This window comes from Thermogemmatispora sp. (assembly GCF_042408735.1).
Lineage (GTDB): Bacteria > Chloroflexota > Ktedonobacteria > Ktedonobacterales > Ktedonobacteraceae > Thermogemmatispora.
Map to the genome: position 1 here is coordinate 1 of NZ_JBHOQV010000150.1, position 57,349 is coordinate 57,349.

General features: G+C 63.9%; 46 protein-coding genes and 1 pseudogene (1 of these 47 cut by a window edge). 17 read left to right on the forward strand and 30 right to left on the reverse strand.

The window, feature by feature from the left end; translation table 11 throughout:
* Positions 1-639 (forward strand): class I SAM-dependent methyltransferase (locus ACFMO7_RS16415; RefSeq protein ID WP_376796566.1); only part of this gene is annotated, 639 nt, incomplete at its 5' end.
* A gap of 87 nt (positions 640-726) precedes the next feature.
* On the opposite strand, the gene ACFMO7_RS16420 is transcribed toward ACFMO7_RS16415, so the two are convergent.
* The 8 genes from ACFMO7_RS16420 to ACFMO7_RS16455 form a co-directional block, all read right to left on the reverse strand.
* Positions 727-1,650 (reverse strand): carbohydrate ABC transporter permease, encoded by a 924-nt coding sequence (locus tag ACFMO7_RS16420; RefSeq protein ID WP_376796567.1) that lies wholly within the window; start codon positions 1,648-1,650, stop codon positions 727-729.
* Entirely contained in the window at positions 1,647-2,570 is a 924-nt protein-coding gene (locus ACFMO7_RS16425; protein ID WP_376796568.1) for a carbohydrate ABC transporter permease, read from the reverse strand. Before ACFMO7_RS16425 ends, ACFMO7_RS16420 begins: the two co-directional genes overlap by 4 nt.
* A gap of 394 nt (positions 2,571-2,964) precedes the next feature.
* Entirely contained in the window at positions 2,965-4,371 is a 1,407-nt protein-coding gene (locus ACFMO7_RS16430; RefSeq protein ID WP_376796569.1) for an ABC transporter substrate-binding protein, read from the reverse strand.
* Positions 4,372-5,074: 703 nt separating this feature from the next.
* Positions 5,075-5,890 (reverse strand): ATP-binding cassette domain-containing protein, encoded by an 816-nt coding sequence (locus tag ACFMO7_RS16435; RefSeq protein ID WP_376796570.1) that lies wholly within the window; start codon positions 5,888-5,890, stop codon positions 5,075-5,077.
* A gap of 113 nt (positions 5,891-6,003) precedes the next feature.
* The gene (locus ACFMO7_RS16440) at positions 6,004-7,104 is read right to left on the reverse strand and encodes an ABC transporter permease (RefSeq protein ID WP_376796571.1); all 1,101 of its coding nucleotides are present in this window, start codon (positions 7,102-7,104) and stop codon (positions 6,004-6,006) included.
* A gap of 191 nt (positions 7,105-7,295) precedes the next feature.
* Positions 7,296-8,333 (reverse strand): ABC transporter substrate-binding protein, encoded by a 1,038-nt coding sequence (locus tag ACFMO7_RS16445; protein ID WP_376796572.1) that lies wholly within the window; start codon positions 8,331-8,333, stop codon positions 7,296-7,298.
* 252 nt (positions 8,334-8,585) lie between these two features.
* Positions 8,586-9,989, reverse strand: a complete 1,404-nt coding sequence (locus ACFMO7_RS16450; protein WP_376796573.1) for an ROK family protein — start codon at positions 9,987-9,989, stop codon at positions 8,586-8,588.
* 234 nt (positions 9,990-10,223) lie between these two features.
* Positions 10,224-13,559: a GH92 family glycosyl hydrolase gene (locus ACFMO7_RS16455; protein ID WP_376796574.1), complete on the reverse strand. Its 3,336-nt coding sequence runs from the start codon at positions 13,557-13,559 to the stop codon at positions 10,224-10,226.
* An 820-nt stretch (positions 13,560-14,379) separates the two neighbouring features.
* Here ACFMO7_RS16455 and iolB point away from each other — a divergent pair.
* Together iolB and ACFMO7_RS16465 are read left to right on the forward strand one after the other, a co-directional pair.
* Positions 14,380-15,252 (forward strand): 5-deoxy-glucuronate isomerase, encoded by an 873-nt coding sequence (gene iolB / locus ACFMO7_RS16460; RefSeq protein WP_376796575.1) that lies wholly within the window; start codon positions 14,380-14,382, stop codon positions 15,250-15,252.
* Positions 15,253-15,337: 85 nt separating this feature from the next.
* Entirely contained in the window at positions 15,338-16,846 is a 1,509-nt protein-coding gene (locus ACFMO7_RS16465; RefSeq protein WP_376796576.1) for a xylulokinase, read from the forward strand.
* Positions 16,847-16,889: 43 nt separating this feature from the next.
* On the opposite strand, the gene ACFMO7_RS16470 is transcribed toward ACFMO7_RS16465, so the two are convergent.
* From ACFMO7_RS16470 to ACFMO7_RS16525, 12 genes are all read right to left on the reverse strand, one after another.
* Positions 16,890-17,774, reverse strand: a complete 885-nt coding sequence (locus tag ACFMO7_RS16470) for a methyltransferase domain-containing protein (RefSeq protein WP_376796577.1) — start codon at positions 17,772-17,774, stop codon at positions 16,890-16,892.
* 229 nt (positions 17,775-18,003) lie between these two features.
* On the reverse strand, positions 18,004-19,080 hold the full coding sequence (locus ACFMO7_RS16475) for an alcohol dehydrogenase catalytic domain-containing protein (protein ID WP_376796578.1): 1,077 nt from the start codon (positions 19,078-19,080) through the stop codon (positions 18,004-18,006).
* 106 nt (positions 19,081-19,186) lie between these two features.
* On the reverse strand, positions 19,187-20,197 hold the full coding sequence (locus ACFMO7_RS16480; RefSeq protein ID WP_376796579.1) for a branched-chain amino acid ABC transporter permease: 1,011 nt from the start codon (positions 20,195-20,197) through the stop codon (positions 19,187-19,189).
* A 27-nt stretch (positions 20,198-20,224) separates the two neighbouring features.
* Complete coding sequence (locus tag ACFMO7_RS16485; protein ID WP_376796580.1) at positions 20,225-21,115, reverse strand: branched-chain amino acid ABC transporter permease; 891 nt, start codon at positions 21,113-21,115, stop codon at positions 20,225-20,227.
* Positions 21,116-21,142: 27 nt separating this feature from the next.
* Positions 21,143-21,925 (reverse strand): ABC transporter ATP-binding protein, encoded by a 783-nt coding sequence (locus ACFMO7_RS16490; RefSeq protein WP_376796581.1) that lies wholly within the window; start codon positions 21,923-21,925, stop codon positions 21,143-21,145.
* On the reverse strand, positions 21,922-22,698 hold the full coding sequence (locus ACFMO7_RS16495; protein WP_376796582.1) for an ABC transporter ATP-binding protein: 777 nt from the start codon (positions 22,696-22,698) through the stop codon (positions 21,922-21,924). The genes ACFMO7_RS16490 and ACFMO7_RS16495 overlap by 4 nt, the downstream gene beginning before the upstream one ends.
* Positions 22,699-22,786: 88 nt before the next feature.
* Positions 22,787-24,025, reverse strand: a complete 1,239-nt coding sequence (locus tag ACFMO7_RS16500) for an amino acid ABC transporter substrate-binding protein (protein WP_376796583.1) — start codon at positions 24,023-24,025, stop codon at positions 22,787-22,789.
* Between the two features lie 442 nt (positions 24,026-24,467).
* Entirely contained in the window at positions 24,468-26,030 is a 1,563-nt protein-coding gene (locus ACFMO7_RS16505) for a 2-oxo acid dehydrogenase subunit E2 (protein WP_376796584.1), read from the reverse strand.
* 210 nt (positions 26,031-26,240) lie between these two features.
* Positions 26,241-27,593, reverse strand: coding sequence for a M24 family metallopeptidase (locus ACFMO7_RS16510; protein ID WP_376796585.1), 1,353 nt, complete (start codon positions 27,591-27,593; stop codon positions 26,241-26,243).
* 238 nt (positions 27,594-27,831) lie between these two features.
* Entirely contained in the window at positions 27,832-28,812 is a 981-nt protein-coding gene (locus ACFMO7_RS16515) for an alpha-ketoacid dehydrogenase subunit beta (RefSeq protein WP_376796628.1), read from the reverse strand.
* A 40-nt stretch (positions 28,813-28,852) separates the two neighbouring features.
* A complete protein-coding gene (locus ACFMO7_RS16520; RefSeq protein ID WP_376796586.1) occupies positions 28,853-29,878 on the reverse strand; it encodes a thiamine pyrophosphate-dependent dehydrogenase E1 component subunit alpha in 1,026 nt (341 codons plus the stop codon).
* Between the two features lie 275 nt (positions 29,879-30,153).
* Positions 30,154-30,852, reverse strand: a complete 699-nt coding sequence (locus tag ACFMO7_RS16525; protein WP_376796587.1) for a FadR/GntR family transcriptional regulator — start codon at positions 30,850-30,852, stop codon at positions 30,154-30,156.
* A 329-nt stretch (positions 30,853-31,181) separates the two neighbouring features.
* On the opposite strand from ACFMO7_RS16525, the gene ACFMO7_RS16530 reads away from it, so the two are divergent.
* Together ACFMO7_RS16530 and ACFMO7_RS16535 are read left to right on the forward strand one after the other, a co-directional pair.
* A complete protein-coding gene (locus ACFMO7_RS16530) occupies positions 31,182-32,123 on the forward strand; it encodes an NAD(P)-dependent oxidoreductase (protein WP_376796588.1) in 942 nt (313 codons plus the stop codon).
* Between the two features lie 182 nt (positions 32,124-32,305).
* Positions 32,306-33,577 carry a cation:proton antiporter gene (locus ACFMO7_RS16535; protein ID WP_376796629.1) on the forward strand — a complete coding sequence of 424 codons (1,272 nt, stop codon included), beginning with the start codon at positions 32,306-32,308 and terminating at the stop codon, positions 33,575-33,577.
* 30 nt (positions 33,578-33,607) lie between these two features.
* On the opposite strand, the gene ACFMO7_RS16540 is transcribed toward ACFMO7_RS16535, so the two are convergent.
* Entirely contained in the window at positions 33,608-35,107 is a 1,500-nt protein-coding gene (locus tag ACFMO7_RS16540; protein WP_376796589.1) for a ribonuclease H-like domain-containing protein, read from the reverse strand.
* 393 nt (positions 35,108-35,500) lie between these two features.
* Between ACFMO7_RS16540 and ACFMO7_RS16545 the strand changes: the two genes are divergently transcribed.
* A complete protein-coding gene (locus ACFMO7_RS16545; protein WP_376796590.1) occupies positions 35,501-36,013 on the forward strand; it encodes a hypothetical protein in 513 nt (170 codons plus the stop codon).
* Positions 36,014-36,098: 85 nt separating this feature from the next.
* Here the strand turns inward: ACFMO7_RS16545 and ACFMO7_RS16550 are convergent, their stop codons facing one another.
* Entirely contained in the window at positions 36,099-36,647 is a 549-nt protein-coding gene (locus ACFMO7_RS16550) for a molybdopterin-dependent oxidoreductase (protein ID WP_376796591.1), read from the reverse strand.
* Between the two features lie 486 nt (positions 36,648-37,133).
* On the opposite strand from ACFMO7_RS16550, the gene ACFMO7_RS16555 reads away from it, so the two are divergent.
* The gene (locus ACFMO7_RS16555) at positions 37,134-37,784 is read left to right on the forward strand and encodes a hypothetical protein (RefSeq protein WP_376796592.1); all 651 of its coding nucleotides are present in this window, start codon (positions 37,134-37,136) and stop codon (positions 37,782-37,784) included.
* A 202-nt stretch (positions 37,785-37,986) separates the two neighbouring features.
* Here ACFMO7_RS16555 and ACFMO7_RS16560 read toward each other — a convergent pair whose 3' ends face one another.
* Complete coding sequence (locus ACFMO7_RS16560) at positions 37,987-38,745, reverse strand: DsbA family oxidoreductase (protein WP_376796593.1); 759 nt, start codon at positions 38,743-38,745, stop codon at positions 37,987-37,989.
* A 98-nt stretch (positions 38,746-38,843) separates the two neighbouring features.
* Positions 38,844-39,362 (reverse strand): DoxX family protein, encoded by a 519-nt coding sequence (locus ACFMO7_RS16565; protein WP_376796594.1) that lies wholly within the window; start codon positions 39,360-39,362, stop codon positions 38,844-38,846.
* Positions 39,363-39,602: 240 nt separating this feature from the next.
* Between ACFMO7_RS16565 and ACFMO7_RS16570 the strand changes: the two genes are divergently transcribed.
* The 5 genes and pseudogenes from ACFMO7_RS16570 (at position 39,603) to ACFMO7_RS16590 (ending at position 45,712) form a co-directional block, all read left to right on the forward strand.
* Positions 39,603-40,007: a winged helix-turn-helix transcriptional regulator gene (locus ACFMO7_RS16570; RefSeq protein ID WP_376796595.1), complete on the forward strand. Its 405-nt coding sequence runs from the start codon at positions 39,603-39,605 to the stop codon at positions 40,005-40,007.
* A 602-nt stretch (positions 40,008-40,609) separates the two neighbouring features.
* Positions 40,610-40,756, forward strand: a pseudogene (locus ACFMO7_RS16575) (hypothetical protein); the annotation flags it as partial.
* Positions 40,757-41,455: 699 nt separating this feature from the next.
* On the forward strand, positions 41,456-41,794 hold the full coding sequence (locus ACFMO7_RS16580) for an SHOCT domain-containing protein (protein ID WP_376796596.1): 339 nt from the start codon (positions 41,456-41,458) through the stop codon (positions 41,792-41,794).
* 319 nt (positions 41,795-42,113) lie between these two features.
* Complete coding sequence (locus ACFMO7_RS16585; protein ID WP_376796597.1) at positions 42,114-43,169, forward strand: hypothetical protein; 1,056 nt, start codon at positions 42,114-42,116, stop codon at positions 43,167-43,169.
* Between the two features lie 263 nt (positions 43,170-43,432).
* A complete protein-coding gene (locus tag ACFMO7_RS16590) occupies positions 43,433-45,712 on the forward strand; it encodes a Piwi domain-containing protein (RefSeq protein WP_376796598.1) in 2,280 nt (759 codons plus the stop codon).
* Positions 45,713-45,808: 96 nt separating this feature from the next.
* On the opposite strand, the gene ACFMO7_RS16595 is transcribed toward ACFMO7_RS16590, so the two are convergent.
* Positions 45,809-46,996: a WD40 repeat domain-containing protein gene (locus tag ACFMO7_RS16595; protein WP_376796599.1), complete on the reverse strand. Its 1,188-nt coding sequence runs from the start codon at positions 46,994-46,996 to the stop codon at positions 45,809-45,811.
* 536 nt (positions 46,997-47,532) lie between these two features.
* Here ACFMO7_RS16595 and ACFMO7_RS16600 point away from each other — a divergent pair.
* Both ACFMO7_RS16600 and ACFMO7_RS16605 read left to right on the forward strand, forming a co-directional pair.
* A complete protein-coding gene (locus ACFMO7_RS16600; RefSeq protein ID WP_376796600.1) occupies positions 47,533-48,156 on the forward strand; it encodes a cyclodeaminase/cyclohydrolase family protein in 624 nt (207 codons plus the stop codon).
* Positions 48,153-49,043 (forward strand): bifunctional 5,10-methylenetetrahydrofolate dehydrogenase/5,10-methenyltetrahydrofolate cyclohydrolase, encoded by an 891-nt coding sequence (locus tag ACFMO7_RS16605; RefSeq protein ID WP_376796601.1) that lies wholly within the window; start codon positions 48,153-48,155, stop codon positions 49,041-49,043. Before ACFMO7_RS16600 ends, ACFMO7_RS16605 begins: the two co-directional genes overlap by 4 nt.
* A 182-nt stretch (positions 49,044-49,225) precedes the next feature.
* On the opposite strand, the gene ACFMO7_RS16610 is transcribed toward ACFMO7_RS16605, so the two are convergent.
* Positions 49,226-49,627 carry a globin family protein gene (locus ACFMO7_RS16610; RefSeq protein ID WP_376796602.1) on the reverse strand — a complete coding sequence of 134 codons (402 nt, stop codon included), beginning with the start codon at positions 49,625-49,627 and terminating at the stop codon, positions 49,226-49,228.
* Positions 49,628-50,340: 713 nt separating this feature from the next.
* Between ACFMO7_RS16610 and ACFMO7_RS16615 the strand changes: the two genes are divergently transcribed.
* Complete coding sequence (locus ACFMO7_RS16615; RefSeq protein WP_376796603.1) at positions 50,341-52,401, forward strand: hypothetical protein; 2,061 nt, start codon at positions 50,341-50,343, stop codon at positions 52,399-52,401.
* A gap of 77 nt (positions 52,402-52,478) precedes the next feature.
* Here ACFMO7_RS16615 and ACFMO7_RS16620 read toward each other — a convergent pair whose 3' ends face one another.
* Entirely contained in the window at positions 52,479-53,366 is an 888-nt protein-coding gene (locus ACFMO7_RS16620) for a LysR family transcriptional regulator (protein ID WP_376796604.1), read from the reverse strand.
* Between the two features lie 247 nt (positions 53,367-53,613).
* Here ACFMO7_RS16620 and ACFMO7_RS16625 point away from each other — a divergent pair, with 247 nt between their 5' ends.
* Entirely contained in the window at positions 53,614-54,282 is a 669-nt protein-coding gene (locus tag ACFMO7_RS16625) for a type 1 glutamine amidotransferase domain-containing protein (RefSeq protein ID WP_376796605.1), read from the forward strand.
* 93 nt (positions 54,283-54,375) lie between these two features.
* Here ACFMO7_RS16625 and ACFMO7_RS16630 read toward each other — a convergent pair whose 3' ends face one another.
* Both ACFMO7_RS16630 and ACFMO7_RS16635 read right to left on the reverse strand, forming a co-directional pair.
* Positions 54,376-54,876: a hypothetical protein gene (locus tag ACFMO7_RS16630; RefSeq protein ID WP_376796606.1), complete on the reverse strand. Its 501-nt coding sequence runs from the start codon at positions 54,874-54,876 to the stop codon at positions 54,376-54,378.
* A gap of 42 nt (positions 54,877-54,918) precedes the next feature.
* Complete coding sequence (locus tag ACFMO7_RS16635; protein ID WP_376796607.1) at positions 54,919-56,475, reverse strand: hypothetical protein; 1,557 nt, start codon at positions 56,473-56,475, stop codon at positions 54,919-54,921.
* A 272-nt stretch (positions 56,476-56,747) separates the two neighbouring features.
* On the opposite strand from ACFMO7_RS16635, the gene ACFMO7_RS16640 reads away from it, so the two are divergent.
* A complete protein-coding gene (locus tag ACFMO7_RS16640; protein WP_376796630.1) occupies positions 56,748-57,071 on the forward strand; it encodes a zinc ribbon domain-containing protein in 324 nt (107 codons plus the stop codon).
* An 81-nt stretch (positions 57,072-57,152) separates the two neighbouring features.
* Here the strand turns inward: ACFMO7_RS16640 and ACFMO7_RS16645 are convergent, their stop codons facing one another.
* A protein-coding gene (locus ACFMO7_RS16645; protein ID WP_376796608.1) for a class I SAM-dependent methyltransferase crosses the window boundary here: on the reverse strand, positions 57,153-57,349 show its final stretch. Its footprint extends 643 nt past the window's final position; only the last 197 of its 840 coding nucleotides appear in the window; its start codon lies off the right edge, out of view; it ends in the stop codon at positions 57,153-57,155.

Genomic DNA, 57,349 nt, shown 5'->3' on the forward strand with positions numbered 1-57,349 from the left:
GGCGTCGACCTCAACCCCAGCGTCATCGAGTACGCCAGCACCTCCGCCCGCTCGCGCGGCCTCCCCAACGTCCACTTCCAGGTCATGAACGTCATGCAGCCGCTGGCCTTCCCTGACGCCTCCTTCGACCTCATCAACGGGCGCTCGCTCTTCAGCTTCATGCGGCCCCAGGACTGGCCCACCCTGTTGGCCGAGTGTCGCCGCCTCCTCAAGCCTGGCGGCGTGCTCCGCCTCACCGAAACCGAGTGGGGCCTGACCACCAGCCCAGCGACCGAGCGCTACTTCGGACTCATCAGCGCGGCCCTCAAGCGGGCCGGCCAGAGCTTCTCGCCCGACGGACGCCACATCGGCATCACTCCCGTCCTGCCTCGCCTGCTGCGCCGGGCCGGCTTCCACAACGTGCGCCTGCGTGCCAGCGCCGTCGACTGGTCCAGCGATGCCCCCATGCATTATGCCTTCTTCAAGGACATGTTCGTCCTGTTCGAGCTGATCAAGCCCTTCCTGATCAAGACCGGCGTCATCAGCCGCGAGGAAGTGGAGCCGCTCTACCAGCAAGCCCTTGCCGAAGCCCAGGCCGAGGACTTCTGCGCCATCTGGACCGCGCTGACCGTCTGGGGCGAGCAGCCCGCCAGCGCCTGAGCGGTTCCCCGGCGAGTCAGGCGCCCCGGAGAGCGGGCGGCGTGCGCCCGCTCTCTCGTTCGCCGAAAGACGAGCCAGGAGGCTAGACTACCCCTTGACCGAGCCAGCCAGAATGCCACGGATAAAGTAGCGCTGCAGGGCGAAGAAGATCACCAGTGGCAGCGCCATCGACAGGAAGGCCGCCGCCGTCAGAACCTGGTCGTTCTCACCATAGGAGCCAACCAGGCTGGCCACCGTCAGAGTCATCGGCGCACTCTGCGGATTCCCCCCCAGGAAAATCAGGGCCACCAACAGATCGTTCCAGACCCACAGAAATTGGAAAATCACCAGCGAAGCCAGAGCCGGCAGCGAGAGCGGCAGAACGATAGTCCAGAAGAGGCGAAAATTCGAGGCCCCGTCAACGTAGGCCGCCTCCAGCAAATCGCGCGGCAAAGCCGCGAAGAAATTGCGCAGCAAGAAAATGGCGAAAGGCAGGCCAAAGGCCGTGTGGGCCAGCCAGACCGCCGCATACTGTCCCGTCAGCCCAATACTTGTAAAGATCTGCAACAGCGGCACCAGGGCGATCTGCAAAGGAATAATCTGCAGCGTGATGATCGCAAAAAAGATCGCATTGCGCGCCGGGAAGCGCATCCAGGCGAAGGCGAAGGCGGCAAAAGAGCCGATCAGAGCGGGCAGAATCGTGCTCGGCACCGCAATGATCACACTATTAATGAAGGCCCGGCCCAGGCCCTGGGCCGTAACCACCTGGACGTAGTTCTGCAGCGTAAAATGCCAGGGAGGCAGGAGGGCCGTCCACCAACCCGTCGTCGAAATCAGGCTGGGCGGACGGAACGAACTGATCAGCAAGCCCAGCGTTGGCAGCGACCAGATCACAGCGATCAGCAGCGCCACCACCGTGATCAGCCGATCGCTCAGCCGGCGCAGCAGGGTCCTGCGCCTGGCCTGCTGGCGGCGCCGGGTCAGCTCCACCAGCGCGGGAGCTAGCTGTTGCTCTACTTGCTGCCCGATCATGCCTGACCTCCTTCCTCCAGCCGAATGCGGCGAATATTGAGGTACATCACCGGGATAATCGCCAGCGTCAGCAAGACCGCCAGCGCGCTGGCCAGACCGTAGTCGCCAAAGGTAAAGAGCTGGCGATAGAACTCGACAGCCACCACATCGGTATTGTAATTGCCGCCCGTCATCACGTAGACTATATCGAAGGTCTTCAAAATGTTGATGATCATCGTGGTCGTCACCACGCCGATAGTCGGGCTGATCATCGGAACAATCACGCGCCAGAAGAGGACCCAGCGATTGGCCCCATCGATGCGGGCCGCCTCCATAATCTCATCGGGGATCCCCTTGAGGGCTGCCGAAAAGACCACCACGCAGAAGCCGGTCCACATCCAGACGTAGACAGCGATCAAGGCAAAGGTATTGACGCTGCTATTGACCAGCCAGGGCTGAGGAGGCAGATGGAAGAGCACCAGAATGGCGTTGAGCAGCCCCACCTGCGTCTGATCGGGCGGGCGATAGAGATAGACCAGGCGCCAGATGATACTGGCGCTCACCATCGAGATCGCCATCGGAATAAAGAGCGCCGACTTCACCAGGCCCTCGACCCTGACGCGGTCCACCAGCACCGCAATGACCAGGCCCAGGCCCACCGTCAGCAAAGTGCCGATGAGCAGCCAGAGCAAATTATTCCTGAGCACCCCGAGCATCTCCGGGTCGCTAAAGATGGCCCGGTAGTTCTGGAAGCCCACAAAGCGCGTCGAATCGGCGTTCTCAAAGCTGAGCAGAATAGTATTAATGAAGGGGTAAATGAAAAAGAGCAGCAACAACAAGACCGCCGGAGCAATCCAGGCCCAGGCTTCCAGCGGCAGATGCAGCCGGCGCCGACGCCGGCGCAGCGTCAGAGGTGCAGCTTGACCAACGGAGAGATCCATAGCAGTCGCTCACTCCCTTCGTCCCATACTGCAACGAACAAAGCAAGACGACAAAGCAGGCTACCTGCCAACAAGCGGAGGCAGACGTCAGGCCAGGCCCTCCCTTCTTTCCTCTCTACCAGTATCTTACCCTTTCCCCCCAGAGAAAGAGACGCCTGGCCGGGGCGAGGCGAGCCGCCCGCCGTTCATTCAGCGGGTGGGCAGGCGAGGGAGGCAGCAAAGGAGAGAGGGACCGGCCCCATGCAGCGACGGTGCAGGGAGCGGTCCCTCTCCTTCTCTACTGCTTCTATCTGGCCGCGGCCCGGCCTCCAGCGGGCTGGGCCTCACCCCCGCACGCGCTGAGGCGGCGGTCGGCCAGTCGCAGATGCCCTCAGAGAGCGCCCGCCTCGCTCACTCAGGAAGGATAGAGGCGCGAGGCCGCCTCCTCCAGCGAGCGCAGGATGCTATCGAGCTGCGAAGGATTCTGAATGTAGGCCAGCAACCCTTTCCAGTACTCCTGCTCCATCGAGGAGGGCAGCAGGTCATCCTGACCCACGCTGAAGTATCGGGCATTGAGCAGCAGCTCGGCGGTGCGGCGCGAAACTGGATCGGGGTAGACGCTCAGCGGCACCTGATTGTTCACCGAAACAGCCCCACCCTGCTTCGGCCAGATACTCTGCCCCTCGGGCGAAGCCAGAAACTCCATATACTGGCGCGTGCCATCGTTATCGCGGAAAGCCGACAGGATATTGACGATGCCGGTCACCGCGTTGGCGTACTGAGGAGTAATGGTCGGGAAGGGGAAAAAGTCGAAATCGACCCCGGGCTGGATGCTGGGGAACTGCGTCTTGAGAAAGCTGGCCGTGAAGTCGCCCAGGAAGTACATGTAGGCTTTGGGCGGATTCTCGAAGGGCAGATAGGCAGCGTCCTGGAAGTTGGTGGCCAGAATCGACTGCGGAGCCCCACTGATATAGTGCTTGCCGTTGACGATCTCGCCAAAGAGCTGGAAAGCCTGCTTGACGCTCGGATGAGTCCAGGGAATCTTATGATTGACCCACTGCTGCGACAGATCGGGGCCATTGAGGCTCAGGTAGATCTGGTCCACCCAGTCCGCCGCCGGCCAGCCAGTCGAGGAGCCGCCCTCAACCCCCAGCGACCAGGGATACTTCCCACTGCTGGCGATCTTATTCGAGAGGGCGATCATCTCGTCCCAGGTCTTGGGCGGCGTGTAGCCATTGGCCTTAAATTGCTTCGGGCTGTACCAGACCGTGCTCTTGGTATTGACGCGCGGAATGACCGCATAGAGATGGCCGTTGTAGGACGAGACATCCAGCCAGATGCGAGCATACTGCCGCTCCATCTGGCTCATATTGAAGAACCGGTCGAGCTGGAGCAGCTTGCCCTGGGCGGCGTACTGCTGGAACTCGGGCACGCTCGACATGCCGGCCACATCGGGAGGGTTGCCGCCGCGCACGCGCGTGCTGAGGACGGCGCGCAGATCGTTGGTCGGCTCAACGTTGACCTTGATCCCCGTCTTCTTGGTGAAGGCTGCATTGATGGCATTGAAGGCGGCCAGCTCGGCGCCACTGAGCTGCGTCAAAACATCGATCGAGCTGACCTTGGGCACGTTGCCGCTGCTCGTATTCAGCATTCCCGTATTCGTGCCGCCGCAGGCCGCCAGGAGGGCCGTCGCCGCGCTCAGGCTCAACCCCGCCGCCGTTGCCCGTTGGAGAAACTGGCGGCGATTGATAGTGCTGGTGGTCAGATACTCCTCAACGAGCTGGTCTAGCTCCTTGCGTGCACGCTGATCAAAGACGTTCATCGCTCACCGACCTCCTCGTGCTGCAGAAGTCTAGCGCGACCACAGAGAAGTGCGCCGCAACGATGCCGGCGTTGATCTGATCGGATCGATCCTGGCTTGCGTCCACCCGTCTTTTGCTCTGCTGGCTCACCCATCGAGCCGTGCAGCCTCTCTCTGCGGCCCTCTCCTCACCTGTCCGCCCACCCGCCAGCCGGCGAGGAAGGCAGCTTCCCCCCGCCCTACCCAGGGTGAGGGAGGAGGGAGATTACCAGCACGCTGCCAGATCCAGGCCAAGCGGGTCCGGCCAGGCCACAGGGGAGGAGACGCAGCCCAGCAGCCAGCAAGGCTGGCGGGACCGCGCAGCAGCGAGCGGTCGCCTTGGGCGCACGGGTAGAACGACGGCGACCAGCCGCGGAGGGCGCCTCTTTCCGATGAGACACTGTGAGACAGGAAGCCTGCTATTCCTTCCTCTCTGCCAGAATAGCCCAAAACCAGAAGATGCCGCGCTTCTCCCCTCTTTCACCTCTCCTCATGAGAATGAGGATACCATACCCGGCTCCAGTTGTCCAGAGGATTTGCCCGCCACGTCGCCGGAGCCAGGCCGTACCATCTCCTGCCTGTCGAATAGCTCCACCTACTCTTCAGTAAAGTGGCATCGGTGTCAACAGGATATCAACCATCGTAGCTGCATTTCGTCTGTGCGGATTGAGAAGCCTGGCCCGTCTCAGGCGGTCTCTGCACCGACCATCAGCCCGACCAGCTCATTGGTCGTGGTTTCAGCGATGCGTCGCTCGCCCACCTTCTGACCGCGGCGCATGACCACCACGCGATCGGCGACGGCGAAGACATCCTGCATATTGTGGCTGATCAAGATCACCGGTACTCCCCGTGCCCGCAGCGTGCGTACCAGCTCCAGGACCTTCTGCTGCTCGGCCACGCCCAGGGCGGCGGTCGGTTCATCCATGATCATCAGGCGGGCACGCCAGTAGATGGCGCGCGCAATGGCCACCGACTGCCGCTGGCCGCCCGAGAGCTGCCGAATCGGCTGGCGCAGATCGGGGATGTGAATATCGAGCTGCTCCAGCACGCGGCGCGTCTCCTCCAGCATATAGCCCTCATCCAGCTCCGTGAGCAGGCCCCAGCGGCGCCGAGTCGGCTCGCGCCCCAGGAAGATATTGGCCGGGGCATCCAGGTTCTCACAGAGGGCCAGATCCTGATAGATCGTCTCGATCCCACGCTGGCGCGCCTCCATCGGCGAGTCGAAGCTCACCTCCTGCCCTTCGAACAGCAACTGACCGCCATCGGGACGATAGACGCCGGAGATCACTTTGATCAGGGTCGACTTGCCGGCACCATTGTCGCCGAGCAGGCCCACCACCTCGCCGGGCCAGACCTCCAGGCTGACACGATCGACCGCCACCAGGCCCCCGAAGCGTTTCACCAGAGAGCGCACCTCTAACAGGGGCCGCCCATCGGCGGCAGCCTCCACCGCCGCCGGCTCGCTCTCGGCCTTGGAGAGCCGCGCTCTTTCTTCTAGCATGACACTCACTCCTCACTGCGCTGGGCAGACAACAAAGGCAAGGCACGGAAACGCTCTGGCGCCGCAGCGAGCCAAGGGTCCGCAGTCCTGCTGCGGCTGGGCAGACCGACTCGCTAGCGCCTGAGCACGCTCGCCTTAGCCTGGTCCATCAGAACGGCCAGAATGATCACAGCGCCGATAGCCACGAACTGCCAGTACGGATCGATACCGATAATGACCAGCCCGTTCTGAATGACATAGATGATCAAGGTTCCAATCAGGGTGCCGACCAGCGTGCCCTCGCCCCCGAAGAGCGAGGCGCCGCCGATGACAACCGCCGCAATCGAATCGAGCAAGAGAGGGTCGCCGGCATTGGCGTCGCCGTTGGTGAAGCGCAGCACGTAGAGCACTCCGGCCACCGAAGCCAGCAGGGCCGAGAGCATGTAGATCTTGAGAATCTGGCGCGCGACCGGAATACCGGCGCGGCGTGCGGCCTCCGGCGCCCCTCCCAAGGCATAGGTGTGGCGTCCAAAGCGCGTGCGGCTCAGCAACCAGTAGCAGACCACGAAGGCCACCGCGGCCACAATCAAGGGGAAGGGCAAGATAGAGACGAGGTCGCGCGGCCTGGCTCCCGGCGGCAGCGGCGTCGGCGGGTGCAGAAAGGAGAAACCGACCGCCGGATGGTAGTAGAGCAGGTAGCCATTGCCGATGTCGCCCACGCCGGGCACCTGAACGCTGACTGGCTGTCCTCCCCCAGAGAAGATGAAGCCGAGGCCGCGGGCAATGCCATACATGCCCAGGGTTGCAATGAAAGGCGGTACACGCAGGCGCCCGATCAGCACGCCGTTGACCAGCCCGGGCAGGGTGCCAACGGCCAGGGCCACCACCACGCTCAACGGCAGCGCCAGGGCCAGGCCCCCCGGCAGGCGACCCACCAGCGCGTTGAGCACCACCGCCTCAATGACCGCCGCAAAGCCCATCGTAAAGCCAGTCGAGAGATCGATACCCGCCGCAATAATCACAAAGGTCTGCCCCAGCGACATCAGCAGAGCCAGGGCCATATCGTTGACGATGGACTGCAGGTTGAGAAAGCTAAAGAAGCCGGGACCAGTCAACGAGAAAAAGAGCAGGAGCAGCAGCAAGAACAGCCAGGCCCAGAAGCGACTGACAACCTCCAGCGGACTTTTCTTGATCCTGGCCACGGGCAGGGCCAGCTGCTGGCTCATCTTCGCCATAGAGGGTTCCCCTCCTTCCAAGCCGGAACAACGACGGCGCGGTTACGTCCGGATAGGCTGAAGAGCGAGCGAGCGAGCAGGCGAGCAGGGACGCCCCGCTCACCCCGAGCGGGAGGAGGCGGCCGCCACTGGCTCCCTTCCTGGCCCGCGCCCCTCCTTGCTCGCTGGCTCGCTCGTCCGCGACCGTCCGCTCAGCTACTCTTGTAGATGGCGGCCTGGGCCTCGGGCGTATCGACGTTGTCGCGGGTAATGATCACATAGCCGGTGGGAACACGCTTCTGGATGGCGCTCAGATTGCCCTTGAGGGCCTCAACAGCGTACTGGACGCCGATGCTGCCCATGTCGGCAGGCTTCTGCGCAATGACGATATCGACGACGTTGTTCTTGAGATCGACGATGGCCTGCTCAGGGGCGTCGAAATTGGCAATCTTGACCTGGCCCTGCTTGTGGGCGTTCTTGACGGCCTGGGCCGCCCCCTCCGAGCCGTAAATATTGGTGCCGAAGATGCCGGCCAGATCGGGCACGCGCTGCAGCATGGCCGTCGTCTGCTCGGCAGCCTTGGCGGCGCTGTCGCCGTTAAAGTCGACGCCGACCAGAGTCACGGCCCCGTGGGTCGCCTCGATGGCCTCTTTGCAGCCCTGCTCGCGCTGATCGGTGGTGCTGGTGCCCGGCACCGTGTTCTGAATATAGATTTTGCCATGACCCCCGATGGCTTTGATGAGGGCCTCCCCGGCTATCTTGCCACCCTGAACGTTATCAGAACCAATGTAGGAGAGCGGGAAGGTTACCGGCCCATGCGCATAATCGCCATCGCCGATATAAGTGTCAACGGTGATGACCTTGATGCCCGCGTTGCTGGCCTGCTGCAGCGGGGCGATCATAGCCTGCTTGTCACAGGGGGCAATGATGATGGCATCGACCTTGCGCGCTACGTAAGCGTTGACGATGGGAGTCTGCAGAGTGGCGCTCCACTGCGAAGGGCCATCGACCAGCAAGGTAACACCCAGCTCCCTGGCCTTAGCCTCAGCGCCCTTCTGCATCGTGATGTAGAAAGGATCACCTTTGACCCCCAGGATCAGGGCCAGCGTATAGCCAGCGCTGCCGCTTGAGCCGCCCCCGCTCGGAGAAGAGCCACAGGCCGTCAGGGCCAGGCCCCCGGCCAGGGCCAGGCTGGCGCTCAGGAAGGCTCGCCGACTCAGGCGATTCTGCTCTGCTGTGAAGTCGCGCATACTCTTTCGCTCCTTTGCTGGCACTTGCTGCCATGCATCCACTGCTTGCTCACCTCAAAGACTATGAGGTGAGATGAGGCAACAGCCAAACGAACGAGCACGATCCATTCAAAGAAAGCTGGCCCAGCCACGGACGAGGTCGCCGCGCAGGCACAGGGCGTCGGCAAGGCCAACTGAGCAAACGCCTGGGCAAGGACCCAAACGGGGCGGCAGGTGCCAGGCGGCTGCCCGGCAGTTCCTGCTTTTCACTCCTCAGCCGCGCCTGGGAGATCCCCCGTGTGGCTGGGGTGGATAGGGCGCCCCACTACCCGTCGCTTCGAGCGGGGCGGCAAAGAGGGCCGCCGTGGGAAGCGAGAAAGTGGCATCCAGGACGGTCAGAACGGCGCCGAGGGCGATGGCGTTACCTTCGAGGGCGCTAGGCACAATCTGCGTCCCTTTCCAGGCGGCAGGCAGGCTGACCGAAGCGGCCACACGCCGCAGGGGGGCCAGCAGTAGCTCGCCGGCTCGCGCCACACCGCCATCCAGCACAATGACCGCGGGATTGAGCAGGTTGACCAGGCCGGCCAGAGCCAGGCCAAGACGCTCACCCGCGCGCTCAAGGGCAGCCTGGCTGGCAGCATCGCCCTGGCGAGCGGCCTCGATGACGTCGGCGATATCAACGCTCGAGCGAGCTGCCAGAGCGGGCGCTGGCAGCGGGCCAGTTTGCGCCGTCAGCTTGCGCTGCAGCGACTCCCCACGGCAGGCATCGGCCACAATGGCCCGCGCCCCCGCCAGGGTCTCCAGGCAGCCCCGATTGCCGCAGACGCAGGGAGGGCCGTTCTCATCGATACTCAGGTGGCCCAGCTCGCCAGCGCTACCCGTATGGCCGCGATAGATGCGCCCATCGATGATCAGGCCGCCGCCGATACCGGTACCCACCTTGATATAGGCCATCTGGCCCACACCGCGCCCGGCCCCGCAGCGGCTCTCGCCGAGCGCCCCCATGTTGGCATCGTTATCGATATACAGGGGACAGGGAAACTCGGCCTGCAGGCGCTGCCAGAGATCGAGATTATCCCAACCAGGCATATGCGGCGGCGAGCTGAGACGACGCAGGTCCGGCGAGAGCGGCCCCGGAATACCCAGTCCGATCCCTAGCAGCATCTCCCATCCAACCCCCTGCTCGCTCAGGAAACGCCGCACCTCGCTTACCAGTAAGCGCAGACACTCCTCCGGTCCCCGCTCGGTATCGAAGGGCAAGGCCCGCTCGGCCACGATCTCGGGGGCCAGGTTGGTCAGGATCATCTTGAGATGCGTGCGCCCAACGTCCAGACCCAGGATGCGCCCGGCATCCGTATTAAAATGCACGAGGATAGCGCGCCTCCCTCCGCGCGGAGTGGCGTCGAGCAGGTGCCCCTCCCGAACCAGCCCCTCGCGCAGCAGGGCATCGACAATGCTGCTGACCGTTGTGCGCGAGAGTCCCAGACGCTGCGCCAGCATCACCCGCGCCAATGGCCCATGCTCACGAATATAGTTCAAGACCAGCAGGCGGTTGAACTGGCGAATGCGATGGAGGTCAGCCCCGCGCAGCGCCGGCGAGCCAGCCAGTCCCTCCTCGCTTCCCCCACGAGTCCCCGCCCCCAAATTGGCCAACAGAGAATGAATGCTTCGCTCCACAGATCAGTCCTTCTTGCCGCGCCTTCCTTGCCTCGCTTCTTGCCCTCGCCCCCCTCCACCCAAGCCACCCGCCCACCAGCAAGCCGAGGGCTTTCCATTCCAGGATACCGGGCATTGTAGCATCAGGCCGCTTAGTTTGTCAACCGTCGCAACTAAGCAGGCCGCTCCGAGCAGGGAAGGGGCCGGCCCGTCAGCGCTCCCCTAGCCAGCCCAGCCCCTTCCCGCCGAGTCCGGCTAGCTCAGGGCGTAGGCGAAGATATGCAGGTGGCCCTGACTGACGGCAGCCGGCAGGGTAATGCTCGCCACGACCTTGCCCGTGGCCAGCGTGATGGGGGCGCTGGCGAAGAGGTAGGTTTCAACCTCCTGCGCCGTTCCCGAGCCGCTATTGCGATAGGGCATCTGGGCGGCAACTACATTGCCATAGGCCGGCGAGCTGGCGCCGGCGTTGAGTGTCCAATCGCTAAAGCCGAGCTGGACCGTCTGTGTTGTGCCATCGGTGTAGGTAATGGTCAAGTTGCCGACCGAAGGACCATTGGTCGCGCTCCCCAGGAAAGTCAGGCGCGTGGCTCCGGCCTTGGGGGGCACCTGGATAGTCTGACCGGCGCACTGGACATTATCCTGTGTCTCCACCGGCACATTGGGCCAGGTATAGCTGACGCCATTGACTGTGACCGTGGCGCCGGGCCTATAGCCCAGGCCGGCCAACAACTGGGCCGAGTAACTGAAGTGCGAGCCATCAAAGTCAGCGATGGTCGGCGTACGATCGTCCGAGATGCCAATGTTGTTGACCAGCGGCAGCAGGCTGCCCGCGGGCGCCACCAGGACGGCCAGCGTCATGGGGGGCAGCAGCGAGCCGTCGGCGGTGCGCACCTGGAAGGTGATGGTGGCATAGCCCTCCGGCTGGCTGGCGGCGGCGCTGACAGTCAGGGTCTGGCTGGCAGAGCCGTAGGAGGGCAGGCTAAAGCTGCCCGTAGCCGGCGAGATGCTCAGGCCCTCGGCTGGGGTTGCGCTCCAGCTCACGCTTTGGGTGCTGCCCAGGAGGTCGCGGGCTACCAGGCTGACCGACGCGCTGGCTCCGGGGGCAAGACTGAGGCGCGCGGGCGAGAAGCTAACGCGGGCCGGCATCTGACCCTGGGCGTAAGACGGCGGGGCGTCGGCAGGATCACTGCCCCAGGAGGTATCGGGCGTCGTGGCCAGAACAAAGTCGAGGGTGCCCCCCTGGGAGACAAAGGAAGCCGGCAGCCAGGGCCGCGTTGTGGCCTGCCCATTGACGCGTAGGCTCTGCACATAGGGAGCCTCCGCGGCGGCCTGGGGAGCATTGATCTGGATGACCTGGCCGCTGGGGCGCGTCAGCTTGATGCTCGGAAAGAGCGGGCTGGCCAGAACCAGGTCGGCGCTGCCAGGCACAATGGGGAAGAAGCCCAGGGCGGCAAAGACGTACCAGGAGGACATTTCTCCGAGATCATCGTTGCCGGCCAGGCCGCCCGGGCCTGGCGCATAGAGCGTGTTCACCACCTGGCGCACCACCTGCTGCGTCTTGTAGGGGGCGCCAGCATAGTCATACTCCCAGGGCGTTTCAAGCGTTGGCTCGTTCCCGAGGAAGGCATAGGGCTGGTCCGGCCCGGCATTGAGCTGGGAGAAAAAGTTATCCAGGCGCGGCAGCACCCTGGCGTTGCCGCCGAGGGCGTCAAAGAGTCCGCGCAGGTTGAAGGGCACCATCCAGTTGTATTGCGCCCCATTGCCTTCAACCCAGCCTGATTGACTGGCCGGATTGTAAGCCGCGGGGAAGGAGCCATCGGCGTTGCGCGGCTCAAGGTAGCCATCGGCGGGATTGAGCAGATTCTCCCAGTCCTGGGCCCGGGCCATGAACTTCTGGGCGTTGGCCTGGTCGCCCAGGGCTTGCGCCAAAGCCCCGATGGCGAAATCGGCGCTATCGTACTCTAGCTGCGTCGCCGCCGGACCATAGAAGTTGCAGCAGCCGTAGCCGCCATCCTGGGGCAGATAGCCCAGCTCTTCCAGGTAGCGCAGGCCCGGACGGATGTTGTTCGGCTGGGTGGCTTCCTGAATCATGGCCGCCAGAGCGGCCTGGGTATCGAAGTCCCGCGCCCCGAAGGCGTAGGCCCCGGCAATGATCGGGTCGGCAGGATCGCCCACCATGACGTAGGTCTCGCCGTTGGCCAGGCTCCACTTGGGCAACTGGCCGCTCTGCTGGTAGGCCAGCACCATCGACTGCACGATGTCGCTGGTCTCCTGGGGCGCCAGCAGGGCCAGGAGCTGGATCTCCGAGCGGTAGATATCCCAGCCGGAGTAGTTGGCGTAGAAGGCATGGCCGCGCGGCACGGTGTGCACCTGACCGTCGAAGCCAATGTACTGCCCGTTGACGTCCGAAAAGACGTTCGGCTGCAGCAGAACATGGTAGAGGGCGGTGTAGAAGGTCGTGAGCTGGGCCGCGGTGCCGCCGCTCACCTGAATCTCGCCCAGCCAGCGATTCCAGGTCTCCTGCGCCTGCTGGCGCACCTGATCGAAGTCGCCAGCAGGGTCCTCGCTCTCAACGTTGAGGCGGGCATTGTCGATGCTGACAAAGGAGAGGCCGACACGCACGGTGACCGCGTTCTCGCGGGCCGTGTCAAAGGTGACAAAGGCCCCAGAGCCGGGACCGGAGACGGTGACGTCCGGATGCTGACGGGCCGCCTGGACGAGGGCGGGCGAGGGCCGGGCCCCACGGACCAGTTGGGCCTGGGCCGCCTGGACCCGGCTGACCTGGGAGGGCACTTGACTGCCACCACGCGCGCTGCGGCTGCCGCTGCTGACGGCGTTATTATGCCAGGTGCCTACGCTGGCAAAGGGCTGGCTGAAGCTAGCCCAGAAGTAGAGGCGGTAGACGTTGCTGGCTCCGCAGAAGTGACCGCTGCTGACCCAGCCCGCGATGGTGCGGTTCGCCGGGTCAATGGAGACCTCAGCATCAAAGGCTCCGTTGGCCGAGCCGGAGACGTTGACCAGCATGGTCGCCGTCTGCCCCCGCGGATAAGTGAAGCGCCCGATGCCGCTGCGCTGGGTGACGCTTAGCTCCACTTTAACGCCGCTATCAAGGGTAACGGCATAGTAGCCGGCGCTGGCCTGCTCGTTGCTGTGGGAGAAGGTGGCAATGTAGCGCATGGGATCAGCCGCCGGCGAGTCGCTGACGGCTCCCAGGTAGGGCATGAAAGGGACATCGCCATAGGCGCTGCAGCCGGCTCCGCTCAGATGGGTCAGGCTGAAGCCGCGCAGACGGTTGTCGTTGTACCAGTAGCCGCCCGGAACGTAGCTGACGGTGTCGGGACTCCACTGCACCATGCCAAAGGGGAGGTCGGCCCCGGGAAAGGTGTCTCCACCGCCAAAAGGCGCCCCTTGCTGAATGCCAGTGCCAGTGAAGGGGTCAACCAGGTCGGCCAGCTTGCTGGCCTGGGGCGGAGCCGGCGCGCGCCGCGCTGCCAATACCTGCTGCGGCGTGCCGCTCAAGAGGACAACTAGCAGTACGGTCAAGAGGATGACAGGGAAAAGCCAGGATCTCGCGTGTGTGACGTACCTCATCGTGGCATTCTCCTCATCTCGTTCGTCGAGCGGCAGCCAGGTCTTTCTCTGACCGGCTGCCGGCCAGAAGACAACACGCTGGCAGACAGCGCCGCCCTGCTCCGACTGCCCCGGCCAGCTCTGGCCACCGGCGCGGCTACCTCCGGCCGGTGGTCGGTTGAGCCATCAGGCTGACAGCGCGCCAGATCGCCCACGGCTGCAGCCATGAGCAGTAGCTAGCTGCCTCGGCAACGCTTCGGTCCTGGTAAACGGCGGTAAAGACGGTCTCTGGGCCTGGACCCTGCTCCCCCAGCAGGCTCCAATACCCGGGAGTCGCTCTTGACGGGAAGGGCACCCCACCAGCCGGGCCTGTCGCTGTGGCCGCTTCTTTCCTGGCTGGCGCTTCCCGAGTTAATTGGTACATTTGACTATCTTACTCTCACAGGAGTAATGATACACCGCCTCCCTAAGATAGTCAAGTGTACCAACCAACTGGAGCGCTGGCAGCCCAGCATAGACAGCCTGGGGAGGGCGGAGCGCACGAGCCAGAGCATCTGGCCGGGGCGACGCCTCTCCTTGCGGCTCGAGCGGCCCTGGTTGAGGCTCCCTGGGTCAGGAGCGTCGGCGAGCTGACGGGCCGGCGGGAAGTGCCGCTGACCCTGGCCCTGTTCAAGAGCGGCCCCGCTCGATTATCATGTTAGGAGAACGAGCGAATGAGCGATGGCTAGTCCTGGCCGGTCCGGCTCGCGCACGAAGCCGGCCAGAGCCAGGCTCACTGATCAAGAGGACCTCTTCCTTTATCGAGCGCAAAGCAGTTACGTACCTACGAGGGAGTTATGGTATGGGTTTGCTGATTCGTCCCCTGGCGCCAGCCCCTTTTGAGAGCGAGTTGCCGCAGGCGCGGCTGACCGTCACGCCGGCCTCGGCTGGCTGGCGCTACGTCTCCTTCACGGTTTACCACCTGCGCGCCGGTCAACGCCTGGCCGGAGCGGCGGAGGGGCAGGAGACGCTGGTGATTGTCCTGACGGGCGTAGGTGAAGCCAGGCTGAACGGCCAGGCCCTGGGAGAGGTGGGCGAGCGCTTGAGCGTCTTTGAGGAGCACGCTCCCTATGCGCTCTACCTCTCCGTCGATGGGCGCTACGAGATCGTCTCTCGCTCCGAGCAGATGGAGATCGCCGTGGCCGCCGCGCCAGCGAGCGAGCGTCACCTGCCGGCACGCCTGATCCGGCCCGAGGATATCAGTCTGGAGATCCGCGGTTCCGGCCAGACCGAGCGCCACATCCGCCATATTCTGGATACCGATCAGGAAGCTGAGCGCCTGATTGCAGTCGAGGTCATCACGCCAGGCGGCAACTGGTCTTCCTTTCCACCACACAAGCACGACAGCGAGAATCCGCCCCACGAGTCCTATCTGGAGGAGACCTACTATCACCACATTCAGCCGGCGGATGGCTTCGCCCTTCAGCGGGTCTACACCTATGACGGCCTGGACGAGACCCTGGCGGTCCACGATGGCGAGCTGGTCCTGGTGCCGCGTGGCTACCATACCGTCGCGGCGGTGCCGGGCTGCGACCTGTATTATCTGAACATCATGGCTGGACCACGCCGCGTCTGGCAGTACCAGGTCGATGCCGCTTTCCGGCGCCTCCTGCCGCCCTCTGGCTCTATCACGGGAAGCGTGCTCCGTCCCGGCAGCGGGCTGCCCGGACGCTGAGTTCGCCGCAGGCCATTCGGTCAGGCCAGATCGGGAAGCGAGAGCCGGGACAAGAGGATCAAGAGACGAAGGGGAGGAAGCCTTTATGGGAACAATAACGGCTCTGCTCGGGATCGACCTGGGGACAAGCGCCCTCAAGGCGGTGATCATTGATCTGGAGGGACGGACGCTGGGCGAAGGTCGGGCCGAGTATGCGCTTTTGACGCGGCGGCCCGGCTGGGTCGAGAGCATTCCCGCCGATTGGTGGCGTGCGACGCGCCTGGCAGTGCGAGAGGCGCGCGAGCGCGCGCCCCAATGCCAGATCGTGGGGCTGGGCCTGGCCGGCCAGATGCACGGCGTGGTACTGGTCGGTGCCGACGGGCAGCCAACGCGCCCCGCCATCCTCTGGCCCGATCGCCGTGCTGAAAAGGTCCTTGGCCGTTTCCGCGCGCTCCCCCCGGCCCTGCGACAGCGCCTGGCCAATCCTCTGGTGCCGGGCATGGCCGGCCCGCTGCTTTGTTGGCTGGCCGAGCACGAGCCGGGCTGCTACGGCCGTTCTGTGCTGGCCCTCTCGCCCAAAGATTGGTTACGCCTGCGTCTGACGGCCCGCCGCTCGACCTCGACGACGATCGCCAGCGCGGTGACGGAGGCCAGCGATGCCTCGGCGACGCTGCTCTACGATCTGCCGGCTGACCGCTGGGCCGAGGAGGTCATCGCGGCTCTGGGGTTGCGCCCCGCCTTGTTGCCGCCGCTGCTTGCCTCGACGGCGCAGGCCGGAACGCTCTCGCCCGAGGCCGCCGCGGCCCTGGAACTACCGAGCGGCCTGCCGGTGGCCACCGGGGCCGCCGATGTTGCCGCCTCTCTGTTGGGAGCCGGCGTGCTGACGCCCGGCACCCTGCTGCTGAGTCTGGGCACCGGGGTCCAGCTTGTGCTGCTTTGCGAGGAGCCACAGCCCGATCCGACTCTGCGTACCCATCTCTACCGCGCCGCCGATGGCCGCCACTGGTATCGAATGGCCGCCGTCCAGAACGGCGGGTTGGTCCTCGACTGGCTGCGTCGCCAACTGCGGGCGGAGTGGTCGGAGGTCTATGCCAGCCTGGAGCAGGTAGCGCCTGGGGCCGAGGGCCTGAGCTTCCTGCCGACGCTGACGCCCGAGCGACCCCACTACAGCGGGCCGCAGACGGGGGCCTTCCTCGGGCTGCGCCTGGAACACAGTCGCGCCCACCTGCTGCGCGCGGCCCTCGAGGGGGTGGCCTGCGGCATCCGCCTGGCCTTAGAGCGGCTCCCCGGGGCGGGCGAGGTTGGCAGCTTGCTGGTGGCCGGCGGTGGCAGCCTCCACCCGGCCTGGCGCCAGCTCCTCGCCGATTTGCTGGGCCGTCCCTTGCTCTCTCTGGAGGTCTCAGAGACCGCGGCCCGCGGCGCCGCCCTCCTGGCCGGCCTGGCCTCCGGCCTCTGGAGCGAGAGCCAGGAGCTGGCGCGCCTGGCCCCCGCCCGCAGCGTGGTGACTACGCCGGGCGAGCAGCAAGCGCGCTGCGCCGGGCTGTATGCTCGCTACCTGGAGCTGCTGGCCCGCGAGCGCCACTCGGACACGCCCTCTCCTCTTGCCGGGGAGTGAGCGGCCCGCTCGGGCCGAGCCGAGCAGGATCCGGCCCCTCTGCTCAGGCCGGTTTCTGTCCCCAGGCCGTTACGGCTACCGCCAGGCCGCAGAAGTCATCGGCCTGCATCTCGGCCAGCGCTTGCTGCGCCAGATGCTCCAGCTCTTCTTTGCTGGCCAGGCCCATCTGGATGAGGAAGGGCTGCGAGACCTGCAGCAGGATCATGACATCCTTGAAGAAGCTGTAGTGGGCTGGCGACTCGCTCGACCAGTCCAGGGCACTGGCGTGCAGGCGCACCTGCTCGAAGCCAGCCTGGCGCAGCAGGTGCGTGAGCTGCGGCGTGATCCCGATATGGCGCCCGTCCGGCGAGAAGCTCTGGCCGGCACGCTTGAGAGCCTGAAAGCCGAGAGCAAAAAAGCGCTCGGTCGCTTCGCTGTTGGTGAGCGGCCCTTCGGTGTCCGTCAGGTAGAGCAGGCCGCCGGGCTTCAGCAGGCGCCAGCACTCTTTGAGCAGCTCGGGCCAGGCTGCTGGTAGCATGAAGCTGCTCAGCAGGCGGCCATTGATGACATCGAAGGAGGCATCGGGGAAGGTCATCGGCTTCATCACATCCATGACCAGGAAGCGGGCGTTCTCCAGACGTCGTGACTGGGCCTGAGCGCGCGCGTACTCGATCATGCTCAGACTGATATCGACGCCGATGAAGATGGCCTGGGGGTAGGTGAAAGCCGCTTCCAACACCCAGCCGCCGGGTCCACAGGCCAGATCAAGCACGCGCGCCCCGTCCGCAAGAGCCAGCTCGTCGGGGAAGATCCCGCCCATCGCCTCGATGGCCAGACGATTTTGATGGATCAGGCGCGCCAGTTCTTCGGCCAGCTCGGTATCGATGTGGTAAGTTGAGCCGGCACCGGTCTCCGGTCCGGCGCCGTCATGCTCAGCAGGGGAAGGCATGACTTTGCTCTCCTCTTTGCTGCACTAGCTGCGTTCCTCTCAGATCAGGAGGCTGTCTCGCCGCTGCAGGAGAGGCGCCGCCGATCCCCGGTCTTGTTACCCAAGATCTCATCAGAGGCACCTCCCGGCGGTCTCGCATGTTCTGCCTCTTCGCTGAGGATAGCAGAGTCAGCGCCGGCTGGCAAGCCGGAGTCTGACAGAGGGGCAACCAGGCAGAGGCTCTGGCACGCTAGCCTGCTCGGGCTTCTGCCTGAGGGTCGAGCAAGATCTTGCCGTAGGCCCGGCCTTCAGCCATGGCGAGCAGGCCATCGGGGACAAGGCGCTCCAGAGGGATGACGCGCTCGATCACCTGTGCGGCCAACTCACTCTGACGCAGCAGCGCCAGGGCTTCGGGCAGATCGATCGGGCAGACATGGGCGTTGGTTGTCAGAATCTCAACCTCGCGGATGACCGCCGTATGCAGATCGAGGGCGCGCGGCTCAGCCTGCAGCCCCACCAAGAGCAGGCGGCCACCGCGCTGAGCCGCGGCCAGCGCCAGGGCTGGAGCTGAGGGAGCCCCCGAAGCTTCGATCACCAGGTCCGGCCCTTCGCCGTCGGTCAAGCGCCGCAGTTCGCGGAGGACGTCCTCAGAGCCGGCCCGGACCAGATGGCTGGCGCCGAGGGCGGCCGCGCGCGCCAGGCGCCGCTCGTCGACATCGACCGCAATGAGCAGGGATGGCTCCAGCGCGCGGGCCGCAGCCAGGAGAAAAGCCCCAATACCGCCTACGCCGATCAGGGCTATCGTCTCGCCGCGCCTGGCCCGGCTGCGTCGCAGCGCATGCAAGGCGATGGCCAGCGGCTGGGCCAGAGCCGCCGCCTCGTCGCTGCAGTCCTCGGGCACCGGATAGCACATCCGGGCCGGCACGCGCGCCAGCTCAGCCAGCCCGCCATCGGCCTGCAGGCCCAGGGTATAGTAGCGGGCACAGAGATTGGTACGTCCCGCCTGGCACCAGCGGCATTCTCCGCACCACATCCCGGCTCCTACCGCTACTCGCTGACCAGGCGTCAGGCCCTCCACTCCGGGGCCGCAGGCCACAAGGCGTCCCATGAATTCGTGGCCTAGAATCAGCGGCCCTCGATGGCCGCTGAACGGATGAGGCTCCTGTAGGGGGACAAAATGCGGCCCATGCAAGAACTCCGCCACATCGGTGCCACAGATTCCCGCCCGCAGCACCTGCAGCAGCACCTCGCCCTCGCCTGGCTCCCCCGGCGCAGGCACCTCTTCAATACGCACATCACCTCGTCCATAGTAGCGCGCCGCCTTCATGGCTGCCGACCTCCTCTCGTGCTCTTTTACCGCTCTCTTTGGCCCTGATGGTCGTTCCATAGCGCCTCCGCTGCAGGGAGGGGAGGGAACCCCACCCTCCAGACCCCTAGACCGTCAAGCGGCGTCCCCGCACGCGACGCACCAGGCCCATGATGCCATAGGGCGCCAGGAGCGCTACCAGAATAAGGATGATCCCAAAGACCACGCGATCGAACTCCGGCGGCAGGGCGGACCCAAAGAACGGCAGTTCGCCGGCCAGAATGCGCAGTACCTGGGCCGTCACCAGCATCAGCGGCACCCCGATCAAGGGTCCCTGCCAGGTACCCAGACCCCCAACCAGGCTCATTAAGACCACATCGATCGAAATATCCAGACTGAAGGTCCCCTGCGGCTCAATATAGCTCGTATGAAAGGCGTAGATCGCCCCCGCGACGCCGGCAATACAGGCGCCCAGCAGCAGAGCCTGCGTCTTGAGCCAGGTCGTACGCACCCCCAGGATCTCCGCCGGGTCCTCGTCCTCGCGAATGGCCACCAGGGCATAGCCAAAGCGTGAGTGCTCGATCAGAAAGGCCAGCAGTACCGCCAGCGCCATCAGCCCCAGAAAAGCGTAGTAGAAAAGCTGCTCGTTGGTGAAGGCATCGAAGGGCAGAGCCGGCATGTAGATCCCGCTGGCCCCACCCGTAATCCCCAGATTCGTCACCAGTACCTGTGTCAAGAAGCTGACGATGAGCGTCAGAATAGCAAAGTAGACGCCGCGCAGGCGTAAGGCGGGGACTCCCACCACCACGGCCACTACCATCGCCACCAGGCCCGCTAAAGGGATGGTCAACAAAGGATGGACAGCGTACTGCGTGCAGAGGACGCCAGCGGTATAGGCTCCAACTCCGAAGAAGGTCACCATGCCAAAATTGAGGTAGCCGGCGTAGCCGCCCAGGATATTCCAGCCCTCCGCCAGCAAGATATACATAAAGACCGAAGACAGGGTCGTTACCCAGTCCAGAGGGATCAAAACGCCGAGCAGCGCCAGCAGGCCCACCGCCGCCGTCCCTCCCAGCCCGCGATAGAGCCAGCTCCGCCAGCGCGTGCCCGTCGTCCGTTCAAGCAAGGCACTGCTCATAGAGATCTTCCTCCCGCTTGGTGCATCTCAGAGCACGCGGCTCTGGCTCCCGGCCAGCCCCTGGCCACGCACCAGTAGGGTGACTACCAGCAGCAGGTAGACGATGAAATAGACATACTGGAAAGGGAAAAGGATACTGCTCAAGGTCTCGATCAGGCCAATGAGCAGGCCAGCCAGCAGCGTATTGCGGATGCTGCCCAGACCACCGATGACCACCACCAGAAAGGCCCAGGCCAGCCAGCGATAGTGGTCCTGCGGATCAAAGGGAAAAATCATCGCCAGCACTACTCCTCCGACACCGGCGGTCGCTGTCGCCAGCCCAAAGACCAGCAGCGAGAGGCGGTCGGTGTCGATGCCAGAGATGCGGGCGGCATCGCGGTTCTGGGCCATGGCGCGGATAGCCTTGCCGTAGAGCGTCGAACGGAGGAAGGTATCGAGAAGCACCACCAGGGCCAGGGCCACGGCGGCAGCAATCAGCCGCGGTACAGCGATGGCGATGCCATCGAGGGCGAGCGAGGCATTGGTATAGCTCACCGAGAGCACCTGCGTATCGGTCGTCCAGGCCAGGATCGCCGCCCCCTCGATCACCACCAGAACCCCGAAGAGCACCAGCAAGCCCGTGGTCTGGGTGGTACGCGCCACGCGGCTGATCAGCAGGCGCTCGAGAAGGACTCCGATCAGGAAAAAGACTGGCACCGCTATAACGGCACTGACGATGGGATCGAGGCCCAGATGCTGCAGTAGCTCCAGGGCCAGATAGGAGCCGAGCATGATCAGGGTGCTGTGCGCGACGTTGACAACGCCCATGATGCCCAGCGTCAGGCTTAGGCCGAGTGAAATCAGGGTATAGACCAGACCGAGCAGCAGGCCGTTGATCAGGGCCTGCACCAGCAGAGACAGGCTGATCGTTGTCAGCATAGCGCCTCTCTTTCTCTTCTGCCCGCACTAAAAGCGCAGCCAGCTCTTGATGAGGGCCTCCAGCCGATCCTCAAAGGCCCCGCGCTCACCCTCGAGGTTGTTACGGCCATACTCCAGGGTGTAGACATAATCGGCCAGGGCCACGGCGGCGCGCACGTTCTGATCGACCAGGAGCACGGTGCGCCGCTCCTCCTTGAGGCGAGCGATCTCCTCATAGACCTGGTCGACGATGACTGGGGCCAGGCCCACCGATGGCTCGTCGATCAGAATGACGCGCGGATCGGCCATCAGCATGCGCGCAATCTCCACCAGACGCTGTTGTCCGCCGCTGAGGCTGCCAGCCTGTTTCTGGCGCCAGTCTTTGAGCACGGGGTAACGCGCATAGATCGCCTCCAGGGCGGCGGCCAGGCGGCGACGGTCATGCAACAGGAGCCAGCCGCCGATCTCCAGATTCTCCTGCACAGTCAGCTCGGGAAAGACCGAGCGCCCCTGCGGCAGCAGGGCCATGCCCAGCGCCAGACGTCGATGAGGCGGCACGGCCGTGATGTCGCGTCCATCGAGCGTGATCTGCCCACTGCGCGGCCTCAGCAGGCCATAGAGAACGCGCAAGGCCGTCGACTTGCCCGAGCCATTTGGTCCCAGCAGCACGGTCACCTGGGCCGGGCGGGCCATGAGGCTAACGTTATTCAAGACCAGGTCGTGGCTGTAGTAGCCGGCAGTGACCCCGCGCATGCTCAGGCCGGCGGCGGCAGCCGGCAGGCCATCGGGCGAGGGCGCTCCCGCCGGAACTTGGGCTGCGGGTTTCATCATGATGCATGTCCTCCTGCCTGTTCAAGAGAGGTTGCTGGTCGCTGGCCTTGTCCGCCGGGATGGCCAAGATAGGCGGCTATCACCTCGGGATTCTCGCTGACCTCCTGGGGCGTGCCGCGGGCGATGATGCGCCCATAGCTCATACAGATGACGGTACGTGCCAGGCTCATCAGATCGGGAATCTCGTGACTGACTATGATAAAGGAGACCTGGCGCTCCCGCTGGGCTTCGCGGATGCGTTCCAGTAGCAGGGCCTTGATCTCGGGATGGACGCCGCCGAACGGCTCATCCATCAGCACCAGGCGCGGCTCGGTCATTAAGGCGCGCGCAAACTCCAGCAGCTTTTGCTGCCCTCCCGAAAGCTCGCTTGCTGGCAGGGCCTGGGAGCGTTCCAGGCCCACAAAGGTCAGCAACTGCCTGGCCCGTTCCTGAACCTCGTTCCGGCTCAGCCTGGCATGGACCAGGGGAATCAGCATGTTCTGGTAGACCGTCAGTGTATGAAAGACGCGGGCGGTCTGAAAGGTCCGGCTGATGCCCAGCAGGGCAAGTTGGTGGGGACGCAGGTTGCGCGTGGGGCGGCCCAGATAGCGGATCTCGCCACTATCGGGCCGATAGAGGCCGTTGAGCGTATTGAGCAGGGTGGTCTTGCCAGAGCCGTTCGGTCCGATCAGGCCCAGAATGCTGCCGGCTTCTAAGGTGAAAGAGATGCGGTCTAGCGCCACGATGCTCCCAAAGCGCTTCGAGAGCGAGTCAACCTGCAAAACAGGTTCCATCGTTGCTCTCCCCTTTGACGGAGTACCAGAGGGAGGCCGCTCTCCCGGCAGCGGCGCCAGAAGAGAGCCTCCCTGCTGTGCGTGCGCATCACGACTGTAGCTGTGGCCTGGCGGTAGCCCGGCTGGGAGGCCAGACAACCTGGTTTTTGCCGCTGAGGTACTGCACCACCACGGCGTTGTAGTGGGGCATACCGTACTGGTCAAAGGTCAGTGGACCATTGACCGTGTTGAAGCGATGGCTGAGAACATAGGCCCGTAGCTGCTGCTGATCGAGCGTGCGGGCACCCTCGACAGCCTGCTGCATCACCTGCAGGATCGTCATAGCGACAGCCGCGTACTGGCTGAAGACGGTCTCATGGCGGACTCGCTGCAGCATGGCGAAGAGGTCCTGGATTCCATCGTAGTTGTCGCTGGGCACAGCCATCGCTGTTGAGAAGATGCCCTCTCCGGCAGGCCCCAACTGAGCCCAGTAGGGCAGGGAGGTCACCAGCGAGCCGCAGGCGCAGTAGATCTTGGGCTTGAAGCCCAGCGAGTAGGCGGTCCGCGCAATCAGGGCCGCCGGGTTGGGCAGCGAGAGAGCGAAGAAGAGGTCAACTCTGGCCGCCTTGGCCCGCTGGATTAGGCCACTGACATCGGTAGCTGTCGGCGGATACTCTTCGTTGAGGACGATCTGCATGCCACGCTGCCTGGCGAAGTTGACGACGCCGCCCTGCCCCTGATAGCCGTCGCGCACCACCAGGGTGAACGGATTCTGCTCGGTGACGATGCCCACGCGCGTAGGCCGCTCACTGGCAGGCAGTGAGTCGATCATCTCAAAGACGCCACGACTGTAGTCAGGCTCCTGGTAAGTATAGGATCCGATCATCCACTGCGTGCTTTTGAAGAGCTTGATGCCGACGAAGCCGCCGTTCCAGAGGATCATGTGGTTGGCGGCGGCGATGGGCAGCACTGCCCCTCCGATCGCCGTCGTGTAGGGCGAGAGCAGCAGGTTGACCTTGTCCTGGTGGATGAGTCGCTGGTAGAGGCTCTGGGCCGTGGCCGGGTTGCTCTCGTCATCGTAAATAATCATTTTGACAGGATGGCCAAGCAGGCCACCGTGACTGTTGACCTGCTGGAGCCAGTAGTCATAGACGGCCTTGTAGTCGGCCGAGGGACCGGCGTAGGCCCCGGTCAGGCCCAGGGTGCCGCCGATGACGATCGGCTGGCCTGCTGGCGGCAGCCCGTTCGCGGAGCCGGAACTGCCGCTGGTGTTTTGGGCGGCGCTGCAACCGGTCAACACCAGGACCAGTAGAACGGTAGCCGTGATGAAGAGACGCCAATACTTCATGTCGTCCTCCTTACGCGACGCCTCGCAGCAGAGCAGACGAGGAAGCCTGTCTCCGGCGGCAAGCCGCCGTCCTCCCGTTCAGGTGGGCGCTTTTGCCTGGCGTTGGTTGTCTGTCCGTGCGGACGGCCCGCGGTCCGCCGTGAGAGACAGCTCGCCATCAGGGCAGCGGCCGACGCGCTGTTCGTGCGCCCGCTCGGCCCTGGCTCTGCGCAACTGCGGATCTGTCACAGAACGACGCTGTTCTTGTCGCTGCTCTGCAGTGCTCTGTCTGCTTTTTCCTCAGTTAAGCGCATGGGTGTGGGTGGGCCCAGGCGACTGGATCGCGCTGCGCTATGCGCTGTGCTCTCTGCTGTCCTTCTTCTCTGGCCCTATCTGGCCTCTGGCCGCCGGACAGAAGGCGCCTTCTGTCCGGCGGCGCGCTGGAGCCGGCTTCGTTGAGGCTTCAGGCGAGCAAGCCCAGCGGCTCCTCCAATAGAGCGACCAGTGTGGCCAGAAACTGGGCTGCCCGGGCCCCATCGAGGACACGATGATCGCAGGAGAGGCTCAGCAGCATGGTCGGGGCAACGGCAGGCTGCCCTTCGACGGCGATGACACGCTCGCTGACGCGCCCAACGGCCAGAATGGCGGCCTGGGGCGCATTGATGATGGCGTTGAAGGCATCAACGCCGTACATGCCCAGGTTGCTGATGGTGAAGGTCCCTCCCTGCAGATCCTGGGGACGCAGGCGCCGGCTGCGCGCCCGTTCGACCAGCTCGCGGCGGGCCGCGGCCAGAGCGCTCAGGCTGAGGCGATCGGCGCCATGAATGACCGGCACGACCAGCCCTTCATCGGTGGCCACAGCCAGCCCAACGTTGATTTCGCGCTGGTAGACTATCCGCCCGTCTTGCCAGGTGGCATTGACCTGGGGATGGGCCCGCAGCGCTGCGGCTACCGCCAGGACGAGCAGATCGGTCAACGTAACCTCGGACGAGCAGCGCTGCTGCATGGCACTCTGCCAGGCCAGCAGCCGCCCGGCCCGTACCTCGCGCAGCAGGAAGAAATGTGGTACCTGGCTCCAGCTCTGGCTGGTACGCTCAGCCATCAGGCGCCAGACCTGACCCAAGGCCGGCTCCCCAACCGGCTGGGACTGGGAGGCCGGGCTTGCAGGCTGGGCGGCTTCGACCAGGCCCGGCTCCGCGGCGCGCTGCCGCTGATCCTGCGCAGCACGGGCAGTGGCGGCCAGCACATCGGCAGCCAGGATGGCCCCTCCAGGACCACTGCCAGCCCCCTCCCGAGCGAGGGCGACCAGATCCTGGCCTAGCTCGGCGGCCAGACGCCTGGCCTTGGGAGAAGCAGCCACCATCAGCCGCGAGCGACCAGCGTTCGGCCTTCTTGCGACGTCAGGTGGAGGGGTGGCCTGAGCAGGCGCCGCTACAGGGGCCGCACTCTCGCCGTTCGGCGGCTGGCGACTGGACAGATAGGCCAAGACGTCGGCTTTCTGAATGCGCCTCCCCTTCGTCTGGAGCTGCTCAAGATCGACCTGATGTTCGGCGGCGATGCGCGCGGCCAGAGGAGAAACCAGCCTCCCTGGCCGGCGCATGCGCTCGTCGGTGTCCGTGGACGGAGAGGAAGAGGGTGGGACTGTCAGCGGGCTGGTGCTCGTGTGAGTCGGGGTCTCTGCTGGCACCGCCTCGCCGCTCGCCGGCGACGAGCGCTCCGCCCCCTCCTCCGAGCGAGAGGCCCGAGCCTCTGGCGCTGCTCGAGCTGGGTTCGGGGCAGGCTGCTCGCCTGGAGCCAGAATCAGGGCAATCTGCTGCCCTACAGGGATGTCCTCCCCCTCGCTGGCTGTCACCGCGCTCAGCAGGCCCGTGGCAGGAGCCTCCAGCTCGACCGTTGCCTTGTCGGTCTCGATCTCGGCCAGCGGCTCGCCTTGCTTGACCGGCTCACCTTCGCGCTTGAGCCAGCGCAGGACCTTGCCCGTTTCCTGAGCCATGCCCAACGCCGGCATGATGACCCTGGTCGCCATGTCTGCTCTCCTCTACTCCTCATCTTCTGCGGCATCGTTGGGGCAGCATCCCACCGCCGCGGCCCACGGTCCATGACCAGAGACCAGAGACCTGCCTGCGCTTCCAGCCACCCTTCTGGTCCCTCGTGGACGAGCGGTGAGCGGCCCCACGCAGGCAGACCAGGCCCAGAAGGACAGTGGGCCTGCGGTGCGGGTGGATGCCCGCCAGAGCTAGAGCGTATGACCCGCCGAGGTGGCCGCTGGCGCCGGCAGGCGCGGCCCACCCTGACCACGGGCCGTGTTCAAATGAGACTGCACCTCGCGAATGGGAGAGAGCGGCCCGTTGACGGTATAGTAGCGGGTACCGGCCACCAGCAGCTCTTCAGCGGGGAAGCGGGTAATCACCTCACAGCCATCCCGGGTCACCACCAGTTGCTCCTCAATGCGGGCCGCCGTCCAGCCATCGCTGGCGGGCCAGAAAGTCTCGAGCGCAAAGACCATGCCCTCCTCGATGACCTCGGGATGATCGAAGGAAACCAGGCGGCTGAAGACCGGCTTCTCCCAGATCGTCAGCCCCACGCCGTGGCCGAACTGCAGGGCGAAAGCGGCCTCCTCGTTAGGAAAGCCAAATTCCTCGGCACGCGGCCAGAGCTTGACCACATCGGCGGTTGTCACGCCCGGCTTGATGGCATTGATGGCCACGTCGAGGATCTCACGGCAGCGCTTGTAAGCGTCGACCATAGCCGGCGAGGCGCTTCCAACCGCGAAGGTCCGGTAGTAGCAGGTGCGGTAACCGTTGAAGCTATGGAGAATGTCAAAATAGGCCGGGTCCCCAGGGCGCAGCACACGGTCGCTAAAGACGTGAGGGTGCGGGCTACAACGCTCGCCCGAGATAGCATTGACGCCCTCAACATGCTCGGAGCCAAGATCGTAGAGCACCTTGCTGACCAGGGCTACACACTCATTCTCGCGTACGCCCGGGCGCAGCCAGCGATACAACTCCTCATAGGCGGCGTCGACCATCATACAGGCCGTGGCCAGCAGCGTAATCTCGTCCTGCGTCTTGATCATGCGCGCCGTCTGCATGAGGTTTTGCCCGTCGGCAATGGTGATCCCCTCCCTCTGAAGAGCAAAGAGGACCTGCGGCTCGATGACGTCGACCCCTAGCGGCTCGTGGAGCAGGCCACGCTCCTCCAGTTCAATGCGGATCTTGCGCGCCACATCCTCGGCCCGTCCCGAGCCGGGGGCCATCGCCCCGCGCATAGTCGAGATACCGGCGCGGGCCCGCTCACCCATCCAGGGGGCATAGAGCTGATCGTGACGAGCCGCCGAACCAAAGGTCCACAGGATCGGCTCGCCCTCCCGCGGCAGCAGGGTGAAGCGGAAGAGCTTGTCCATTGCCCAGGTCCCGATGTGGGTCGAGGTCAAATAGCGGATGTTGCTCATGTCGAAACAGAGGACAGCCCCCAGCTCCGACTCCCTGAGCAGCTTCTGAGCGCGCGCCAGCCGTTCACGACGCAGCCGCTCGTAGTCGACGCGCACTTCCCAGTCAACGGCCATTGGTCCATAGGTCTTGATCGCCATAGCTCGAGTCTCCTCCCTCAGAGTGGCAACGCAGCGCCAGGCGCTCTCAGCCGGGCACCACGCGCCCGTGGATCAACGTTGATCGCCCTGACCGATGTGACGATACGACAACAGTGATGACGAGATGAGATAAACGGGCGCTTGCGCCGAAAGCTTCCTTGCCGTTGACTGCGATTCCGCGCCCCGTGCCTGCCTCCCACGCCGAGCAGGCCGACGATAGTGAGAGCCTCCGCCGTGCTCAGACGCGCCCGCAGAGGGCTTTGGCCAGCTCCACCACGGCGGCAGGCGTCGGCACGGTCAAATCTTCGAGCACGGGAGAGAAGGGCACCGGCACATCCAGCGCACCGAGACGCTTGACCGGGGCATCGAGATAGTAGAAGGCACCTTCGTTAATGACGGCGGCAATCTCAGCGGTCACCCCATAGCTTTGATAGCCCTCGTCGACGACGATGACGCGGCCGGTCTTCCTGGCCGACTCAATCAGGGTCTGCCTGTCCAACGGCGAGGTCGTGCGCGGATCGATGACCTCGGCGCTGAGGCCGAGCTGCTCCAGCTCTTCGGCGGCGGCCAGAGCGACCTGAACCATGCTGCTGGTCGCCACGATGGTCAGGTCGCTTCCCTCGCGCTTGATATCGGCCACGCCAAAGGGAATGGTGTATTCCCCCTCGGGCACCGGCCCCTTGAGCTGGTACATCATCTTGTCCTCAAAGAAGAGGACCGGGTTATCGTCGCGAATGGCCGTCTTCAGCAGGCCCTTGGCATCGTAGGGCGTGGAGGGCAAGACCACCTTCAGCCCGGGCACGTGGCTGAACCAGGCATGCAAGCTCTGGCTATGCTGGGCCGCCGAGCGGCGCGTAGCCCCAAGCGTGGTGCGCACGACCAGAGGCACCTTGAGTTTGCCTCCGGACATGTAGTGCACCTTGGCCGCCTGGTTGACGATCTGGTCCATGGCCAGAGTGAGAAAGTCGCCGAACATGATGTCGATCACGGGCCGCATGCCCGTCATGGCCAGACCCACGCCGATGCCCGTAAAGCCAGCTTCAGAGATGGGGGTGTCGATGACTCGCTCGGGGCCGAACTCTTCCACGAGACCGCTGAGGACCTTGAAGGCGGTCCCAGCTTCGGCGACATCTTCGCCCAGGATGAGCACCCGCGGGTCACGGCGCATCTCTTCGGCCAGAGCCTCGCGAATGGCCTGCCCAAGGGTGATTTCGCGCAGGCCCGCGGCGGCCTGCGACGCGCTGGCTTTGTGGGAAAGACTAGGCATAGACATGCTGGGCCACCTCTTGTGGATCAGGATAAGGAGCCTCCAGGGCGAAGCGCACCCCTGCCTCGATCGTGGCACGCACCCGCCGCTCGATCTCCGCCAACTGCTCATCTCCGGCCAGCCCCTGCTCGCTCAGCCAGGCCGCAAGAAGCTTGAGCGGATCACGATGGGTCTTCCACCATTCCTCTTCCTCGCGCGAGCGATAGTAGCTGCGCTGGATGTCGCCAACATGGTGACCGTAGAAACGGTAGGTGTTGCAGTGCAGATAAGCTGGCCCTTCGCCACGCCGCGCCCGCTCGACAAGCCGCGCCGCCGTCGCATAGACGGCCCGGACGTCCTGCCCGTCAACCTCCTCGGTCAGGATGCCAAAGGCCCGAGGTCGGGCCAGCATGTCGCCGGCAGTGGTCTCGCGATTAGGCGTGTACTCGTTGTAGAGGTTGTTCTCACAGACGTAGATGATCGGCAGCTTCCAGAGGGCCGCCATGTTCATGGCCTCGTAGAGCAGACCTTGCCCCAAGGCCCCGTCTCCAAAGAAGCAGACTACCACCTGAGCGCTGCCGCGCCGCTTGCAGGAGAGCGCGGCCCCTGTGGCGATGCCAGCGCTCCCGCCAACGATGGCGTTGGCCCCCAGGTTGCCGCTATCCTGGTCGGCGATGTGCATCGAGCCTCCTTTGCCGCGGCAGTAACCGGGCTGCTTGCCGAGCAGCTCGGCGAACATGCGATCGACCGTGGCACCCTTGGCTAAACAGTGGCCGTGGCCCCGATGGGTGCTGGTAATGTAGTCGTCACGGCGCAGGGCCGCGCAGACACCTACCGCTACCGCCTCTTCGCCGCTGTAGAGGTGGGCCAGGCCTGGCATCCTGGCACTCATATACAGCTCGTTGACTTGCTCTTCAAAGAGGCGAATGGTGAGCATCTGCTCGTAAAGGCCCAGCCAAAATTGGCGCTCATCTGCCCGACTGGTTTCGTCGAGCGTCTGCGGGCGCTCCTCGGATGAGGTAATATGCTCTGAGACCATCGTCTTGCTTCTCCCGCTCCTGACTGATGCCGCGCCCTCGCTTCAGGCCCCAACTGGCATGCCCGGCCAGCCATTCCGGCCTGACGAGAGGACAACAGGATGAGTATATCTTAACTGCCCGACGAACAGACTCAGTGCCCCGGCAGAGAGAGAGCAGGCCGCTTGCCCGTCCGGCTGCTCCGGCACCTGGGAAAGCCGGGGGATGCCTGGCCAGATCACCCAGGATGACACAGGCAGACGCCTGCAGTCTCCATCAGCCAGTCTGGCACTCGCACCTAGCCGCGGTTGGCCGTTTCTAGATCCTGTCGAACCTGGCGTAGGTGTTCCTGCATAGCGGCCCGAGCGGCCTCGGCGTCGCGGCGGCTGAGCGCCTCTAAGATGCGCTTGTGATGGTATTGGGCCCGCTCCATCGCTCCGCCGATGCGCGAGATGTGCTTGCGCTGCTCGCTGAGCAGGTCGACGATCGAGTCGACAAAAGTCAGGATGAGGCGATTGCCCGAAGCCGTTGCGAGCGTGCGATGAAAGTCGTTGTCGGCAGCGATGTAGGCATCGACATCGTGCAGGCTGGCATCCATCTGCTCGACAACGGCGCGCAGGCGCTGCAGATGCTCCTCGGTGGCCCGCGTCGCGGCCAGGGCGGCAATGCCCGGCTCAAGCAGCTCGCGCAGCTCTACCAGGTTGGCATAGCCGTCTTCCCGCCCAACGCGCACCATTAGCTCCAGGGTCTGCTGCATGGCACGCGAGGTGGCGTTGATGACGATGGTACCGCGTCCCGGTCGCATATCCACCAGCCCCCGCTGAGCCAGGGTCTTCATGGCCTCTCTCACCGCCGTCCGACTCGCTCCGAATTGCTCGCTTAATTCTCGCTCGCTCGGCAGGCGATCGCCGCTGCGCAGCTCGCCTCTCAGAATACGCTCTTCGATTTGCTCGGCAATCTGTTCGAACAGCTTGCTCGATTGAATGGGTGTGTACAATCCTTTCTCCGCTGCAGCCAGGATCTTTACCCGGTCAGAGACCAGATGGTATGTTTATCATACCAATGATTATAGTATAATCAGACCGTCAGCCTTTGGCAACCCCCGCCCCCCGGCCGGACACCCCCATTTGCCGGGCTTCAGTTGCCAGGGTGGCCGGGTGTGGAGCCTGGGGCTGGTTTCGAGCGCTTCCCGCCCGCCAGGGTGGCGAGCGGCGAGGGAGTGGCGGTTAAACTAATAGAGTAGTAGCTGTTGCCTTGAGAGCGTACTCGGAGAGCGTACTCGCGCTCTCTTAAGCAAGTCGAGAGCAGAGGAGGTTTTTGGCAACTATGGCCAATCTGGGCTTCATCGGTCTTGGGGCCATGGGCGGACGCATCGCCTCCCGTTTGCTGCAGGCCGGCCATACCCTCACGGGCTACAATCGCACTCGCGAGAAGGCAGGCTGGCTGCTGGAGGCCGGCATGCGCTGGGGAGAGAGTCCGGCGGCAGTGGCACAGGCGGCCGATGTTATTTTCAGTATGGTGGCCGATACGGCCGCCTTGCAGGCCATCACCGAGGGACCACAAGGGCTGCTCGCCGGGTTGGGACCGGGCAAGATCTATGTCGATATGAGCACGGTCAGCCCTTCGGCCAGTCGGGCGCTGGCGCAGCGCGTTGCCGAGCGCGGGGCCGCGATGCTCGATGCTCCCGTCTCGGGAAGCACGGTCACGGTCGAACAGGGTCGGCTGGCCATTATGGTTGGCGGCGAGCGGACCATTTTTGAGCAGGTGCGCCCTATCCTGCTCGATATTGGTCCCAGGGTCAACTACGTCGGCCCCAATGGGCAGGCCGTGCTGATGAAGATCGCTATCAACCTGAGTCTGCCGATCCAGTTCCTGGCTTTTAGTGAGGGGCTGCTGCTGGCCGAGAAGGGCGGAATTCCCCGCGAAACGGCTTTTCGCGTCTGGATGGACAGCGTGGTGGCCTCGCCCGCCATGCAGTACCGTGGCCCTTTCGTATTGGAGCGCCCGGCGGAAGCCCTCTTTTCGGTGAATATGATGCAGAAGGATCTGCTGTTGGCTCAGGAGCTGGGCCGCGAGGTTGACGTACCCCTGCCCTCGGTGGCGCTGGCCAACGAGCTGCTGACGGCGGCCCGAGCTTTGGGCCTGGGACGGGAAGACTTTGCAGTGCTCTTTGATGTGCTGGCCCACATGGCCGGCGTGACCGGCTCTCCCAGGGCAGGCCAGAACACGCCCCAGGCCGACGGAGCGGGAGAAGGCTCTGAGCGCTAGCGCGCGACGGCTGGGGCTTGTCCGGGCCGGTCGCATGGTCGCGGGCGCTCTGGGGAGAGGAAGGAGAGGATGCCCTGGCCAGCGGTGGACCTGCTCTGTCGGGATCGGCAGCACTCGCTGGCCAGGCTTCTCCCACCGACCGCTATTCAGCAAGGAAGCAAGGAGGACGGCGCGTGACTCAAATGCTGCTGCTACAACTGGCGCTGATTGTGGCCGCTGTTCAGCTCTGCGCGCTGGCTGGTCGGCGGCTGGGACTGCCGTCGGTGATCGGCGAGATGGTGGCTGGGCTGCTGCTCGGGCCGAGCCTGCTCGGACGGCTGGCCCCGGCATTGGAGCACTGGCTTTTTCCGACCAATACTTTGGCGGGGCTGCAGGCCCTGGGAGATCTGGGCCTGATCTTCTACCTGTTCGCCTTGGGGGCCCAGCTCGATGTCGAGCTGGCCTGGCGCCAGAGCGGCCAGGTGCTGCTGGTCTCGCTCGCGAGCATGCTCCTGCCTTTTGGCAGCGGGATTGCTCTGGCCCTGCTCTTCTGGCCCAGGCTGGCGGGACCCCAGGCCACACTGCTTACCTTCGGGCTGTTGCTCGGAACGGCCCTGGCTATTACCGCTTTCCCGGTGCTGGCACGACTGCTGAGTGAGTGTGGCTGGCAGCAGACCCCTGTCGGCCAGGCCGCTTTGTTGTGCGCCGCTGTGGACGATGTGCTGGCCTGGTGCCTGTTGGCTTTGACTCTGGCTTTGACGCATGCCGACGGCTCCCTGCCAATGGTAGCCCTGACACTGGCCTCAACGCTGCTCTTTAGCCTGGCGGCCTTTTTGCTGCTGCGCCCGGCACTGGCCTGGCTCGCCCGGCGTGAGGTGGCTCCGCCGCTGTTGACGGTCCTGAGTTTGCTCTTGCTCTTGCTCTGCTCGTATCTGACGGGAGCAATTGGCGTCCATCCGCTGTTTGGGGCCTTTGTGATGGGCCTTTGTCTGCCACGTCGACCGGTCCTGCTGCGATTGCCGCTGGCAGTGCAGGAGATCAACGATCTGCTGTTGCTGCCTCTCTACTTCGTCTATAGCGGTCTGCGCACACACCTCGATCTGCTAGGCACAGGCCAACTCTGGCTGCTGGGCCTCCTGTTGCTGGCTGTGGCCTGCGCTGGCAAGCTGCTGGGGGGCACACTCGCCGCGCGCTGGACGGGCCTGAGCCGGACCTGGCGCCAGTCTCTAGCCCTGGGAACCTTGCTGAATGCCCGGGGCCTGGTGGAACTGATCGTGCTCAACGTCGGGCTGGACGCCGGCCTGCTCTCGCCAGCGCTCTTCAGTATGGGCGTACTCATGGCACTGGCGACAACGGTCATGGCCTGCTGGCTGCTGCCGGCGATGGGAGTCGATGGGCCGAGGCCAGCAGCTTTTGCCACCCTCAGCCAGCAGGCCGTGCGGGAGGGAAGAGAGCCACCAGGGGCTGATCCCTAGGCTAGGCAGGCGCCATGAGACGGGCGTCTGTCAGCGCTCCCGACCAGCGCCCGGGGAGGCGGTCGAGGCCGGCAGAGTGCTGAGCAGGTACCGCGTTACATGGGCCAGGGCCAGCACGTCCTCGGCGTTGTAGCGGGCAATCAGCTCGACAGGCAGGGGTTCCCCGAAGGTCCGATACTCCTCGTAGAGCAGGCCGGCCTCGAAACCATCCAGGTCGCCGCTCCAGGAGAAGCCGCACCAGCCAGCCACCTCCTTGAGCGACCAGCTCGTCAGCGGCAGCACCAGGATCTTCTTGAGCATCCGCAACAGGTCGAGCTTCGGCAGGGGCCTCCAGCGCAGCAGCAGGGGCGGTGCCCAACGGACGATCCCCTCCTCCATGGAGCGCTCGTCGAAGCAGCTACCGCTCCAGGAACAGAGGGTCGCGCCCGGATGGGCCGCGACATAGGCCAGGAAGTCCTCGAACATTGCGCGGCGACGGCTCCTATCCTCCTCGGGAACGATCCATTGACGCAGCTCCTGGCCGTCGAAAGCACCGATCAGCCACGGGTCAGGCGCGCTCCCCTTGAAAGGGCTGGGGGAGACCAGGCCGGTCTCTACGTCGTAGAAGAGCATGGATGAGGGGAATTGCGGCGTCTCCAGCCAGACGGCCCGATTCTCCTCGCAGGCACACAGGTAGCTTTCCAGCCGCCGGCGACGCAAAGGACCAAATTGAATGGCCTTGAGTACCTCCGGCGGGGCCGTGCGCAGCTCATCCAGGCGCGTGATACCATAGGCGGCCAGCTTCTCGGCTCGCTGGGGACCAATGTGCGGCCCCCGCAGACGGGTGGGCGGCTTCAACCAGGTGACCGTCGGCGGGGAGGCCGTTGCATCCAGCTCGATCAGGGCAACGCGCGCCAGCTCGGGATTGGTGTCATCAGAGGCGGCATTGACTACCAGGCTGCCGCCTAGCAGGGCCGTTTTGCCGCCGCGCGAGTGGCAGTGTCCGCAGAGAACGAGGTCCGGCTGCTGGTCCAGCACAAAGTCTCTAAGGGCCTCTGAGCCTAGACGGCTGAAGCCGAAGCGAATGCCAATGTCGAGACGGCAGCCCGCCGGCGGCGTATGCGAGACTACCACCAAACGGCGAGCCTGCTCGCCCAGACGCCGACGGGCCTGCTCAAGGTGGCAGCGCACCTCGCCTTCCGAGTGGAGGATCCTGCCAATGGCGTTGCGCTCGCCATCACAGATGGCACCTTCGATGCCAATGAAGCCAACGTCCTCGATCAAACATGGCTCGGCATGAAGATCACGCACCCCCGGCGCCTGCAAGATGAGGCGGTCCTCCGGCCAACAGTCGTTGCCGATGACTCCAAGCAGACCATAACGGGCATAGCCGGCCAGATGGGCAAAATAGTTTTGTTTCGGCGCGCTGAGAAAACGTCTCACATCATCTCCCCCATAGACGATGACGTCAACGGGTGCCACGGAGCGCAGCAGCCGCTCAACAAGCTCCAACTGCTGAATGCGCCAGTCAGAAAAGAAGAAGATGCGCATAGAAACAAAGCTCCGTTCTGCTTTCTCCTGGCTGGTGATAGCGCGGCCCGACTGCCAGCGGTCCAGGCCGTCCCTCCTCCCTTCAAAAGCAGCCCGCTCAGACCGACCAGGCATCTCGCATAAGCAGACGCAGGAGACGACCACTTTTTGACGATGAGGTGTTCTTTGAGCCGAGGAATCTTCTCTCTCTTGCCAGAAGCTGCCCTATGCTCAGGCGCAATCCAACGTTTGCTCTTCTGATAGAAGCATGCTATATTTTAGCAGCACGCAAGCAAGATGGGCTGCTGGCGACGATATCGATGAATATGTCCGAAGCGAGTTCCTCATGAAGAAGAGGAGAAGCCGTCTCACCTTGCAAGAGGGGATGGCAGGATCAACGGAGGACAGACAGCCATGCTGAGAAAAATCATCCTTATAGCCGTCCTGGTAGGGCTGCCCTTCAATCTGCTCGCTGGCGGCCTCTCGCTGTTAAACCCGGAACAAGAGCCGGGCTTTTTTCTCTCCTTTCTTCTGCTCTTCACCGCCGCCTTGCTGGCCTATGGTCTCGCCCTGACGCTCGTCCTGATCCTCCTGACGCAGCGTCTGGTTGCCAATTGGCGCCTTGTCCTGGCGGGGCAGACGCGGCGGCTGGCCGTAAGCCGCCAGCGGAGAAGGCTTCTCCTCGCCCTCTTTGCCCAAAGAATAGGCCTCATCGCTTTTATTCTCCTGATCGCTATCGTTTTACATTTTCTTTTAAACCATGAAGCGGCGATAGGATTCGAGACCACCGTATCGGTCGTGATGCTTCTTTTACCGACGATAGTCTTTGTTATTATGCTGAGCGAGAGCGTGCTGCGCCCCAGCCTCTCGACGGCTGCCTCAGATTCCTCTTCGCCAGCCGGGCCACCAGGGGAGCCAGAGCATTAGCTCGCTCGCGGGCTGGTGAGACGGACCAGCCCGCGAGCGGTGCCGGCGCCCCCATGCTCGGGCGGTGAGCAGGACCGGCAAGAGACTAAGAACGCGCTCCGCTCTGGTGACGAGCCTGCAGGCGCTGGCGGGCAAGTTGCCCGGCAGTGGAGAGGCCGAGAGTCTCGCTGACAAGCAGGGTGTCGACCCATTTGACACTGGTGTAGCATTGGCCGCCGGGAAGAAGGAGCCGCCAGGGCGCCCCGTGCTCGCGAGTGAGCGGGGCCCCGTTGAGCCGGTCACAGAGGAGGGCCTGGCCGGCCTCTTCAAGGGTCAACCAGAGGGAGTAGCTGCCAGCGGAGACGGCTACCGCCCGGGCCGTGGGCAGTGGCTGAGCCAGGTCGAGCAGGGCGCGCAGCGGCCAGCCTTCCCAGGTCAGGGAGGGAACAACCCAGCCTTCTTGACAGGAGAATGGAGCCTGCCAGGTCACGCGTGGCGAGGCGAGCAAGGCGACCAGCTCCTCCGCTCCCAGCTCCAGAACACGCTCTACCAGACCGTCAATGCGCAACTTAGCCTGCCCGTCTCCAACTGCCGGCTCCAACGGATGAGCCGGCAGCGCCGCAAGCCGCTGCGGTTCTTTGTTCCGCTCCATCATTGCGCTCCTCAACAGCGGAGAATTGGTCTCACGAGAGCTATAGCATGTTATAGCACGTCAGCATAGCCTGCAACAAGGACCAGTCCAATCTGCCCGTACCTCCCCAGCTGAGCGGCCCGTAGGGCATAGCAACCAGGCGCCGTTGTACAATTATGAAGTCCAATGGTACACAGCAAAATTACTTGACAATTCTTGAAATAAAGAGTATGCTTTTCAATAGAATATTGTCGATCTTAAGCGCGGGAATTACAGTCGATTTTTTAGTACAGAATTATCATGCTGCACCGCTACGGACGACATGGCCCTCGGGCCTGGCTGCGCTGGTGGCGACGGCGTCGGCAGCGGCTACAGCCGTCAGGCCCACTCACGGAGGAAGCCGCCAGGGCGGTCGGACCACCGACGCCCGCCCCCGCTAGCCTCGCCTTGTCGCCGCCGCGGAAGGTCAAGGTACATGTTCTGCAGTTGACAGAAAGGACCATCGTCATCATGATCGAGACCAACGGCCTTCCCTACCAACCTGAAGACTTCCAGAGCTTGCAGGCCGCCGATAGGGCACAACTGCCAGCCAACGTCGAGGGAGACCTTCCTACCGGTTTGCATAATCAGATCATCCTTCGTGCCGTCAAGGAGATACGCTCCCTGCAGAAGCTGCGCGAGGAGAAAGCAGGGCAGAAGCTTTATTTTTACCTCAGCCAGACTGCCCTGGAGAAGGTGGCCGATAAAATTGTGGATGAACAGACAAAAGTATATAATCCACAAGAAAAGTTAATTTTTGATAATTGTGAAGATATATACGAAAAAGCTAGAGAATTATATGTAAATACAATAAAAACTGCTATACAAAAAGGTAGCGCAAACAAGCTTCTAGGCAAAGAAGACTCTTTTATAGATGAATTCCAGGCTAATTTAGCACGCATAGCCAGGGAACAAAGAGAGTTCTACCTTTCTGTTCCCGATAAATATCAGCGCGATATAGCAGTACTGGCGGCCTGGCAGGCCCGGCGTTGCGCTGAAACATCTCTTTCCTCCGAAGAGCGCGAGCAGCTCCACCGCGACGCAGACTGGTACGAGCGGGTCATCAAGGAGAACATAGAGGTCATCGAGTGGCCGCGCGAGGAGGAACCCTTTCGCCGTTAGTTCGACGCTGGTAGGCTGGGATGAGGGCAGGCCCAGGATCAGCCAGTACCCAGGGCGCATCACAGCCGGTCTGGCTGCCATCGGGACGGACGCGGTGCGGCGCCTGCTCAGCGCCCTGCTCTTCCTGATGATCGCGATCCTGATCATCCTGCTTCTGCTGGCCTGCTATCTCATCCTGCGCTAGGGCCTGATGGGGCAGCGATCAGGCGCTGCCCTTGCCCTGGTCGACGTTCTCGCTCCCCGGCAGCGCGCAGCTCTCGTCGCTGCAGATCTGTTCCTGGGCGGCTCGCGCCTCGGCAGCGGTCACTAACTGCGGCGGCTCCTGAGCGCTCTCGCGCCAGGCCCGTTCCAGCACCCGGCGCAGCAGTGGGACCGGCTGCGCGCCCGAGACGGCATAGCGTCCCGCGAAGAGAAAGAAGGGTACTCCCTGCACACCCAGTTCATGGGCGCGCCGCTCATCGGCCCGCACCGCCTCGCTGTAGGCTGAGCTTTGTAGGACCAGCGCCACTTCAGGCTCAGGCAGACCCACCTCGCTCGCCAGGCGATACAGCGTCCCCGGCTCGCTGAGGACCGCCCCTTCGCTGAAGTAAGCACGCCAGAGGCGCTCAGCCAGCTCCTGGGCCTGGTCATGGGCGGCGGCCAGATGAAGCAACCGGTGAGCATCGAAGGTATTGCAGTAGCGCGCCTGATCGAGATGGAAGATCAGACCCTCCTGAGCGGCCAGGGCGCTGACGCGCGCGTTCATGGCCTCCGCCTCGGCTCGAGAGATAGCGTATTTGCGCGCCAGCACGGCGCTCACGCGCTCGTGGGCCTCCCGTGGGGCCGACGGATCAAGCTGGAAACTGCGCCAGATTAGCCTGACGCGGTCGCGCTGCTCGAAGCTGGCCAGCGCTTTTTCCAGGCGCCGCTTGCCGATATAACACCAGGGACAAACGACGTCCGACCAGATTTCGATCTCCATTGTCGTCTCGCTCCAAGATGGCCGGCGGCCCTCCCGGCAGCCCCGACTGGAGGACGGATAGGCGGGCCACCCCGAGAGCCAGCCGGCCCCGGGCAGGCTCAGGCATCCTGTGAGATTGCCTGGGGCCTGCGACTGATGAGGATACCGATCGCTACGACGATGAGTGCGGCCAGTGCCAGCCCGATAAAGAGCGGCGTCTCCCGCTGGCTGATGCCCAGCAGGGCATCGAAGGCGTAGTCGCCCGGACCTGTGAGGCCGATGACGATGCTGACGAGCAGCAGGAGCAAGCTATATTCATAGCCACCGCGCTGCATCCAGAAGCCGTTGCGCCAGTGGCTCTTGAAGGTCGCCATTGCCATCGCGCCCGCCATGCCAGCCGCTCCTACAGCGGTGAGAAAGCCCAGCGCGACCGCCAGACCACCGCCCACCTCCCCCAGAACGGCGAGCGCGACCCAGAGCCAGGCCGGCTGTAAGCCCTGACGCGCAAAGTTCTCGCGCGTGCGGGCCAGTCCCGCCCCGCCAAACCATCCCAGGAGCTTCTGCAGTCCATGCCCGGTGAGCGTTAAGCCAGCCCCCAGACGCAGGATCAGCAGCCCAAGGCTCAGGGTTGTCGACATCAAAAGATCACTCCTTTCCTCACTCTATCGCTGAGCTGCCCGGGCAGAGCGCCAGGCCCTCCGCCCAGACAGCGGCTCTCTTGCTCTTTACTTTCTTTCTGAAAGTAAGCGTATCATAGAAAGCTACTATCGTCAAGGATGTTGCTTTCCTATTAATAGTGTGGTATACTCATGGCTATGAAGAGAGCTGAACGCGAACAGCCGGCGGCGAGGCCGGAGGCCTGCAATGCAAGGACGCCCATGGGACGCGCCGTTCGCCTGGTCGGCGATGTCTGGATCCTGCTGATTATGATCAGCCTGCAGCGCGGCCCTCAACGCTTTGGCGAGCTGCAGGAGCAGATAGGCCATATTAGCTCACGTACGCTGACCCAGCGTCTGCGCCTCCTGGAAGCGCTGGGCTTTGTTGAGCGGCGGGCTTTTTTGGAGATTCCTCCCCGCGTGGAATACCATCTGACCGCTAAGGGCCAGGAGTTCGGTCAGGTGATCACGGCCATCGAAATATTCGCGCGCAGGAATCTGAGCGATCCGCTGCCATCCACTTCCTGTCAGGAGTTCTGTCTTCCGCCAGCCTCCGGCTCCGCCACGGAGGTCGAACCAGAGATCAGCACCCTGTGCGGGAGTTCGGAGCCGAGCCAGGAAGCCTAGCCCCCGAGCGCCAGCCAGGAGCCTCTTTTTGTCTGGTTTGCCCCCTTATGTCAGCAGGCAGCTCTTTTCTCTCTTGCCCTCCCTCCTCCAGCTTGCTCTCTTGGGATAGCAGCCTCCTACCTACTCTTATCACTTCCTGGGTTATCAAATAATTGAATCATCAAAAAAACAGATTAAAATAATCCTTTGCTCATTTCCTTCCAGGAGGCCGCCAGGCCGGTCCCGAGGATCTCAGGGCGATGGCCACCTTCCTGCCGCGCTGGGACCTCGGTCGGCCCTGGTCTCTCGGCCACCTGCCGTCCTGGAACTGCGCCAGTCAGCGGACGTGCTGCCCGCCTGGGGAACGGCTGACGAGCCAGGACCTGCGAGCAAGACGAGGCGCCTTTAGGGCGACTCGCGGGGCAGCGAGCGGTTGCTCTCCCAGGGCAGGCAGCCGATCCATAAAGACGTGCCGCTGGGGCACCCTGGCTTCGGCCAGGGGAGGGAGGAAGGCAGCCAGCACCTGATGAACGGGTGGGCGCTGATGACGACGCGCAGTGGTCTGCCAATCTTTCTGATGTGGACAACGGGGAACCCGTCGCCGCCATGTTTTCACCTGTCCCCACTGTGGGGCCGAGGGGCACGCCGCTATGAATGCAGCTCGGAATATTCGCGGGCGCGCACGCTGTACTGCCCTTCGGAACAGTGGGCAGCGGTCAAGCAGCCCTGAAACCCGGGCCGACGGGACTGCGGGCAAGCTCCTGGCTTGAGCCAGGAGCCGTCGACCCGGGCGGTGCCTCGTCGGTCCTCTGTAGGGCGACCTCACGCGCTCTCAGTCCTGGGGGGAATAGCTGTTCACCCAACCTACCGGCCTCCGCTTTTCTGAGCGGTTTGCCGCTGGGCCGTCAGCTATTGGCTTTGGGAGACAGCAGCATCTCTCCCCAGCGGGACGATCGGCGAGGCACCTGCCTTCCGCGCCCAAACCGGGCTTTCTCGATGGCCGCCATGCTTATAAGGAAAAGCAAGCAGACCAGCACCAGCCAGCGAGGCCTCCTCTGACCCGTCAGATGGGAAGAGAAGGCCAGCCTCTGGTGTTTCATGAAGTGGAGGGCAAGGTGGGAAAGGCAAGGAATAAGGAGAGAAAGCGCGAGGAGGGGACACGTTGACGGCCGGTAGACCGAGGAGCCGTGCCGTCCGTATGACCTTTAACCTGTGAACTCCTCGTGCGTATCTCTTCCATGGAGGAGAGAGAAAAGGGCGGCAGGCAGATCAACTACGTGAGCCGATCCGCTTGAGGGTACTGAAATGACTGCCTCCTAATCTGCCTGCCGCCTCTCCCCTCACATATGCCGGTCCTTGCCGGCAGGCACACCGGCGCCCGCGCAGTGATCGGCGCTGGTGCCTGAACGAACGATCAGGTTAGAGAAGACAAGGCAAGAGAAGCTTACACAACGAGGAGCGTGAAGGCTATGCACCATCATCACCATCATGGTTGGGGCTGGGGTGGCCCCGTTTTCTTCCCCTTCGGTTTCGGCTTCGGTGGCGGTCTCTTCAGCGATTTGCTGGCGGGCGGTCTGGGCTATATGCTCGGACGCTGGCAGGGGCGTAACCAGCCCTACCAGGGCTATCCGCCGTACTATCAACAGGGCTACGCTTACCCTCCCTATCAGGCACCGGCCCAGAACCCTGGTGCCGCTGCGGATGCACGCCTGGCACAGCTACAGCTCCTGGAGCGGCTGCGCGCCTCTGGTACCCTGACCGAGGCTGAGTTTGAGGCCGAAAAGCAGCGCATTCTGAGCGGCTACTGATGCCTCCCGTAGCCAGGGGCATCAGCTTCCAGAAGAACTCAGCACGCTCGTGCGAGCCGGCTACCTTCCTGCGGTCAGACAGGTAGCTGACTCGCACGTTTTTTGTAGAAGCAACTACCTTTTTGGTCCATCGGCTCGATAGATGGGCAGAGAAATGGGGCGAGCAACGTTCTCTCTGGTAGAGAGATCGGCTCTCTCGTTCTTTCACTCCCCTGTGGCTCGTAGCCTATATCTAACTGGGCTTTAGCTATTTTCTGTCTAAATTTATATTTTATGTTATGAGAAGCATGGTTAATCGTTTCTCCAGGGAGGACTATCGATGGATGAAGCAGCAGAGAAGGCCGAGATAGCTCCGCAACCAGACTCGCAGGCCGATGCACCTGCCACTGTAGCTGCATCTTCCGAGTCGCAGGCAGAGGCTGCACCCGCACCCGCACCTGCACCCGCTGAGCCAGAGCCTCCTTCCTCAACTCCACAGGCCAGCGAGGCTGCCACCTCCTCCCCCTCTGCCACAGAGGCAGGCCCAGAGCACAATACAGAGGGCAGGCAGCCATCAGAGGCTCTGGCTCCCACGGCGCGTGCGACCGACCCCTACAGCGGACCGGCAGGGGCCTCTTTCGCTGAGGCCAGCGGGCCTTACCCTGAGCCGCTCCTCGTGCTTCCACCGCCTCCGCCGACGCGCCAGCCCAGAACCGTGCGCTTGGGTACCGCTCTTATCATCGGCGGGCTAGTCTTCCTGCTTTCGACCACCTCTGCTCTCCTCATCGCCCTCTACGCCAGCGCTGGCGGCTTTGTGCCACTCATCAAGCATTTAAACGCCCCCAGTACGGCCACCGCCAGCGCCCTTAGCCGGCGTCTGGGCCAGCGAGCAAGCCCCACCCCGAGCGTGACCGCCCTGCCAACGGCCACGGTCCTTAGCGGAGCGCAGCCGACCGCCACCGCAGCGGCCCAGCCAACTGTCGTGGTTATCGGTCCTACACCAACGGTAAGCGTGCCCTACAGCGGACCAACCGCAGACACCCTGTTGCACGCCTTCATCGCCAACTACCTCCCCATCGCCTGCTCGGCCGACGGCGGCTGCATCCGGGCACTTCCCCCAAACTGGTGGCTATCCTGCTGCGAGTTCTACCCCGCGCACGGCTCCTACCAGTTCTACGATACCTCGGGCGGAGCGCCAGGCTTCGGCACAGAGATGATCGTCGCCGTCTTTCAAATGGGGGCCCATGCCAAAACGGTGCTAGATCAGCTGATCAGCAGCCAGGCGTGGACAGCGCCCCAGTACGCCATCGTGAATAACTGTGCCCTCCTGACCGAGAATATTTATGCTATCACAGACTGGAACCAGTACATCGCCATCATGCAGCAGCTTTGCTGAGCCAACGCCTCAGCCCGCTCCTGGCCAGGGCCAGGGTAGCCGTCCGGCGCTCCCTGGCCCTGGGCCAGCGATAACCTTGCACATCCGACTTGCTACCTCTCTCCAGGCTGCCCTTCATCTGGCGAAGCTTTCCATCTTCAGCCGCACAGCCCGGAAAAGAGAAAAAGGGAGCATAGCGCCGCTAACGCCAGTCGGGCCACCGCGGCCAAGCCTTTTCCAATACCGGTACCGGAAAACATCTGATAGATAGTGGTTCGAACGGTATGACAGAGCTAACAACAGAGATCTTTCCGCTCCGCAGCGAAGCCTTGCCTCCTCTGATTGGCTATACGCTGGAGCTGACAACTCACGATGACCCGGCGATGGTTGGCGGCAAGCTGGCCTATGAACTGCGCCGCCGCATCCCAGGTCACTGGTTCTGGAGCCGGGCCAGCCGGCGCCTGGTCAGCGATCAGAGCTACACGGAAGAGCAGTTGAAGCCGCACTGGCAGGCCCTCTGGTCGCTACCGAGCGGCGATTTCCGCGGGCTGCGCGCCATCCGGTCAGACAAGGGCTGGCAGGTTGGGCCAGGGGAACAGGCCGATTACGTAGCTTTCGGCCTCGCCGATGAACTGGCCGAAGAGCTACAAAGCGCCTTGCAGCCCTACCACGAAGAGTTGCCGCCGACGCTCCAGATCTGGCGCACCTTCCGCCTGCGCGGCTGGCTGGTCCAGGGAAAGCCAGCGATCTCCATCTCGGTTCACTCGCAGCCCGTCCTCAAGCAGGACCTGCGGTCGTTCTGTCAGACGCTCGCATGGCAGGGGCAGGAAGAGCTAGAGCAACGTCTCCGCGGGCTGCGGGTCAAGGCCAAAGACGGCGACCTCTGCGGCCAGATTGTCCAAATAACGGGGCGCGTTGGCACGGAGCGCCAGCGTCTGCTGGCCCTGGCAACGCGCGAGTCCTCCAGGCGGCGCCTGCAGCAAGCAGGCGATGAAGAAGCGGTGGTTCTCGTGCAGACTGCCAGGAGCAAAGAGTACGAATATCCCCTGAGCGGGCTGCGCCTCATTGTGCAGCCTGGCGACTACGAGCGCCTGGGTCTGGACAGCAGCCAGGTTCACAGCCGTCTTCACCTCGCCCCATCCAGGAGGGCCGCAATGGTCAGCGCTCTGGCCCAACCACTTCAGGAACGGGGTCTGATCCGCTCTTCGGCCTACAACAGCCGCACGGAGCCGACCCTCTTCCGGCGCAGTGTCGATCTGGACTTTCGCCCGCGGCTCCGTGTGGGTCGGCAGCGCATCATCGACGGCGACAAGGAAGTGCTCTCAGGCTTACAGCGTCATGGCTTCTACCGCCCAGCTCCCCCTCTCGCTCAGCAGAGAAAGCTGCGAGTCGGTCTGATCCTGACCGACAACCTCTCCCAGGAACGGCTGACGGCCTTCGCCCAAGAGCTGGGGCGTGCTTTCCAGAACTTCCAGGCTCCAGTGAAGTTTTTTCTCAAGCGACTCGCTCATAAGAGCAAGGAAGCCCTGGAAGAGGTCATCGAGACCCTGCAGCGGGAAAGGGCCGACGATGCGCTGCTCGCCCTCATGCCGGATCAAGAGGCGCAACCCCTGGCGCGAGAAGAGACCAGCCTGGCCTCGAGGCCACAGAGCTGGACTCTCTACCACCACTTCAAGGCCATCACCATCGGTCGCGATCTCCCCAGCCAGGTCGTTCTCTTCTCTACTCTGAACGAGCTGCGCTTCGCCGCCTCCAACATCGCCCTCGGTCTGCTGAGCAAGATGGGCGGCGTGCCCTATGTGCTCGCCGAGCCGCTTCCCTATACGGATGTGATCGTCGGCATCGATATCGCTCGCCGCCGCAAGGTCTCGCTCCCTGGCAGCGTCAGCTTAACCGCCCAAACCAGAATTTTTCAAAACGATGGCCAGCTTCTCCAGTACCGCATAGCCGACACCGTCATCGACGGCGAGACCATACCAGCAGAGCTTCTGCAGCAACTCTTTCCCCAAGCCCTTTTCGCTGGCAAGCGTGTCCTCATCCAGCGCGACGGCCCCTACTGCGGTCGCGAGAAACAGGACCTGCAGGAGTGGGCGCAGCGCATTGGAGCGACGTTCCTGCTCGTCGAGGTCCTCAAGCAGGGGGCTCCGCGCCTCTACAACCAACAGTCCTCCTCAACCTGGACCTCTCCGCCGAGGGGCCGCGGACAGGAAGGGAGCAGACCGGCCAGCCTCCGATCGTCCGCGCCGGCTCCCCAGTATCTGGCAGGCATCACCTCGCCCCCCAAAGGCAGCACCTTGCTCCTGAACGACTACGAGGCCCTGCTCGTCTCGACCCTGCCGCCCTCGCCTGCCGTCACGCCGGAGCCTCTGCACATCCGCAGCGAACCGCCTTTTCCCATTGAGCAGGCCCTTCACTCGGTTCTGGCCCTAACGCTGCTGCACGCTGGCTCGCTGCGCCCCCCACGGCTGCCGGTCACCATTCACTACAGCGACGAACTGGGCGGGCTGGCCCTCGTCGGCATTCGCCCCCCCAGGGCCGAAGGCACACTGCCTTTCTGGCTCTGAAGATGGGCGCGGCGCGGGCGCGGACGCGGGCCTTCGCTCTCTCCCGCGCCTCTGGGCCAAGGCCCACCGACCACGGCGAAACAAGGAAGGAAGGGATCAGCCAGGAGGCAGCCTTGGAGCCTCCCAAATCCGAATCGTCCCATCCTGGCCTGCTGAAGCGATCCTTCTGCCGTCAGGAGACCAGGCTACCGCCAGTACGCAGGAGCAGTGACCTCGATAGCTGCAGACCAGGCGCTGAGCTGCTACCTCCCAGACCTGCACCTCAGCGTCCTGCCCGGCGGCCAGCAGATAGCGGCTATCCGGCGACCAGGCCAGGCTGTGCGGATAGATCAACAGGCCTATCCCCGTGCGATCAACGAGGAAGCGTCCCTTCAGGACCAGGACCTGCACTCCGGTCCTTACTTCGCGCACCACGACCTGCACCGGCAGCAAGCGACCGGGGTTGGCCACCAGATTGTTGCCAAGCATGTAGGCCAGGAAGCGCCCATCCGGCGACCAGGCGGCGGCAATGGCCTGGGCCTGCTCAGGGAAGGAGCGCCAGGGCTGCCCACTGGCAGCATCCCACACATCGAGAGCGTGCAGGCGTCCCGCCGAAGCGATCAGCCGGCCATCCGGTGACCAGGCCAGGCAGTAGGAGGGCTGGCCCCCCGGCGACGGGCTGGCCGGGTAGGTTGCCAGCACCTGGCCGCTGCTCGCTGCCCTGACCACCACCTGCTGATCACTGGCCAGGGCCACGCGGCTACCATCCGGCGACCAGGCAAAGACATGGAGCGAGGCACCCGCTAATCCCAGGGCCAGTCCGACAGAGCGAACGACAGAGCCTGGGTCGGCAGCCTCCGTCCCAGCAGAATGGCCTGACAGCAGAGGAGGGCGCCAGTCGCCCAAGGAGCAGAGCCGTCCACAGCCAGAGGAGAACCAGCGCAGGCCCGTCACCAGAGCGACACCATCCTGCTCGTCCGGGTACAGCAGCAGGGTCCTACGGGTGGCCAGATCGCAGATCCGCAGATCGGGAATGTAGCCCCACGTGCAGTAAGCCAGCCGCCGGCTGTCCGGCGACCAGGCTATATCAACCACCGTTTGCCCCGCAGGCGCGCGAAAGATCAGCGGATCGGCAGCCGTGGGTGTGGCAGAGGCCGCACTCGACCAGCGTATCCCCTGCTCCGGCTCCCCGCCAGCCGGCAGTCGCCGGTCTCCCTCGGGACCGGGGACCCCTTCCCATACCGTCAGGCCCACGAAAAGACCATGCCAGGCATTGAGCATCCCGTTTCTCTTTCTCTGAAGCATCGCGATCTCTTCCTCCCGCAGCACAGACAGAGCATGAGGCCAAGGCTGACCGGCTTGGGCCGTCAGCCCAAACCAAGGCGGCGGGCAGGATCAGCCCCCGACCCGACAGTCGAAGGGTCAGAGAGAGAGAGAGAGAGCGCGCGCGCGCGCCCTTCTCTTCTGGCACCAGGGAGCAGGGAGAGGGGCTTTCACCTTGCCGCCACCTGCCATCTTGCTGTTCAATGCAGTTGCTCACTCTTCGTTTCCGCAGACATCGTCTTCGAACGAGCCAGGCATAGCCTGGGGGCTGAGATCTTCCTTCAGCCTGCTCTGCAGCTTTTTCCTGACGCCAACGATAGCAGCCAAGGGACCGCCGCTGCTAGCACGCAGCTCACACCTGCGCAGTGCTCAAGCTCACAACAAGCACACAGAGAGCAGCGGCGGCGCCGGAGGACGCGCAGCTTCAGCAGTTCTGTGCTATAATGTCCCCCAAAACGCCAGTCCCTCTGGGATACCGAAGTTAGCCAACACAGACTGCTCTTTGCAAGGACATGTACATGTATCTAGATCAATCCTTACGGGAGTATCTCAATGATCTCTCTTCCTCACAACCAACACCCGGGGGCGGCTCCGCTGCGGCGCTGAGTGGAGCGATGGGTGCAGCCCTTGCCAGCATGGTCACGCGGCTCACCATTGGCAAGAGCGGCTACGCTGATGTACAGGACGAGATAGAGGATATTCTGCAAAAGACAGAGGAGTTGCGCGAGCGCTTTCAGCAGCTCATGCAGGAAGACATCGACGCCTATGAGCGGCTCTCCATGAGCTTTCGTCTCCCAAAAGGGAGTGCTGAAGAGAACGAGGCTCGCAGCCGGGCCATTCAGGTGCGGCTTCACGAGGCGGCCCTGGTGCCGCTGGAGGTCGCCGAGCGGGCAGCGGAGCTGATGAGCTTCTGCGTGCGCCTGGCCCAGATCGGCAACAAGAATGTGCGCAGCGACATCGCCGCGGGAGCCGCACTGGTAGTGAGCGCGGCCCAGGGGGCGGCCTGGATGGTGCGCGTCAACCTGCGCTCCCTCAAGAACCAGCAACTGGTCGAGCAGCTGCAGGCGCGCCTCGAGGTGGCCCTGCAGCGGGTAGAAGCAGGCCATACAGACGTAGTGAGGCTAGTGGGAGGGGCACTGTGAGCGCAACGATTCTTGACGGGCGGGCCCTCAGTGCCGAGATCCGCGGCGAGCTGCGGAGCGAGGTCGCCCGTTTCCGCGAACGGCAGGGCTATCCGCCTGGCCTGGTGATCGTGCGAGTGGGCGGCGACGCCGCTTCTGGGGTCTATACCCGGGCGATCCTGCGCCTGGCCGGCGAGATCGGCGTACAGGCCCGCTTAGAGGAACTACCCGCCTTGACGAGCGCCGATGAGCTGCACGCCCTGCTGCTGCAGTTGAATACCGACCAGCAGACCCACGGCATCCTTGTGCAGATGCCTTTACCAGCTCACCTCTCGCAGAAGATGGTAGCCGATACAGTGGCCCCGGCCAAAGATATCGACGGTATCAGCCCGGGCAGCGCCGGCAACCTCTTCCTGGGTCTGCCCAGCTTCCTGCCGTCGACCGCAGCCGCCGTGATGGAGATCCTGGACCGCAGCCGGATCGCCCTGGCGGGCAAGCGGGTGGTAGTACTGGGGCGCAGCAACGTAGTGGGCAAGCCCCTGGCTTTGATGCTCTTGCAGCGCCACGCCACGGTGAGCGTCTGCCATTCGCGCACCCGCGACCTGACGACCTTGACCCGCCAGGCCGATGTTCTGATCGCCGCCGTCGGGCGTCCACGTCTGGTCACCGCCGAGATGGTGCGCCCGGGAGCAGTGGTCATCGATGTGGGGATCAACGCTCTGCCGGAAGGGGGCATCGTGGGCGATGTGGACTTTGAGGCGGTGCGCGAGGTGGCGTCGGCACTTACGCCCACGCCGGGCGGCGTCGGCCCTCTCACCAATGTGATGCTGCTCAAGCAGTGCGTCCGCGCCGCCTGGCTGGCAAGTGGACTGTCGGAGGAGTCGCTCGGCCTTTCTTCGCTCTCCTAGCCTGGGCTTGGCCGCTGCGCCTCTTCAGCAAGCCTGACTGCCATTTCGGGGCCAGGGGGAAGCAGCAGAGCAGAGCAGAGCAGAGCCGGCGAGCCAGTCCATGAGCTGCCGCCATGGGGGAGGGAGGGGCACCCGCACCCAGGAGGGCAAAGACACGGTGGGGAGCCCCTCCACGCAACGTGCTATGGTTCACCAGCAGCAATCATCTGGGAGCTGATGACTTCAAACGCCTGGGCCCAGGCATCGTGCATGGCCGGAGAGAAGCGCGGCCCGAGAAAGTCGCCAAAGGTGGCAAGCAGGGCCTGGCCAACCAGAGGATAGTGCTCCGGCTGCACGCCATAGCGATAGTGGCGCTCCCCTAGCCTGCGCAACACCGGCTCCAGGTTCTCACCACGCTCAACACCGGCCACCACAGCGGCCAGGGTGGCCATGAGGGCGCTCTCCTGGCGCCGCATATCGGTCCCGGCAAAGAGGAGGCGCGTTTGCGGGTAGGCCGCAAACAGACGCTCATAGAAGCGGCGCGCGAAGGCTTCTTTTTGCGGGGCAATTAGCCCAAAGCTTTCTTTGAGCAAGGGCGCGTTCATGTCGGTCGCCTCTCTCCCTTTCTTCCTCTTATCCTTATTTCTATGCTTCTTTCACATTCGCGCCACCAGGTCCAGAACCTGGTCCTGATCCGGACAGGCTACCCCCTCTTCAACAGCCGTATCTGGCTCAGCTCAGCCTCGGCTCGAGTTCCGCACGCCGACCTCCCCAATGCCTGACAGGCGGGAGCTGGCCACCGACAGCCTGGTTGAAGCGAGGCTCCCCATCCTTTAGCTGGTCGCTGGCCGCCGCTCGCCCGGCACCCTTGCTGATCTGGCTCGCTCGTCCGCTGCCCCGCGCCAGCCGTGAGTCAGACTGACCGGTAGTTGTTCATTACGCCCAATCTCTTTGTCTGCTTATACAGTAACACTTTCTATTTCCCTTGTTAATGAGTAGAATGAATGATTTTACTTTCTGATATTTATACATTGTGCACAATACGGCGGCCTCCAGAGGCCCGACCGCTCCTGTTGATCCGCCTTGATACCTGCCTGGTCTGGCCTCTATATAGACCAATGTCTATACGAAGAGCGATCGCCGCGCCGGATGAGAAGGTGCCTTGCTTTGGCGGCACAGCTCAGCTATACTGGTAGGTAGCAGGAGCTTGCTCCTGCGCCTCCAGTTGGAGCGGGGCAGTGGCTCTGTGCCCGCCCGCCTCGTCTCACTCATCTTTGTCCAGCAAGCCCGAGTGCCTCAACACAGGAGATCCCCTACAATGGTTCGCCCTCTTCCCAGCGCCCTGAGCACCGCCCTCAACAGCCTGACTCGCCGCCCGGCCCTGGCGCTCAGTGTTGCCGACCGCGTCCTCCACTATGCCCCGTATCAGACTCCCGGCACGCCCGATAGCTGGCATGATGCCTGTCTTGCCAGCGATGGCAGCATCGTGCGCGTGCGCCTGGCCCGAGCCAGCTCCTTTCTCAATGGGACCTTCCAGGTTCAGCGCATCAGCGATCCTACCCAGGCCAGCCAGTGGGCTGGCGGCGCCTGGGTGACGCTGCCAGGGGCCGCCGCTGTCATGAATCAGGATGGCGGATGCGCCATCGCCAACTGTCAGGGACAGCTACGTGCCTTCGCTCAGCGCGGTAGCGGCGGCAATCAGCTCTGGGTCTGGACCTCGACCGACAACGGCCTGAGCTGGAGCGGCCCGATGACGGTCCTTTCTCCGCCAGGCAATGCCCTGATCAAAGGGGTGGCTTGCGCTGCCACCAACGATGTCTTTTTCCTCTACGACGTTGCCGGCGGCGAAGCTATCGGCTGCTCGTTCTTCAACGGCACAAGCTGGTCGGCTTTGCAGAGCTGGTCGCTTCCTCCTTTGGGGGCCAGCGGTGGCCTGGCCGCCGCCTGGGCTGGCAACCGCTATAGGCTGATTTACTCAGACAACTACTCTCTGAGCAGCTGCACCTTCGATGCCGCCAGCGGACAGTGGAGCGCAGGGCAAGCCATCGCTCCGGCCACCACTACGGCCATCATGCGCCTGGCTCCGCGCCTCTCCTTCGCGGACGGCCTCTATACACTCAGCTGCGTCGAGGCTGACAGCGGCAGCCTGACCGGCTCGGTCTACAGCTACCCGCGCCTGCGCCAGTCGGCAGACCTGGTCCACTGGTCAAACGGGACCATCCTGCACATGCTGCCCTGCAGCTACGGGGCTGTCGTACTGGCGGTGACCAGTCCTGCCAGTGGGAACGCTGGTCCCCGCTCCTACGTCCTGACCATGCCAGCGATCGCCAGCGCGCCGCTTTTCCAGAGCAGCAATCCCCAGCAGTCCCTTGATCTCTCGGCCTCTGTGCTGGCCTACCGGCGACTGGAGCGTCCGGGTCGTCCGGCCCGCTTAGAGGTGCTGCTTGACAACAGCGGCGGTAGCTACAATGCCCTGGTTAGCAGCGCTGGTACCTATCGGCCGCTGGGCCTCGGTGCGACCCTGACCCTGAGCGAAGGGTACTACGCCGGCATACCTCCCACTCCAGCACTCCTCAAGACAGGCACCTATGTGCTGAGCCAGCTCCACTTTCTGCGCTCTCCCCAGGAAAATCGCCTGCTGCTGGTCGCCAACGACCGCACGCGCCTGCTTGATCTGCTCGCCCGCTACCAGAACAGTTACAGTGGCCAGACCCTGGCCTTTCTCATCAGCGAGGTTTGTGCCCGCGCTGGTCTCTTCAGCGTTGCTCTGCCCACAACCCCCCAGATGAGCCAGACCATCCCAGCCTTTGTCATCCAGGCCGGCCAGCCCTACCGCGCGGCCCTCGATGAGCTGTGCAATACCTACGGACTGGTCTACTTCCTCGATCAAGATGAGGTCCTGTGCTTCCGCGAGCTGAACAGCAGTGAGGGGCCAGCCTGGTCCTACCGGCCCGAGATCGAGCTGTTCAGCCTCGGCAGCAGCGACGAACGGGCCAACCATATCATTGTTAGCGGCAAGCCGCCGGCCGGCGGTCCCCCCCAGGCTTTGACGACCGCTGAGAGCTACGATGACCTCCACCTGCAGCAGGTAGGCTGCGAGCGCCTGTACTATCACATCGATCACAAGCTCACAACCACGAGTCAGTGCGCGCAGAAGGCGGCCTTTCTGCTGGCCCAGGAACAGCGTGCCGCCAGCCGACACCGCGCTGTCGTGCCGCTCAATCCAGCACTGCAGCTTTTCGACACCCTGGCTCTGACGGACAGCCTGGCTCCTACTGGTAGCGGCCAAAGCCTGATTTGCCGCATCAGCGGCCTGCAGGCCCACTATGAGGCCCAACAGGGCCGCGCCGAGATGCAGTTGGAGCTAGAAGGTCCGTAGGCGACCAGGCTGGCGCTGGCGTGGAGAGGAGAGAAGGGCAGCATGGAGAGCGCGACCCTGCGCCCTGCCCGCCCCGGCTAGGAGAGCAAGGCCCGCTTGAGGGAGCGAATGCGGACATCGTTGCGGTCGATGCGACGATAGGCCAGCCATAGCTCGTTGGCGACCGGCTGTGGTGGCTGCCAGAGCACGCGCAAGCGCCCTGCTGCTAGCCAGTCGCCACAGAGATAGTCGGGCAGGACGCTGATGCCATAACCCTGCTCAACGGCGCTTCTGATGGCGTGGAGGTCGGGCAGGACCAGCGCTGCCTGAAAGGTGGGGCGGCGCTCGAAACACTGGAGCCAAAAGCGACGAATAATGGGTAGCTCCGGCCCGTAGCTGACCCAGCGCTGGGCGGCCAACCAGCTCTCGAGCGGCTCCCGCGCTCCTTCGGCGGCGGCCTCTCTCAGCTCGTCGGGCACCGTCAGAGCGGTCGGTCCAACCAGGATGAAACGTTCGTCGTCCAGGTGGACAAACTCTAGATCGCGCGAGGCCAGTTGCTGGGTAGCTACCACGGCCTCTAGCCGCCCGTGTTCAAGGTCATTGACCAGGTCAGCGGTCTCGCCAAACTGCAACCAGAGACGGTACGGGAGCGAGAGCAGACGCCTGAGCAGCTGCTCTTGAAAGTATTCACGCGGCGCCCCGCAGCGCAGGACGGGCGGGCGCTCCTGACCAGCCCCTAACGTTTGGCTGACCTGCTCCAGGGTCTCGATGGCCTGCACAACCTGGTTGTAGAGTTCTTTGCCACGGGCCGTCGGGATCATCCGCCGCGGCGCGCGCAGAAAGAGCGGTTCGCCCACGGCGGCCTCCAGAGCCGCCAGGTGCTGCGTCACCGCGGGCTGCGTCAGCAAGAGGGCCCGCGCCGCTCCTGAGACGGTGCCGGCCCGATAGATGGCGATAAAGCTGCGATACCACTCCAGGTCAACCATAAATTTATTTATACATATCCCCAGAAAGACTATTTGCTTTATAGCTCAGCCAGGGCATAGAATGCCAGCGGAGCGGCGCGACCAGGGACTGCAGAGGACATGCAGCGCTTCCGTCGGGTGCGCGCCGCTCAGTCCTGGCCGGCGGCCTTTTTCGCCGGGCCGAGCACAGCTTGCCGCCCAGGCTGGCCAGGCCAAGTCAGGTCAGGCAAAGCAAGACAAGACAAGACAAGAAAGGAGTGATTACTTCGTGGCTCAAGCGCGCCACATTTTGATAGTGGTGACCGGTCACGACCGCATCGACGATGAGCACCGGACCGGCATCTGGTTTGAGGAATTCGCCGTTCCCTATCAGGCTTTTAAAGAGCAGGGCTGGCAGATCACGGTTGCCAGTCCGCGCGGTGGCAGCGTGCCCGTTGACCCGCGCAGCGAACCCCAGGGGGAAGAGGCCCAGAAGTATGCGGAGGCGCGAGCCCAGCTTCACAACACCCGTCCTCTGGCCGGCCTGAGGGCCGCCGACTATGACGCCATCTTCCTGCCAGGCGGGCACGGAGTGATGTTTGATCTGGCTGAGGATACGACACTCCACCACCTGCTCGGCGACTTCGAGCAGCAGGGAAAGGTCATCGCCGCCGTCTGTCATGGTCCGGCGGGCCTGGTCGGAGCCAAGCGCGCCGACGGCCAGCCGCTGGTGGCGGGCAAAACCATCACGGCCTTCACCGATGAGGAGGAGCGCGCTACAGGACTGGACAAGTTCATGCCCTTCCTGCTGGAGAGCCGCCTGCGCGAGCTAGGGGCGAACTTCGTGACGCGCCCCAACTGGTCCGACCACGTTGAGCGCGATGGACGGCTGATCACGGGCCAGAATCCCCAGTCGAGCGCCAGTATTGCAAGGGCCGTGATCGAGGCCCTGAGCTGAGGCAGGTTGCCAGGCAGAGGGCGTGCCCAGCTCTCGCCTCTGAGCGAGCAGGCGCGCCCTTCCTCTTTTTTTGTTTTGTCTGCCTGCTCCGCCTCAGACTTTGCCGGCCCGCCGACGGCGCTGCTCGGCCATCTTGCGCCGATGCTCCAGGCGTCGGCGGCGACGCTCGCGGCGGCGGGCCGCCTCTTGCGCTGGATCGATTTCCTTTGTTGTCCCGATCTGGCCATTCTCCGGGCCCTGGTCGCCGCTGGCAGCCACGCCTCCCGTGCCTGCGCTCTGGGAGGAAGCGGCCCGCCCTCGGGTGGCCATGCGCACCACCATTACCGCCAGCACCAGGGAGATGATCAACAAGGCAAAAGAGGCGCCGAACAGGTAGGGAGCCATCCAGGAGGGCAGGAGCGTCGTTCTGGCCACGGCGCTAATAAAGAAGACTAGCGCCAGCAGCAGGTACTCACTGCCCGTGAGAATGTTGACCTGCCTGAGCGGGCGCACTCCTGGCTGAGCGCGCAACCGACGGCGCCCGACAACCAGATTATACCCTCCCAGGGCGACAAAGAAGAGGCCAAAGATCACAAGAATACGTGGATCATTCATAAGTACACGTACCCAATCCGCAGATTAATCTTTCTTTCGTACCTATGCCTTGGGACTTGCGGCGCGATGAGCCTCGGCGACAGGAGCAACCCGCAACGCCCGCGCGCGCTCATATTGCCAGCGCAGAGCCAGCGCTAGCAGCAGGGAGAGCAACGGCCCGGTAGCAAGATTCAGGCTGAAGGTCAGTGGATCGAGGATGCGCAACGTACGGAGCGGCAGAGCGATATCGGCATGGGGAATCTGCAGCAGGCCAGCCAGTCCCTGAAAGACCCAGAGATCGGGAGCCAGGACCAGGGCCAGGCCCAGCCAGGCCATCAGCAAGAGATAGCGTGGCCAGTCTGGCAGCGGCCTCTCTTCGGCGGGGCTGTCCGCGGTCGCCGGCGTCTCGCGACCATAGGTGCTCAGGAGGAGCAAAGCCAGGGCCGCCCCATTGAGGATCAACGGCTCCAGGGCCAGGACATCGAACATGCTTCCATTGCCGAGGAAGAGAGGAATGCGCCACAGAAGCGAGAAAATGATCAGAGCGGCGTCGGGGCGGCTCAGATCAATATGAATAGGTACCTGCCAGGGCAAGAGCGCCGACAAGAGGCGCAGCGTTGGAAAAGGTCCGGGGGCAAACTGATAGAGCACGAACATGGCATCATAGGCCGCCGCGAAGAGGTAGCCCACCACCGTCGGCAGCAGCGCCAGGAGCAAAATCGCGATGGCATAGCTCACCAGGGATCGGCGGACCGGCTTCGCAGCGGCCACCTGTCCCACAGCTTCCGCCGGCTCCTCGTCTGATCCCTGCTCTGCTCCCTCTGCCTGGTCTTCCTCGCTCTCCTCAGGCCCTTCGTCGACAACTGGCCTCACCGCCTCGTTCGAGCCGGCAGAGGCCTTCACCTCTCCCCGCCTCTCCCCCTCTGGCCCACCTTCTCCGGCCTCAAGCGCAAGCACCTGGGACGCCTCGTCAACCTCGGCTGCCTCTTCCGCCTGCAGCGCTTCCGCCCCGGCTTCTCCGGCGGACCCAGACCGATCTCCGCCCTCATCGGACGAGGAGTTGGCCGCGCGGGCCGGCAGTGGGCGCAGGGGAGCAAAGGCTAAATGACCAAGCACAGCCCCCACCACGCTCAGCAGCAAAGCGAAGAGGGTGACCAGACCCCAGGTGCTCAAAAAGGCCAGGCGCAGCTCAGCCTGAGTCAAGAGGGTTGACAGCACCGCCGGGTAGGTCAAAGCGGCCCCCAGGTGGCAGAGCGCCAGAATGGTCCCCGCCAGCGCCGCTTCCAGCAGACCGGGACGCTGCAGGGTGCGCAGCTTGCGAATGGCCGTCACCAGCAGCCCGCAGCCCGGCGCCGCCAGCACCGCGATGGGCACCAGAGCAGTCGAGGGCTGGACACTCAGGCGCGCAATGATGGCGAAGAGCACTCCAGCCACCGCCAGCACCTCCACCGCCAGCCAATCGGGGCCGGCTTTTTCCCGCCTCCGCTCCTCTCTCTGGGCCGCGGAGGCCGCCGGTGGTGCATCAGCCACCGTTTCCTTAACCTTCAGCTCCTCCTCGAGAGCAGCCGCCGGCTCCTGAGGGACCGTGGCAGGCTGCTCAGAACGTTCGGATTCTTGCATGCAGACGCTCAGCTCCTCATGGACAATCTGCCAGGATAGTAGCACATCGGGGGCAGAGCGACAAGGGGCAGACTCCAGCGCAGATGAGAAGGCAAGCGAGCAAGCAGACAACAAGCGGAGAGCCGTAGCTACCCGCCCAGCTACGAAGACGGCAGAACTTTTTGCACAAGGTGACGACGGTGCTCGCAAGCACCAGGCGAGCGACCGTCATGGAAGACCTGCGAGTGCGAGGCATGGCGCAGAAACGCGCGTTGGCGCGAGCCATTTCGGACATGGGGTTTGGCGAGTTTGGGCCAGGGCCGACGGACAAGTACGCGTGGTATGGTTCGCAGCTCATCGGAGCGCCGCGGCTTTATGCGAGCGGCAAGACGTGTCCGGCGTGTGGGGACGTGCTAAGCGAGTTGCCATTGTCGGTGCGGGCGCGAACGTGCCCGGCGTGCGGCACGCGGCAGGACCGCGACATCAAGGCAGCGAACAATCGTTTGAGAATCGGTACCGCGAGTTCCGCGGGAAGTCACGCCTGTGGAGATCCCGGTGGCGGGGCGGCCTTGGGCTGCTCGTCATGGGTCGCGGAAGCAGGAGGCGAGAAGTGGTGATCATTTGTCGATGAATTGCAGAACGGTCACGAGAGTCTGGCCAGACCTGGTCAGGTCTGGCCAGGGGAAGGCAGCCTTTGCTCAGCCCTGGCCCGTTCCTGGGAACGAGATAATAGCGCTCACCACCTCCGTACCTGGTACCGCCAGCCCCCCTTGATCCTCCACCAGCCAGTCCTTGAGAAAGGCGCGCAGTTCGCGGCGCGTCGCCTCGTCGTCGGGCAGGAGCTGCTGCTCTAGCATCTCCTCGACAGCATCGTCGAGCGAGGGATAGCGCAGCG

What these genes read in the sequence shown, in the direction of transcription:
- ACFMO7_RS16595 (WP_376796599.1), bottom strand. Translation starts at nt 46,996, where the DNA reads ATGCTTCAGAGAAAGAGAAACGGGATGCTCAATGCCTGGCATGGTCTT.
- ACFMO7_RS16615 (WP_376796603.1), top strand. Translation starts at nt 50,341, where the DNA reads ATGGTTCGCCCTCTTCCCAGCGCCCTGAGCACCGCCCTCAACAGCCTG.
- ACFMO7_RS16445 (WP_376796572.1), bottom strand. Translation starts at nt 8,333, where the DNA reads ATGCGCGACTTCACAGCAGAGCAGAATCGCCTGAGTCGGCGAGCCTTC.
- ACFMO7_RS16465 (WP_376796576.1), top strand. Translation starts at nt 15,338, where the DNA reads ATGGGAACAATAACGGCTCTGCTCGGGATCGACCTGGGGACAAGCGCC.
- ACFMO7_RS16490 (WP_376796581.1), bottom strand. Translation starts at nt 21,925, where the DNA reads ATGATGAAACCCGCAGCCCAAGTTCCGGCGGGAGCGCCCTCGCCCGAT.
- ACFMO7_RS16470 (WP_376796577.1), bottom strand. Translation starts at nt 17,774, where the DNA reads ATGCCTTCCCCTGCTGAGCATGACGGCGCCGGACCGGAGACCGGTGCC.
- ACFMO7_RS16590 (WP_376796598.1), top strand. Translation starts at nt 43,433, where the DNA reads ATGACAGAGCTAACAACAGAGATCTTTCCGCTCCGCAGCGAAGCCTTG.
- ACFMO7_RS16545 (WP_376796590.1), top strand. Translation starts at nt 35,501, where the DNA reads ATGCTGAGAAAAATCATCCTTATAGCCGTCCTGGTAGGGCTGCCCTTC.
- ACFMO7_RS16510 (WP_376796585.1), bottom strand. Translation starts at nt 27,593, where the DNA reads ATGGCGATCAAGACCTATGGACCAATGGCCGTTGACTGGGAAGTGCGC.
- ACFMO7_RS16530 (WP_376796588.1), top strand. Translation starts at nt 31,182, where the DNA reads ATGGCCAATCTGGGCTTCATCGGTCTTGGGGCCATGGGCGGACGCATC.
- ACFMO7_RS16430 (WP_376796569.1), bottom strand. Translation starts at nt 4,371, where the DNA reads ATGAACGTCTTTGATCAGCGTGCACGCAAGGAGCTAGACCAGCTCGTT.
- ACFMO7_RS16480 (WP_376796579.1), bottom strand. Translation starts at nt 20,197, where the DNA reads ATGAGCAGTGCCTTGCTTGAACGGACGACGGGCACGCGCTGGCGGAGC.
- iolB (WP_376796575.1), top strand. Translation starts at nt 14,380, where the DNA reads ATGGGTTTGCTGATTCGTCCCCTGGCGCCAGCCCCTTTTGAGAGCGAG.
- ACFMO7_RS16520 (WP_376796586.1), bottom strand. Translation starts at nt 29,878, where the DNA reads ATGGTCTCAGAGCATATTACCTCATCCGAGGAGCGCCCGCAGACGCTC.
- ACFMO7_RS16635 (WP_376796607.1), bottom strand. Translation starts at nt 56,475, where the DNA reads ATGCAAGAATCCGAACGTTCTGAGCAGCCTGCCACGGTCCCTCAGGAG.
- ACFMO7_RS16535 (WP_376796629.1), top strand. Translation starts at nt 32,306, where the DNA reads ATGCTGCTGCTACAACTGGCGCTGATTGTGGCCGCTGTTCAGCTCTGC.
- ACFMO7_RS16560 (WP_376796593.1), bottom strand. Translation starts at nt 38,745, where the DNA reads ATGGAGATCGAAATCTGGTCGGACGTCGTTTGTCCCTGGTGTTATATC.
- ACFMO7_RS16580 (WP_376796596.1), top strand. Translation starts at nt 41,456, where the DNA reads ATGCACCATCATCACCATCATGGTTGGGGCTGGGGTGGCCCCGTTTTC.
- ACFMO7_RS16630 (WP_376796606.1), bottom strand. Translation starts at nt 54,876, where the DNA reads ATGAATGATCCACGTATTCTTGTGATCTTTGGCCTCTTCTTTGTCGCC.
- ACFMO7_RS16455 (WP_376796574.1), bottom strand. Translation starts at nt 13,559, where the DNA reads ATGAGGTACGTCACACACGCGAGATCCTGGCTTTTCCCTGTCATCCTC.
- ACFMO7_RS16500 (WP_376796583.1), bottom strand. Translation starts at nt 24,025, where the DNA reads ATGAAGTATTGGCGTCTCTTCATCACGGCTACCGTTCTACTGGTCCTG.
- ACFMO7_RS16505 (WP_376796584.1), bottom strand. Translation starts at nt 26,030, where the DNA reads ATGGCGACCAGGGTCATCATGCCGGCGTTGGGCATGGCTCAGGAAACG.
- ACFMO7_RS16570 (WP_376796595.1), top strand. Translation starts at nt 39,603, where the DNA reads ATGGGACGCGCCGTTCGCCTGGTCGGCGATGTCTGGATCCTGCTGATT.
- ACFMO7_RS16640 (WP_376796630.1), top strand. Translation starts at nt 56,748, where the DNA reads ATGGGGTTTGGCGAGTTTGGGCCAGGGCCGACGGACAAGTACGCGTGG.
- ACFMO7_RS16565 (WP_376796594.1), bottom strand. Translation starts at nt 39,362, where the DNA reads ATGTCGACAACCCTGAGCCTTGGGCTGCTGATCCTGCGTCTGGGGGCT.
- ACFMO7_RS16425 (WP_376796568.1), bottom strand. Translation starts at nt 2,570, where the DNA reads ATGGATCTCTCCGTTGGTCAAGCTGCACCTCTGACGCTGCGCCGGCGT.
- ACFMO7_RS16620 (WP_376796604.1), bottom strand. Translation starts at nt 53,366, where the DNA reads ATGGTTGACCTGGAGTGGTATCGCAGCTTTATCGCCATCTATCGGGCC.
- ACFMO7_RS16485 (WP_376796580.1), bottom strand. Translation starts at nt 21,115, where the DNA reads ATGCTGACAACGATCAGCCTGTCTCTGCTGGTGCAGGCCCTGATCAAC.
- ACFMO7_RS16610 (WP_376796602.1), bottom strand. Translation starts at nt 49,627, where the DNA reads ATGAACGCGCCCTTGCTCAAAGAAAGCTTTGGGCTAATTGCCCCGCAA.
- ACFMO7_RS16420 (WP_376796567.1), bottom strand. Translation starts at nt 1,650, where the DNA reads ATGATCGGGCAGCAAGTAGAGCAACAGCTAGCTCCCGCGCTGGTGGAG.
- ACFMO7_RS16540 (WP_376796589.1), bottom strand. Translation starts at nt 35,107, where the DNA reads ATGCGCATCTTCTTCTTTTCTGACTGGCGCATTCAGCAGTTGGAGCTT.
- ACFMO7_RS16475 (WP_376796578.1), bottom strand. Translation starts at nt 19,080, where the DNA reads ATGAAGGCGGCGCGCTACTATGGACGAGGTGATGTGCGTATTGAAGAG.
- ACFMO7_RS16550 (WP_376796591.1), bottom strand. Translation starts at nt 36,647, where the DNA reads ATGATGGAGCGGAACAAAGAACCGCAGCGGCTTGCGGCGCTGCCGGCT.
- ACFMO7_RS16585 (WP_376796597.1), top strand. Translation starts at nt 42,114, where the DNA reads ATGGATGAAGCAGCAGAGAAGGCCGAGATAGCTCCGCAACCAGACTCG.
- ACFMO7_RS16600 (WP_376796600.1), top strand. Translation starts at nt 47,533, where the DNA reads ATGTATCTAGATCAATCCTTACGGGAGTATCTCAATGATCTCTCTTCC.
- ACFMO7_RS16495 (WP_376796582.1), bottom strand. Translation starts at nt 22,698, where the DNA reads ATGGAACCTGTTTTGCAGGTTGACTCGCTCTCGAAGCGCTTTGGGAGC.
- ACFMO7_RS16440 (WP_376796571.1), bottom strand. Translation starts at nt 7,104, where the DNA reads ATGGCGAAGATGAGCCAGCAGCTGGCCCTGCCCGTGGCCAGGATCAAG.
- ACFMO7_RS16555 (WP_376796592.1), top strand. Translation starts at nt 37,134, where the DNA reads ATGATCGAGACCAACGGCCTTCCCTACCAACCTGAAGACTTCCAGAGC.
- ACFMO7_RS16435 (WP_376796570.1), bottom strand. Translation starts at nt 5,890, where the DNA reads ATGCTAGAAGAAAGAGCGCGGCTCTCCAAGGCCGAGAGCGAGCCGGCG.